Below are 56,349 nucleotides of genomic sequence, written 5' to 3' on the forward strand. Positions count from 1 at the left end.
CGGCGGTCGACGCGATCATGCAGGACCTCGCCTCGCTGGAGGCCGCACGGCCCGATGCTCAGACGCGCGAGCGCGTCGCGGCCCTCAAAGAGGAGATCGAGCGGCTGGAGCGCCGGCGCCGGCGGATTGCCTTCGTCGACCCGGTCGACATCCGGTTCAACCGCTTCGACCCGACCCCGGTGCCGAACGCGAAAGCGGTCATGTTCTGCTTGATGGATGTGTCGGGCTCGATGGGGGAGCGGGAGAAGGACCTGGCCAAGCGCTTCTTCGTGCTACTGCACCTGTTCCTGAAGCGACGTTATGAGCGCACCGAAATCGTCTTCATCCGCCATACGCACGAAGCGCAGGAGGTGGATGAGGAAACCTTCTTCTACTGCACGCAAAGCGGCGGCACCGTCGTTTCTACCGCACTCGAGGAAATGCATCGCGTGATCAAGCAGCGTTATCCCGCTAGCGAGTGGAACATCTACGCCGCGCAGGCTTCGGACGGCGACAATTTCGCCACCGATTCCGAGCGCTGCATCGCCCTGCTGAACGGCAAGCTCATGCGCCTGTGCCAGTATTTCGCCTATGTCGAGATCATCGACGAACGCGAGAGCCACATCTTCGGCGCGACCGAAAACGGGACATCGCTCTGGCGGGCCTACAGCGCCATCGAATCGAACTGGCCGAACTTCCAGATGAGCCGCATAGCCACGGCCGCCGATATCTATCCCGTCTTTCGTCGGCTCTTCGCCAAACAGCCCGCGCTCCGCAAGAGCGCCTGAGGGGAAACCATGGCCAGGACAGCCAGCAAACCGGGTTTGCTCTTTTCCGGATCCGACTGGGATTTCCAGAAATTGTCGCAGGCTTATGAGGCGATCGCGGCAATCGCCGTCGAGGAGCTCAAGCTGGACACCTATCCGGTGCAGATGGAGATCATATCTTCGCAGCAGATGCTCGACGCTTACTCATCGGTCGGCATGCCGCTGATGTATCGTCACTGGTCGTTCGGCAAGCATTTCCTGTATCAGGACTTTCTCTACCGCAAGGGCGGACGGGGGTTGGCCTATGAACTGGTCATCAATTCCAATCCCTGCATCGTCTACCTGATGGAGGAAAACACCATGGCCTTGCAGGCCCTGGTGACGGCACATGCAGCGCTCGGACACAATCATTTCTTCAAGAACAATCATCTTTTCCAGCAGTGGACCGACGCCGGGGGGATTCTAAGCTACCTGGAGTTCGCCAAGGGCTACATTGCCCGATGCGAGGAGCGGCACGGATTGTCAGCCGTTGAAAGCATTCTCGACAGCGCTCACGCGCTGATGGAGCAAGGCGTGTTCCGATATCACAGGCCGCCAAAGCTGTCGTCCGAGCGGCAGCGTGAAGGGTTGCGCGAGCGCCTGGAATATGAAGAGCGCTCCTACAACGACTTGTGGCGCACGCTGCCTCCTTCACAGGACACCAGCAAGACCGAGAAGAAGGATGAAGGCCTGGCGGAGCGGAAGAAATCGCTCAACTTGCCCGAGGAAAACCTGCTCTATTTCCTCGAGAAGAACAGCCTTGTCCTGGAGCCCTGGCAGCGCGAGATCATCCGCATCGTGCGTGTCGTTGCACAGTATTTCTATCCGCAGCGGCAAACGCAGGTGATGAATGAAGGCTGCGCCACCTTCGTGCACTACACTCTCATGAACGCATTGTTCGACCGCGGCCAGATCAGCGAGGGCGCCATGCTCGAGGTCCTGCGCAACCATTCCAATGTGATCTTCCAGCCGGCCTTCGACGACCCCCGGTTCTCCGGTATCAATCCGTACGCGCTCGGCCTCGACATGATGCAGGACATCCAGCGCATTTCGACCGAGCCGACGGCGGAGGACCGCGACTGGTTTCCCGACATTGCGGGTCGCGGTGACTGGCGCGACGTGCTCCTGGACGCATGGGCCAATCACCGCGACGAATCCTTCGTCCGCCAGCACCTCAGCCCGGCCCTGATACGGAAGTGGCGGATGTTTGTCCTGGCCGACCAGGCCGACGACGCGCATTACGAGGTCGCCTCGATCCACAATGAGCGCGGCTACCAAAAAATACGTGCCGCGCTGGCCCACAGCTACGACGTCGGGGCGAGCCGGCCGGATATCCAGGTTGTGGATGTCGACCTGCTCGGTGACCGGCATTTGCGGCTGCAGCACAAGGTGAAGGAGGGCGTACTGCTCGACGGTGGCAGCCGCGACGCGACCCTGCGCCATATCCGAAGCCTCTGGGGTTATGAGGTCAGCCTGGCCGCGGTCGACGCCGAAACCGGTGCGACGCTCAACGAACGCTCCAGCAGTGACTGATGAGTTTCGGCCTTGGCTTTCATCGGACGCTGTCGGGCGGAACGAGTAGAACACGCTCCGCGGACGCGCCGGTGCGCTCAGCCGACCGTCGATTTCAGGAACGCCAGCGCCGCAATGGTCAGCGCGTCGCCATCCTCACCGAAATCGCGGTTGATCGACATGTGCGTATAAGCACTGCCGTCGAACAGCGTCACCTCAGTGCCGCTGGCGCGCAGGAGCTCGGCGAAGGCCGTGGACTGCTCGCCGCGACCCTCGGCGCGAGAATAGGCAATGAAGGTTGGCGGATGCTTGCGGCCGTCCACATAGCTCGCCGGCGAAAGTGCCGCCCATTGCGAAGGATCGGAAAAGGCCCGCGCATAGGCCCGAACCATGCCCCCATTCCTGGAAAGTGCGGCGAGATCATAGGCCCGGGTATCATCGAGAAGCAGGCCGGCGACGCCGGGCAGTCCGCCGCGCATGCCGGTCAGGGCAATCAGGTGGCAGCCGGCCGAATGGCCCATGCCGACGATACGGCTGGGATCGCCGCCATGTTGGGCGATATTGGCCCTGATATAGGCATAGGCCTTCTCGACATCGCCCGCCTGGGTGGCGACATCAGCCTGTGGCAGCATGCGGTAGTCGATGGAGACGAAGCAGAAGCCGTTGGCAAGCAGGAAGGCCGGTTTGGCGTTGACCTGGCTGCGTCTGCCGAACCGCCACGCGCCGCCATGGACGAAGAAGACAACCGGCAGGTTTCTCGCGCCACCGGGCGCATAGATGTCGAGCTTGGCCGGTCCATAGTCGAAGGTTTCGGGCGATGGCTTGTCTCGCGCCGCCAATGCCCCAGCAGGCAACAAGGTGGACATCGAAGCCAGGAGCAAGGTTCGCCGATCGATAATCATCATCGGCAAAGAATGCATCCCGGCGGGCGGGAATTCCAGTGAAGGATCGGCAAGGCGGCGGCTCTAGTCTAACTGTCGCCGGCTGGCCTGATCCTGACCCTGGCAATCCGGTTCTTGTCGCGTTTCATGACGACGAAGCGCTTGCCGTGGAACGTAAAGGCCTGCTTCTCCTCGGGGATCGATTGCGCCTCGTGGATGACGAGGCCGGCGATGGTGGTCGCCTCCTCGTCCGGCAGGTTCCAGTCGAGCGCCCGGTTGAGGTCGCGGATCGGCACCGTGCCTTCGACGACGACGGAACCGTCCGCCTCCTGCTTGACGCCCTGGATGTCGACATCATGCTCGTCGGCGATCTCGCCGACGATCTCCTCGATGATGTCCTCCAGCGTCACCAGCCCCTCGACCTCGCCATATTCGTCGACGACGACGGCGAAATGAGCCTTGCGGCGCAGGAACGCGTTGAGCTGTTCCTGCAAGGTCGTGGTGTCGGGCACGAACCAGGGTTTTGACGCGATCTTCATCACGTCGATTTGCGAAAAATCGTTGCCGACCTCGTTCAGTGCACGCAGCAGATCCTTGGCGTGCAGCACGCCGACGATATTGTCGAGCGAGCCTTTCCAGAGCGGCATGCGGGTGTGCGGGCTCTGCAGGATCTCGCGCACCACCGCCTCGGGCGCATTGTCGGCATTGACCGAGCGCATGTTGGTGCGGTGGACCATGACGTCGGACACTTCGAGCTCTTCGAGGTCGAACAGTCCGCCGATACGGTCGCGATCCTCGCGCACAACCTGTCCGTCGCGGCGAAAATCGTCGACCGCGCCGCGCAATTCGTCCTGGCTCGAGCGCTGCGGCTCGATGCGCGACAGCTCATAGCCGAACATGGCAAGCAGGCGTGTGCGCACGGCAACGACCAGCAGGACGAGGATGGCAAGGACGGCGACGACGATCCAGCCATTGTCCATCTCAGCCGGCTTTCCGGCTGGCTGGATGGTTTTCCCCGAGGAACGACAGCACTTCCGAGGCCGGTACGTCCTTGGCGATGAAGGCTTGGCCGATGCCGCGTGTCAGAATGAAGGTCAGCGCGCCGCGCGACACCTTCTTGTCCTGCGTGATGAATGAAAGCAGGGCCTCGGCATCGGGCAAGTCACCCGGGATATCGGCCATCCGCCACGGCAGGCCGACGGCACGCAGATGTGCCTCGACGCGGGCCGCGTCGTCGGGGCTGGCGAGATTGAGCCGCGACGAGAACCGGTGCGCCAGCGCCATACCGATGGCGACCCCCTCGCCATGGACGAGGCGAGCGCCGTCATACTGCGTGGCGGCTTCCAGCGCATGGCCGAATGTGTGCCCGAGATTGAGCAAGGCGCGGTCACCGGTCTCGAACTCGTCGCGGGCAACCACATCGGCCTTGGCGCGGCAGGCCTCGGCAATGGCCTCGACCCGCTCCGGTCCGCCGGCGAACACCTTTTCCCAGTTCGCTTCCAGCCAGGCGAAGAATTGCGGCCGGTCGATCAGCCCGTATTTGGCAAGCTCGGCATAGCCGGCGCGGAATTCGCGGATCGGCAGCGTGTCGAGCACTTCGGTATCGGCCAGCACCAGCCTGGGCTGGAGGAAGACGCCGACGAGGTTCTTGCCGCGCGGGCTGTTGATGCCGGTCTTACCGCCGACCGAGGAATCGACCTGCGCCAGCAGCGAGGTCGGAACCTGCACGAAATTCATGCCCCGCCGCACGATGCCGGCGGCAAAGCCGGTGAGATCGCCGATGACGCCACCGCCAAGCGCGATGACGACGTCGCCGCGCTCCAGCCTTGCCGCCAGGACACCATCGACCACCGCCTCCAGATGGGCAAAGCTTTTGGTCTTCTCGCCAGGCGGCATCGTGATGACGGCCGGCTGGATGCCACCCTTCTCAAGCCCGGCCTTCAGCGCATCGAGATGCGCGGCGGCGACGTTCTCGTCGGTCACGACGGCGGCGCGTATGCCCGGCAGTCGGCGCGAAATCTCGGCGCCGGCGCGCGACAGCAGGCCGGCGCCGATCAATATGTCGTAGGCCCTGTCGCCGAGACCGACTTCGACGGTGACTGGCTGATCCGTGCTCATGAATCGACCTCGCCGGTCGCGGCTATCGCATCGATGCCGAAATGCCGGCACAGCGCCTCGACCACCTCGGCAGCGATGACCTCCTTGCGATCGTCGCGGGTCGGCACGGTGATGTCAGCGGTGGCATAGACCGGATAGCGTTCCCCCATCAGCCGCTCAAGTACCGCGCGGGGATCGGCGCTTTTCAAAAGCGGCCGGTTCTGCTTCTTGGAAACGCGGTCCATCAGAAGGTCGAGCTCGGCCTTCAGCCACACCGACACGCCGTGCGCGGCGATGGCCTCGCGCGTCTGCGCGTTCATGAAGGCACCGCCTCCGGTCGACAGAACCTGCGGGCCGTTTTCAAGCACGCGCAGGATGACTCGCTGTTCCAGCGCCCGGAACTCGGTCTCGCCATAGCGCTCGAACAGCTCCGGAACGGTCATCCGCGACACGCTCTCGATCTCCTGGTCGCTGTCGATGAAGGGCAGCGAAAGCATCGTCGACACCTTGCGGCCGATCGCGGTCTTGCCGGCGCCCATCAGCCCGACAAAGACAATGGACCGACCGCCCAGCCGGCCAAGCAGCGCGGCATGGGTCTCGCCTGGAGGATTTGCCTGTAGCGCGTTCATCAGCTGTTTCTTGGGCCCTCTTTGCCGGCGTATCGACATGAAAAGCCGGTTTGCGTCAAGCGTGCCGAGTGCCTTGGGCCGATATGGACAGAGGGACGCTCGCATAAGAAGTTGCTAACAGGGGCCTGCTTCTTCCTTGAATTGGCAGGATTGGCGTCCCATAAGGGCACAGGGTTTGGAAACGCAGAACAAAAAGACGGGCGAGAATTAATGCCGACACTGTTTCGCTTTGTCGTGATAGCAGCGATTCTGGCCGGCATTGCCTATGGTACGATGTTTGCTCTGGTGATGTTCGTCGAGCCGAAAAGAGCGGAAATGAGCGTGCGTATTCCGCCGGAAAAGCTCAATCCCAAGAAAAACTGAACCCCAAAAAACTGACTCGGACCGCCTCAAGGACATGAACAGCGCCGCCCGTATCGAGGCCTTCCTGGAAATGATGAGCGCCGAGCGGGGAGCGGCCGAGAACACGCTTTCCTCCTATCGCCGCGATCTGGAGGATGCTTCCGACGGGATCGATGGCGGACTTGCCCGCGCAGGTGCCGCCAATATCAGGGCCTATCTCGACGACATCGCCGCGCGCGGCTTCGCGCCGGCGTCACAAGCGCGCAAACTGTCGGCGATCCGCCAATTCTTCAAGTTCCTCTATGCCGAAGGCCTGCGCGGCGACGACCCCACCGGCACGCTAGACAGCCCGAAAAAGGGCCGCCCTCTGCCCAAGACGATGAGCGAGGCCGAAACCGGCCGGCTGATCGACCGCGCCGCGCACGAAGCCGGCGATGCCGGGCTCGGCCACGCCGACAGGCTGGCGGCGTTGCGCCTGCATGCGCTGGTCGAAGTGCTCTACGCAACGGGTCTGCGCGTTTCCGAACTGGTCGGCCTGCCGGTGACGGTGGCGCAACGCGACGACCGTTTCTTCATGGTGCGCGGCAAGGGCGACAAGGAACGCATGGTGCCGCTGTCGGCCAAGGCGCGCGCGGCGATGCGGAGCTGGCTTGACGCTCGGGCCAAGCTACCTGCCTTCGCCGACAGCCCGTTCCTGTTCCCGGCGACATCCGACAGCGGCTATCTCTCGCGCCAGGTCTTTGCTCGCGATCTGAAAGGCCTGGCGGCGCGCGCCGGCATCGCCTCGGCCAAGATCTCGCCGCACGTGCTGCGCCATGCCTTCGCCAGCCATCTCCTGCAGAACGGCGCCGATCTCAGGGCCGTGCAGCAACTGCTCGGCCATGCCGACATATCGACGACGCAGATTTACACCCATGTGCTGGAGGAGCGGCTGGTGCGGCTGGTCAACGATCATCATCCGCTTGCCGACTAGGCCTCATATCGCTATGTGAGAACGACATTTCACCGCCCGGAGCCTTGGTTTCAACGGTTCCGCAGTCATTGCCTTCCGACGCATCGGTCCGCCCAAGCATGTACAATTACCTCGATTTCGAAAAGCCGGTGCAGGATCTTGAGCTCAAGATCCTCGAGCTCAAGAAGCTTGCCGAGAACGGCGAGGCGGTCGATGTCGCCGATGAGATCACTAGGCTCGAGAAGCGCTCGCGCGATGCGCTGCGCGAACTCTACAAGGCGCTGACGCCGTGGCAGAAGGTGCAGGTGGCACGCCACTCCGACCGGCCGCACTGCGTCGACTACATCAAAGGCCTGTTCAGCGACTTCACGCCGCTCGCCGGCGACCGCAACTTCGGCGAGGACCAGGCGATCGTCGGCGGTTTTGCCCGTTTCCGCGGCGAACCCATCGCGATCCTCGGCCAGGAAAAGGGCTCTGACACGGCGAGCCGCCTCAAGCACAATTTCGGCTCCGTGCGCCCCGAAGGCTATCGCAAGGCGGTGCGGCTGATGGAGCTTGCCGATCGTTTCAAGATCCCGCTGCTGACGCTGGTCGACACGGCCGGCGCCTATCCCGGCGTCGGCGCCGAGGAGCGCGGCCAAGCCGAAGCCATCGCCCGCTCGACCTCGGCCTGCCTTGGGCTGAAAGTGCCGTCGATCTCGGTGGTCATCGGCGAAGGCGGTTCGGGCGGCGCCATCGCGATCGCCACCGCCAACCGCGTCTACATGCTCGAACACGCTATCTATTCGGTGATTTCGCCTGAAGGCGCCGCCTCCATCCTGTGGCGCGACACGACGCGCTCCAAGGACGCCGCGACCAACATGAAGATCACCGCCCAGGATCTGCTGGAACTGAAGATCATCGACGCCATCATCCCCGAGCCGATGGGCGGTGCCCAGCGCGCGCCCGAAACGGTGATTACCGCGACCGGCGACCTCATCGCCAAGACGATGAGGGAGTTTGCCGGCGCCAACACCGATTTCCGTGAACAGCGCCGCGAGAAATATCTGGCGATGGGCCGCAGCCTCTGACGCCCCTTGGGCGGCGGAACAACGTTGCCGGGAGCGCTCTGCCCGCAGCAATGTGGCGGCGATGAGCAATTTCGCCACAAAAATGCCGCCCCATTCGGTTCAATGAAATCACCGTGATGGATCGGCCGCGCCTTGCGGTAAGGAATTTTCAAGGTTAACGGGCCTACGTTCCGTCGGTGTTCAGCATGCGGGTTTGGCCGTTTCGAAGCCATTGGCCCGGGAAAAGACATAGACTTATCCATGTTTGCCAAGCTTGCCCGTACTGGAGTCCTTGCCGCCTCGATAGCCGTCGCGGGCTGCAATGATTCGTCGATGAAGGACTTTGCCCCGGAAGCCAACAAGCCGCTGCCGGACAAGATCCTCGCCGACATGAGGGCCAAGGGCATGGTCCGCACCTCCTCGGTGATGGCGCGCATCTTCAAGGAAGAAGGCAAGCTCGAGATCTGGAAGGCCAAGACCAACGGCCGCTACGACATGGTGGCGAGCTATGACATCTGCAAATGGTCGGGCAAGCTCGGGCCGAAATACACCGAGGGCGACCGCCAGGCGCCGGAAGGTTTTTACACGGTGCGCCCGTCGCAGATGAATCCGCGCTCGAACTACCATTTGTCGTTCAACATCGGCTTTCCCAACGCCTATGATCGTGCCAACGGCCGCACCGGCCAGAATCTGATGGTCCATGGCGCCTGCTCGTCATCGGGCTGCTATTCGATGACCGACGCACAGATCGAGCAGATCTACGCCTTCGGCCGTGACGCCTTCCAGGGCGGCCAGACCGAGTTCCAGATCCAGGCTTTTCCGTTCCGCATGACCGCCGCCAATATGGCGCGCTACCGCAACGACCCGAATTACGAATTCTGGAAGATGCTCAAGGTCGGCTACGACAATTTCGAGGTCACCAAGGTGCCGCCGAAGGTCGATGTCTGCGAGAAGCGCTACGTCTTCAATCAGGTGGCCGCCGATGGGCAGACCTTCAATCCGACCGGCCCCTGCCCGGCGACCACCCAGCCGGATTCGCTGAAGAGCGCCTACAACGCCTATCAAAGCACCTATGACGCGGCCTTCAACAGTGCGCTCAAGGCCAGCGTGCCGCCACCCAAGCCGACGATTGCCGGCATCAAGGAAGCCAGCATCGTCTCCGACTGGTCCAAGCGCCGGGCTCGTGGCGAGCGCGTGCCGATCGATCCGCCGTCGCTCAACACCGACGGTTCGGTGACCGAGACGGCGCGCATGGGCCGCATCGATTCGCCAGCCGGCCGCAAGATGGCCGCGCTCGACGCCGAAAAGGCCGCCAAGCAGAAGGCCGAGGAGCAGAGGCTGGCGGCGATCGAGGCCGCCAAGCAGGCCAAGGCACAGGCACTGGCAGAAAAGCAAGCCGCCAAGGCCCAAGCGCTGGCCGAAAAGGAAGCGGCCAAGACCGCCAAGATTGCGGCCAAGGCCGCCAAGGAAGCTCCTGTCGCCACCGCGACCATCGCCGCCCCCGCCGAGGCGGCACCCGTGGCCGAGACACAGGCCGCGAGTGCCGACGAGAGCCGGGTGACGAAGCTGAAGAACAAGCTGCTCGGCATGTTCGGCGGCTGAGTTGGCCGCCGTCTATGACCTGAAAGGGCTGAACTGCCCCTTGCCCGTGCTGAAGGCGAAAAAGCGCCTAGCCGGGATGCAGCCCGGCAGCAGGCTCTGGCTGGAGACGACCGATCCGCTGGCCGTCATCGACATTCCGGCGTTCTGCGCCGACAGCGGTCACCAATTGATCGAGACGGCGGCGATGTCCGGTGGCCATCGCTTTCTGGTCGAACGCGGCGAACAGCAGTCGTAGAATTTAACGCCCAGCGATCGCCAGCGGATTGTTTTCCAGCGCCGCGCGGTCAGGCGTGTCGACCGACGGCCGGTTGGTGAAGGCGGCGAACAGCCGGCGTACATAGTCTTCCGGCATGTCGAGCGTAATCAGTACCAGACGCGTGCCGCGCTGGCTGTCCGGCCAGGATGGCAATCGCGCCGGCGGATGCAGGATCTTCTGCACGCCATGCACGACCAGCGGCCGCGACGGGTCCTCCTGTAGTTCGATGACGCCCTTCATCCGCAGCAGGTGCTCGCCATGGGTCGAGCGCAGGAGATCGAGGAACATCTCGATGGCTGAAAACGGCACCGGCCCGTCATGCACCAACGAATGGGTTTTTACGCGCTGATCGTGGCGATGGACATGGCCATGCTCGTGCCCCCCGTGGTCATGCCCGTGCCCCTCATGGTCATGATGGTCGTGGTCATTCGCCGCCTCTTCGCCGAGCCAACGCCGCACGTCGGCGGACTTGGTCGCCGGATTGTAGAGGCCGCAGTCGAACAGTGCCGCCACCCCGGTTTTCGTCTCCACGACATCGAGCAGCTGAGCCCCGGGATTGATCTGCCGCAAGCGCGCCCGCAGCGTTTCGAGGTTGCCGCGATCGGTGACCAGGTCGGCCTTGGAGAGCACGATGCGGTCGGCCACCGCGACCTGCTTGACCGCCTCGACATGCGCATCGAGCGTCGCACCACCGTTGACAGCATCGACCAGGGTGATGACGCCGTCGAGCCGAAATGCCTGGACCAGCGCCGGATGGGCCATGATCGACTGCAGCACCGGCGCCGGGTCGGCCAGTCCCGTGGTCTCGACGATGACGCGGGCAAGCCGGGCGATGCGGCCGGTCTGCAGCCGGTCGACAAGGCCGGCCAGCGTGTCGACCAGTTCGCCGCGCACCGTGCAACACAGGCAGCCGTCGGAAAGCTGGATGATGCCGTCGGAAGCCTGCTCGACCAACAGATGGTCGATCGCCACCTCGCCATACTCGTTGATGATGACCGCAGTGTCGGCCAGCGCCGGATCCTTCAGGAGCCGGTTGAGCAATGTCGTCTTGCCGGCCCCGAGGAAGCCGGTCAGCACCGAGACGGGAATCGGGAAACCACCCATCGGGTTAATTCGCAACCTTGGCCGGCTGGTCGCCTTGCGCGGCGGCACCCGCGACTTTCGGGCCGGTGCCGGCCGGTACAGGCTTGTCGGGCCGCCAGGTCGGGATCGGCACGTCGGCGTATTCCTGCGCGCCCTCCTCGAGGATCGCTTTCGGCGCCGGACCGGTGGCCCCGCCGAGGCCGACGGCAACCAGCGTCGGCACATGGTCAAGCTTCTCCCGATAAGGGGATTTCGGCGCGTCCTTGGCGGCGGCGGCCGGCGCCTCGGACTGCTCCGCCTTCGTCTTCTTCTTGCAAACCTCGTCATGCATGTCGTTGGGCGAGACAAGATCGCCGTAGGGGGCGAGCGTGGTGACGGTGGCCGACCCGGAGGCAGGCGCGCCAAAGCCCTCATCGAGCAGTTTCGCCGCGGCTTCGGCACGGCTGACCGCCGACTTCTCGCCGAGCACGACCGCCACCAGCGTGCGCCCGTTGCGTGTCGCCGAACCGATCATGTTGAAGCCGGACGGGCAGACAAAGCCGGTCTTCATGCCGTCGGCGCCGGGATAGCGGCCAATCAAGAGATTGTAGTTCGGAATGGCCTTCTTGCCGACCGCAAGCCCCTCGATCGAGAACCACGGCGCATATTGCGGGAATTCGCGACGGATCGCCATCACCAGGATCGAGAGGTCGCGCGCCGTCGTGTACTGGTCGGGCGAGTAAAGGCCGTTCGGGTTGACGAAATGGGTGCCGTTCATGCCGAGCCGGGCCGCCTCGGCATTCATCCTTTCGGCGAAGGCTGCCTGCGAACCGCCGACATTCTCGCCGACCGCCATGGCGATGTCGTTGGCCGATTTGACCAGCATCATCTTCAGCGCATTGTCGAGCCGCATCACCGAGCCCGGCTTGAAGCCCATCTTGCTCGGCGGTTCGCCGGCGGAGTGTTTGGTCACCTTGATCGGCGAATCGAGCTGGACTTCCCCGGCCGCGATCGCGCGGAAGGTCACATAGGCGGTCATCAGCTTGCTGAGCGAGGCCGGGTACCAGCGCTTGAACGCATCCTGATGCTGCAGGATCTGGCCGCTCTTGAGGTCGAAGACCACCACCGGATTCGCCAGCGCCGGCCCAGCCAGGGCCGACAGCATGATTGCGCCAGCCGGGAATAGTTTGAGGAAATGCCTGTGCCGCATGATCGAATCCGAAATCGCCCCTTGCCCTGATTGCCCCTGGCTCCGTAAGATTTCGTTACGTGACCGCCAGCATAAGGATCCGACCCTCAAAAACCGGACCGCATTGTTGCGGTGCTATTTACCCTATGTGACGCCAACATGGCAAAGCGCCTGACAATCACATTTGCAAGCACTGGGCACAATTGCAAAGCACCGGGCATAATTGCAAAACACCGGGCTGAAGCCGGCTGCACCAACAACGAAATGGAAACATCATGCCAATCCTGAACCGCGCCGCCGAAATGCAGGACGAAGTCGCCGGCTGGCGACAGCATCTGCACCAGACGCCAGAACTGAACTTCGATGTCTTCAAGACGGCGGCCTTCGTCACCGAAAAGCTGAAGGAGTTTGGCTGCGACGACGTGGTGACTGGCCTCGGCAAGACGGGCGTCGTCGGCATCATCCGCGGCCGTCAGGGAGAAGGCCCCACGATCGGGTTGCGCGCCGACATGGATGCACTGCCGCTCAAGGAGATCACGGGCAAGCCCTACGCGTCGACCGTTCCGGGCAAGATGCATGCCTGCGGCCATGATGGCCACACCGCGATGCTGCTCGGTGCGGCGAAATATCTCGCCGAGACGCGCAATTTCGCCGGCTCCGTGGCGGTGATCTTCCAGCCGGCGGAAGAAGGTGGCGGCGGCGGCAACGAGATGGTCAAGGACGGCATGATGGAGCGCTTCGATATCGCGAAAGTGTTCGGCATGCACAACATGCCGGGCCTGCCGGTCGGCCAGTTCGCCATCCGTCCGGGCCCGATCATGGCGGCGACGGCCGAATTCACCATCACCGTGAAAGGCAAGGGCGGCCATGCGGCGATGCCGCACGGCACGATCGACCCGATCGTCATCGCCAGCCAGTTGGTCGGCGCCTTGCAGACGATCGCCTCGCGCAGCACCGACCCGGTCGAGGCCGTGGTGGTGTCGGTGACCAAGTTCCACGCGGGCGACGCCTACAACATCATCCCTGAATCGGCCGAGATCGCCGGCACCGTGCGCACGCTGAAGAAGGAAGTGGCCAGGAAATCGGAAGAGCGGATCCGCGCGATCTGCGCGGGGCTGGCCACCGCCTATGGCGCGACGATCGAAGTCGATTACGACGCGAACTACCCGGTGACGTTCAACCATGCGGATGAAACGGTGTTCGCCAGCGATGTGGCCGCCGACGTGGCGGGCGATGCCCAGGTGCACCGCGCGATCCAGCCGGTGATGGGCGGCGAGGATTTCTCCTACATGCTGGAAGCCCGGCCCGGCGCCTTCATCTTCATCGGCAATGGCGAGACCGCCGGTCTCCACAACCCGGCCTATGACTTCAACGACGAAGCCATCCCGCATGGCATGAGCTATTGGGTGAAACTGGCGGAGATGGCGCTGGCCGCCTGATGCCGGTCATGTAAAGGCCGGGACGAATTGCGTTCGGCCGGCCTCTTGGCGAAACGGTCCGAAGCGGCTATGTGTCGGGCCGCGTGGTCCCGTAGCTCAGTAGGATAGAGCGGCAGATTCCTAATCTGTAGGTCACAGGTTCGATTCCTGTCGGGATCACCAATTCTTTCAATGAGTTAGTGATTTTGCCGTCGTACTATTTTCTGAAGATTAGTACGGCAAATTTCGCAGACCTACAGACTTTCGGGCAGGCCTGCCGCAAGACGAAAAGACCCAAATCCCCGCGAGACAGAGGCGCTACGATGCCGTAGATGAGGCAGGCTACGGTGTTCCTAATCACCTTTGTCTGCTTTTGCTGAAAGCCTGTCCGGGCTTGACGGCGGGGCAAATCACAAGATTCAATTCACGATTTCATTGGGCTGAGCCACGGCCACCTGAACACAAGGAATAAAAATCATGCGCAAGATCATTCTCTCCGCCGCCTTTGCGGCTCTCTCCTCTGTCACGCTCTCAGCTGTCGCTTATGCGCACGCCCATCTCGAAGCTGCGCAACCCCCGGTCAACGGCACGGTCAAAGAGGCCCCCACCGAACTCGACCTCAAGTTCAGTGAGGAGCTCAATCTGAAGTTTACCGGCGTGAAGGTCACTGGGCCGGACAAGAAGGAGATCAAGACCGACGGCGACATGCTTATGGACGGCGAAAAGACGTTCATGGTCAATCTCCCCGCCGGACTCGGTGCGGGCGCCTACAAGGTCGAATGGCACGCGCTCTCGCAAGATGGCCATAAGACCCACGGCGACTACAAGTTCACCGTGAAGCCTTGAGCGCGAATGGCGGAGGTGCTTCGGCATCTCCGCCTGCGCTTTTTCCCATGATCTACGTTCCATCCCTGTGCCGCTGGCCTGACCCATGAGCCCGGAAGTGCTGCTTGCGGCATGCCGCTTCGTGCACGACAGCTCGCTGATGGCACTGTGGGGCGCCTTCGCCTATCTTGCGGTACTCGTGCCGCAATCCGTGGCGGAGCCGGTCGCGGGCAGGTTGATGATCTTTCGCCTTGCCGCGGCCAGCCTAACCCTGGTCACAACATGCCTCGCCCTGCCGTTGCAAGCCGCGATGATCGGCGACGGCTGGCCGGACGCCATCAACACCACGGTGCTGAGCGATATCCTTGCTTCGACTACTGTCGGCAAAGCATGGCTGGGGCAGTTGTTCGGCGCCAGCGTGCTGGCGATCGCGCAATGCGCTTCCCCTGGCCTCGCACCGAAGGTGACGGCCGCGACGTCAGGCCTGGCATTGGCCACGCTGGCGCTCGGTGGCCATGCCGTTATGCAGGATGGCTGGCAAGGCATCCTGCACCCACTTAACGATGTGCTGCACGTCCTCTCCGCAGGGGCGTGGTTTGGAGCGCTCCTGCCGCTGCTTCTCGTGCTTGCCAGATTCGGCCAGGCACCGTTTCAGAGGGATGCGACTGCGGCACTTCGCCGTTTTTCGACGGCCGGCCACTGGGCCGTCGCGCTGGCGATCCTCTCCGGCATGGGCAACAGGCTCTTCATCCTCGGCTGGCAGCCGCTCGGCTGGACTTCGACCTATCAGACACTGTTGACCGCAAAGATCGCTGTTGTGTTCGTCATGACGGCGTTGGCGATCCTCAACCGCTACTGGTTCGTGCCGCGCATCGGCCGCAACCGTACATCCGCCATCGCTGCAATCCGGACAGGCACGCTGATCGAAATCGGCCTCGGGCTCACCGCCATCCTCCTGGTCTCGATCTTTGGCATGCTCGATCCGAGCGGTTCGGACTGATCTGCCCGGGAACGAAGGCGGCTGGCCCGCGTCGCGCCAGCCGCCTTTTATTGCTAAGGGTCAGGCACCCGCCGGCTGTAGGCCTGCCTCCTTGAACCGCTTGGGCACCAAGAAGTTGATGACGGCGAAGGCCACGATTGCCAGCCCCGTCAGCGGGAAGATGATCGAGACTGCAAGCGCGATCACGGTGATCGCGACCGGCGCCCTGTAGTTCTTGGGATAGAGCGGTGCACGGAGCTGGCAATCCTGCGGGCAAAGTCGAGCGCAACTTTCTCGGAATGGCGCAAGCGCAGGCCAAGCGTCTCGAATCCGCGCAGCCACGCGTCACGCAGATTGCGGATTTGAACATCGCCCAAGACATGGTCAGCCCGGCAAGAGCTTCCGTCTCCGGCTATGCCGCAATGTACGCAAAGCTGGCCGTGCTCCCCACCATGGCGGGATTTTTCATGCTTCGAGTGCGACCAGGCCGGCTCAGCCGACCCGGACGACAAAATGCTTGGTCACCGGCTCGATGATCTTCCAGGTGCCCTTGAAATCGGCTTCCACCACGAAGGCGTCCCCGGGGCCGACTTCGACCGGCGTGCCGCCGTCGGGCGTGATGATGATGCGGCCGGCGATCATGTGCACGAACTCATAATCGGTGTAGGTCGCGTGATAGGTGCCGGGCGACGCCCGCCAGGTTCCCGACATCACCTTGCCGTCCGCGGTCGTGTGCTGGACGGCGGTCTGCATGGTCGGTTGGCCCTCGACCACGATCCAGCCGGGCAGATCGCCGGCTTCCGCGTGCTCGACCGCGCCGAATTTGAAGATGGTATTGTTCGTCATGCCGGGGCTCCGTTCGCTTGATATGTTCGAGGTCGGATAGCCGATGCACATGACGGGAGCAATGCCGTGCCATGCGAAACAGGCGCGACCGCGCATCCGGACAGGACCCGTCCACTGCCCGCGCCGACCTGGAGTTGCTACGGCTTGTGCCGTGCCGAGACCAGCTCCGCCTTGCGTTGCGCCGTCTCCAGCCCGAGGCCGATGAATGCGCGCGCGTGCCTGGCGAGCGCCATGTTGTCGGTCCATAGATTACGCCAGATGGCGGTCTTCTTCGACAGGTTCTCGTCGACGATCTCCGAGGAGAAGGATTCGAAGCTGAGATCGTCGGCATAGCCGATGGCGGTCAGCGCATCGAATATCCCCGCGAAGTCGATATTGCCGGTGCCGAGGAAGCCGCGATGGCTCTCGCCGATATGGACATAGCCGATCTTGGCCGCTGCGTGGCGGATTGCGAGCCCGACATCGGCCTCCTCGATGTTCATGTGGAACGTATCGAGATGCAGGAAGATGTTGTCCGACCCGGTGTCCTCGATGAACGCCAGGCCCTGCGCGGCGGTGTTGAGCAGGTTGCTCTCGAAGCGGTTGACGATTTCGAGGTTGAGCGTGACGCCGGCGGCCTCGGCCGTCTCGGCGACCTTGGCCAGCGTTGCCGCGCTGCGGTTCCATTGATCGCGTGTCGGCGCCTCGACCTGCAGGCCATGGCCGGTCGAAAGAATGCCGGCGACCTTGCTGCCGCCAAGGTCGCGCGTCAGCGCGATGGTGTCGTTGAGGATCTCGACGCCGCGCGCGGCGATCGTCTTGTCGGCGCTCGAAATGTCGGCATCACCGGGCAATCCAATGCTGATCGCGACGCCGAGATCAAGATCGGCGATGCGCTTGGCAAGCCCGCCGATATCGACATTGGCGGGGTCGAGATAGGAGAATTCGATCAGGTCGAACCCGGCCTCCTTGGTATTGGCCAGCGTGCGTTCGAGCTCGTCCTGGGCCGAGCTTGCCGACCAGACGAAGGAATGGATTCCGATGCGCGACATGATCGTCTCCGGGTATTGAGGCGGGAGAGAGGTGCAGCCGGGATCACCCCGGCCGCACCAGCCTTGGGAGGCTTAGCGGGCCGCGGTCCAGCCCTTGTAATCCTTCAGGTTCTCGGCGGTGATCAGCTTCGGGTCTAACAGCACCGTGGCCTCCGCCGGCTTCTTGCCGGCCAGCAGGTCGGCCGCCATGGTCAGCGACTGGCCGGCCATCACATAGGGATCCTGCGAGGCGGAGGCTTTGATCATCGATTTGCCGGAAGAAAGCTCCTTCTCGATATCCGGCGCGCCATCTACCGCTGTGAAGACAAACTCGGAACGGTTGAGCTGCTTGGCGGCGAGTTCGGCGCCAATCGCCGTCGGATCGTTGATGGCGAACACCGCGTCGATCTTGTCGAAACGAGTGAGCAGCGACTGGAACACCTTCAGGCCGCCATCGCGGGAGCCTTCGGCGTTCTGGTCGTCGGACAGGATCTTGATGTCGGGATGCTGGGCAAGCACGTTCTTGCAGCCCTTCACCCGCTCCAGGATCGACGAAGACGCCGGTCCGTTGAGGATGACGTAGTCGCCCTTGCCCCCGGTGTGGTCGACCAGATACTGGCAGGCTTCCTCGCCGGCCTTGACGTTGTTGGTCATCACAGTGACGTCGGCGCCCGGCGCCGAAACGTCGAAGGCCGCGACGATGATGCCGGCGGCCTGCGCCTTCTTCACCGCGGGCGCGATCGCCTTTGCATCGACCGCGTTGAGCATGATCACGTCGACGCCGGCGGCGATGAAGGAATCGACCTGCGAGACCTGCTTGTTGAGGTCGTAGTCGGCCGATACCGACGTCACCTCAACCTTCGGATTGATCTTCTTGGCCGCATCCTCGATGCCCTTGATGGTGGCGACGAAGAAGGGGTTGCCGAGCAGGCCGACCGAGATGCCGACCTTGTTGAGGTCCTTGGCCGATGCCGGCGCGATGGCGACGGCCGCGAGGGCGGCGCCGCAGAGCAGTTTGACGAGGGTCTTCATTACGCTTACTTCCTCCTGATGCCCCGCGCCTCTCACGGTGCGTTACACAAGCCGGTCTTTGATGCCGGCGACCAGGTCATTCACGTTCTTGCTCCTGCCTGGAGCCGGTAGCGGTCGAGGGCGACCGCCACGATGATGACCAATCCCTTGATGATGTACTGCCAGATGTCCGAGACGCCGGCCAAGATGAGCCCGTTGGAGAGCACCGCGATGATCAGGCCGCCGATCAGCGTGCCCCAGATCGAGCCGACGCCGCCGACGAAGCTGGTGCCGCCGAGGATGACGGCGGCGATGGCGTCGAGCTCGTAGCTCTGTCCGAGTTGCAAGCCGTTGGCGGCGTATAGCCGGGCCGCCGACATGGCGCCGCCAAGGCCGGCGAGCAAGCCGGAAACGCCATAGACGAAGAGCAGCACCAGCGGCACCTTGATGCCGGTCAGTCTGGCTGCCTCGGCATTGCCGCCGACGGCGTAGATCCAGGTGCCGAGCACGGTGCGTTTCAACACCAGCCAGGACAGCACCACCACCGACAGCGCGATGACGACCAGCCAGGGGATGCCGAGCACCGAACCGTTGCCGATGAAGTCGAACGGCAGGTCGGAGTTGAACACCGTCGTGTCCTGCCCGAGCAGGCGGGCAACGCCGCGCACGGCGGTCAACGAACCCAACGTCACGATGAACGGCGGCAGCCTGATATAGGCGACCAGCAGCCCGTTGATGAGCCCGAAACCGAGACCGACCAGGATGGCCGCCGGCACGCCGAGCAGGCCCCAATCCGGCACCAGGGACACCAGCACCGCCACCATCGCCGAGGCGGCAAGGATGGAGCCGACCGACAGGTCGATGCCGCCGGTCAGGATGACGAAGGTCATGCCGGCGGCAAGCACGATGTTGATCGAGGATTGCTGCGTGACGATGAGCAGGTTGGTGCCGGTGAGAAAGCGCGGATTGATGAACTGGAAGCCGGCGGCCAGCAGCACCAGCACCGGCAGCATGCCAAGCGCCGCAAGCGCGGTGCGCAGCCGCCGGCTCCTGACCGCCGCCTGATCCACGCTCTTCGTCCCGGTCGTCCTGTCTGTCATCGCTGAGACGCTCCCGTCGCGAGTTCCATGATCGCTTCCTGGCGAAGCGGCTCGCCTTCGGACGCCGTAACCTCGCCAGCGACCGCTCCGTCCCGCATCACCAGCACGCGGTCGGCGACGCCGATCACCTCGGGCAATTCGCTGGAGATCATCAGGATGGCGATGCCCTTGTTGGCGAGATTGTCGATCAGCCGGTAGATTTCCGACTTGGCCCCGACATCGACGCCGCGGGTCGGCTCGTCGAGGATGACGACCTTCGGTTCGGTCTCCAGCAGCCGCGCGAGCAGCACCTTCTGCTGGTTGCCGCCCGACAGCGAGCCGGCATTGGCCTGTGCCGAGCCTGTGCGGATGGACAGGTCGGCAATGGCCTTTGCCGCTCTCCTGTCGGCGGCGATGAAATCGCGAAATCCGCCGGCTCGCGCGTCCCTGGCCAGGACGCCCATGCTGATGTTGTCCGAAATCGACATGTCGAGGAACAGGCCGAGTTCCTTGCGGTCCTCGGTCAGATAAGCGATGCCGGCGTCGAGCGCCTCGCGGGGCGAGCCGATGGTCACCGGCTTGCCGTCGAGTTCCATGATGCCGGTGCTGCGCTTGTCGGCGCCGAAGATCAGCCTGGCAAGCTCGGTGCGGCCCGAGCCGACGAGGCCGGCCAACGCCAGCACCTCACCGTGATGGAGGTCGAACGAGCAGTTCTTGAGCAGGCGCCCGTCGGACATGCCGCGCACCGAGAGCGCGACGGCGCGTTTCTCGTCCGGCGGGCGATGATCCTTCTTGTAGAAGGCGGAAAGATCGCGGCCGACCATCATCGAGACCAGGCGAGAAGCGTTGAGGTCGGCCCGCTCCAGCGTGCCGACATAGCCGCTGTCGCGCAGCACGCTGACGCGGTCGGCGAGTTGGTAGACCTCTTCCATGCGGTGGCTGATGTAGATGATGGCGATGCCTTGCGCTTTCAGCGTCGCGATCACCTCGAACAGACGGTCGGTCTCGCGCGAGGTCAGCGATGTCGTCGGCTCGTCCATGACGATGATGCGCGCATTGGTCGATAGCGCCCGGGCGATCTCGACCAGCTGGCGCTCGCCGAGCGACAGGCCGGAGACCAGGGCACGCGCCGAAAAGGAGACGCCAAGCCGGCCGACGATCTCTGCGGCGCGCCGGTTGCACTGGTCGGCGTCGACGACGCCGAACCGCCGCGGCTCGTTGCCGAGAAAGATATTCTGCGCCACCGTCAGGTTCGGCGCCAGGGACAGCTCTTGGTAGATCACCGCGATGCCGGCGGCGCGCGCCTTGATCGGATCGCCGATCGCGGCGGGCGCCCCATCGATCAGGATCTCGCCGCCGGGATCCGGCCGATAGGCGCCGGACAGCACCTTCATCAGCGTCGACTTGCCGGCGCCGTTCTCGCCCATCAGCGCGTGCAGTTCGCCGGCGTGGACACTGAGCGAGACGTCTTGCAAGGCGCGGATCGCACCGAAGGTCTTGGAGATGTGGCGCATCTCCAGCACCGGCTGGCGCGCCGCCTGCGTCTGGACCGCCGCGCTCATCGCGCGCCACCCGCAGTCCTGGCGGCGGCACCATACCCGGCAACGCGATCGCGCCAGGCATCGCGATAGCCGGCAAGGCCGCCGAATTGTGTCGCCTGCACCCGCTCCGGCGGCTCTGCGGCGAAGTCGCGGCCCACACTCTCGAAGGCGAGTGCCGCGGCGCCCGTGGCGCTGCCTTCCAGCGAGGCACCTTGCAGGAAGGCCTGACCGGGACGCAGCTGCGCCAGCAGCCCGGCGAGCAAGCCGCCAGTATTCAGCCCGCCATCGACGATGACGGTATTATCGGAATGGATGAGGTCGAGGCAGAGATCGATCATCAGCGCCACGTAAAGCAACGCCACCGCCGCGCGTTCACCAGCATCGGGGGTGCGCCCGACCAGCCGGCCAGGGCGATCCGGCATCGGCCCGCCCGGCGCGAAGCTCGGCAGCGCCATGATGGCGGCATCGATCACCTGCTGTATCGAGCCATGCGGGATCGCGCCTTGCCAGCCGCCGCTGATGACGGCGAATTCGCGCCCGCCCATGAAGCGGATGGTCGGTACGGGGCCGCCGTCGACATCGACATTGACCAGCATGTCGCGGTCGCGGTCGAGCGCTTCGAGCCGACAGTCGGGATTGAGCACGACGACCCAGGTGCCGGTCGAGACGACGGTCAGCGGTCCAAGCCCTTGCCGGCGATAGGCGTACAGCGCCGCATTGGAGTCGTGGACGCCATTGTGGATGGCGATCGATCGCCCGGAACGGCCGAAGCGCTGCTCGCCGACGACGGCGCCGGCACGCTCGAAAGCCGGCATTCGGCCGCGCCAGCCTTCGGCGTCGACCAGCGAGGAGAAATCACGTTCGCGCGGTGCCCACAAATGCGAATGGCAGCCGAGATAGGAGACCTCCGAGACTGGCCTGCCGCCGAGGCGCCAGCTCCAGTATTGGGGATAGCCGACGATCCATTTCGCCGCCGCGAACGCGTCGGGATCGACCTCCTGCAGCCACAGCATGTGACGGCCATAGTTGAAGCCGAGCGGCAGACGGGGTGAGAACGTCTCGGCGAAATCCGGAATGCGACGGTCGATCCGCGCCGCGATTTCGACCGGTGGCTCCTGCTCGTAGTCGAGGATCGGATGGGTCAGCGCCTTGTCGTCGACAAGGGCGAAAGTGCACCCATGGCCCGACACCATCACCCCTTCCACACCGTGGCTTTCGACCGCTTCGGTGACGGCATCGAACGCCCAGTCATGGAGGGCGGCGGCGTCAAGCACGCTGAACCCGTCTTGTCGCATCCATTTCGGCTGCGTGCGACGCTCATCGAGGATGCGTCCGTCCTGACCGAAGACGAACAGCTTCGAATTGGTCTTGCCGAAGTCGAGCACCGCCACGTTCACGCGAGGGCTCCCGAGGTTGAAGCGATCCGCACCATGACGCCGGCATCCTCCAGCATGCGCGCATCGGCATCGGAGAGCCCGTCATCGGTGACCAGCGTGCCGATGCGCGACAGCGGCAGCGCGACGTTGCGCGCGTGGATCGACAGCTTGCGGCTGTCGGCCAGCACGACGATCTGGTCGGCGCAGAGGCTGAGGTCGACGATGGAGCGCACCAGCAGCGGATGCGATTCCAACAGCCCTTCCTGATTGAGGCCTTGCGTGCCGAGAAAGAATTTCGAGGCATAGAAGGGCGTTGCCTGGGTCAGCGAATGGATAATGCCGGGTTCGCGGTGCAGGTCGCCGCCGGCAACCGTCAGACTGCAATGGCCATGATCGCTGAGATAGGCCGCGAGTGGCATCGAATTGGTGTAGAGCCGGATGTTGCGGTCGGCGAGCTTGACGCCGAGATGAAAGCAGGTCGAACCGCCATGGACGATGACGGCATCGCCATCGCGCACCATGGTCGCGGCGAGAGCCGCGATCTGACGCTTGGCCTCGACGGCGAGGTCACGGTTCTCGTCATAAGGGCGGGCATAGGCGACGCCCGCATGCGAAGCGCCGTCGAGCGCCGAAATGCCGCCATAGACCTTGCGGGCTTCGCCGGCCTCGTCGATCCGGTCGATATCGCGCCGCACCGTCGCCGCCGAAACGCCGAGCCGCTCCTGCAACTCGCGAACGGAGGCGAACGGGCGGTCCCGCAACAATTCGACGATCTGACGCTGGCGGCCGAGGTCGCTCAACCCTTTCCTCCCTGACGCCATTTTCCGAGGCGATTGGTGTAACTTACTCAACATTAGTCGGATTGCAAGCTGGTTTGATGATAGTAGATCACTATTGACGCAGATCGCTCATATCTGCGATATCAACTGCGACAGCGGCCCCGGCGACGGGATTTCGTGCAAACGTTGGAGGAAGGCGCCGTGGCAACCCAAGCTGATGCACAGGAACTTGCCGCCTTGCGCGCACTTTCGGCCAGCATCGGGCTCAACCCGCATATGACGCAGGCGGCGGGCGGCAACACTTCGCTCAAGGCCGGCGACACGCTGTGGATCAAGGCCTCGGGCACCTGGCTAAAGGATGCGCTCAGCGACGACATCATGGTGCCGGTGGCAATGGCACCGCTGCTCGAGGCCGTCGAACAGCGCGATCCGGCCGCCGACAAGCCGCAGGCCTTCGCCATCGAACACCTCAATCCGCGTGGCCTGCGCCCGTCGATCGAGACCACGGTGCATGCCTTGATGCCGCAACGCGTGGTTCTGCATGTCCACTGCGTCGACACGATTTCGCTTGCCGTGCAAGCCGATGGCGAGGCCGAGGTCGCTAGGCGGCTGGGCGGCATCGAATGGGCCTGGGTACCCTACTTCCGGCCGGGTCTGCCGCTCGCCCGCGGCATTGCCGAAAAATTGCGGCCCGGGGTCGACGTGCTGATCCTTGGCAATCACGGGCTGGTGGTCGCCGCCGAAACCGTCGCCGAGGCGGAGGCCTTGCTGCACCGCGTCCGGTCGCTGCTGGCGCGGCCGGCGCGCGCGACCGCCGCACCCGATGTCGCCGCCTTGACGGCGCTGGCCGGCGACTACCGATTGCCGGCGGATGTCAAAGCGCATGCGGTCGCGCTCGATGCGGAAAGCCTGCATATGGCCGAGGCCGGCAGCCTCTATCCGGATCATGTCATCTTCCTCGGCCAGGGTTCGGTCGTGGCGAAGCCGGGCGAGGACGTGGCCGGCGTCATCGCGCGGCTCGGCATGGCACCCGTGGCGATCCTGTTTCCCGGCGCCGGCGTGCTGATGCGCGGCGACGCCAGCGCCGGTGCCGACGCCATGCAGCGCTGCCTTGCCGACGTGACCGCGCGCGTCGATGACAAGGCGCGGCTGAACTATCTCACCCCCGCCGAGAACGACGAACTGGTCAACTGGGACGCCGAGCAGTATCGCCAGAAGCTCAACGCCGCCGGCACGGCCTGACAGGAGACGGGGGACATGACGCCACTTGTCGTCGGCATCGACATCGGCACCTCCGGCGCCCGCGCCGTCGCCATGCGTCCGGATTTTTCCATTGCCGGCCAATCAGCTGTGCCACTCGACAGATTTGGTCAGAATCTCCGCGATCCCCGGACATGGTGGCAAGCGGTCCAGGCGGTGCTTGCGGAACTGCTTTCGGGCATCGACCGCGCCACGGTCCGCGCCGTCGCCGTCGACGGCACGTCGGGCACGCTGCTGCCGGTCGACATCGATGGGCGGCCTCTGGCCGAGCCGCTGATGTACAACGACAAGGTCGATGACAGCGACATTCTGGCCATGGTCGCCCGTGAGGCGCCGGCAGCGAGCGCCGCCCACGGGGCGACTTCAGGTCTGGCCAAGGCCTTGCGGTTCCAGCATCTGCCCGGCATAGCGGCCGTGCTGCATCAGGCCGACTGGATCGCCGGCAACCTGTCCGGGCGCTTCGACGTCAGCGACGAGAACAATGCACTCAAGACCGGCTATGACGTCGAGGCGCGCCGCTGGCCGGACTGGATCGCGGCCACCGGCATGCGCATGGACCTGCTGCCTGATGTCGTCGAACCGGGCGATGTCACCGGCACGCTCACCGCGGCCGCCGCGGAGCTTTTCGGCCTGCCGCGCGATGTGGTCGTAGTTGCCGGCACCACGGATGGCTGTGCCTCGTTCCTGGCGACGGGCGCCGCCGCGGCCGGCGACGGTGTCACGGCGCTGGGTTCCTCGCTGACCATCAAGATCCTGTCCGACCGGCCGATCTCGGCGCCGCGCTTCGGCATCTACAGCCATCGGCTCGGCGATGTGTGGCTGGCGGGCGGCGCCTCGAATTCCGGCGGCAAGGTGCTGGCCCAGTATTTTCCGCTCGCTCGGATCGTCGAACTCAGCGCCATGATCGACCCCACGACCGAGACCGGCCTCGACTATTATCCGCTTGGTGCGGCTGGCGAACGGTTTCCCATCGCCGATCCGGCCTTGCCGCCGCGTCTCACCCCACGGCCCGCTGACGATGCCGATTACCTCAAGGCGATGTTCGAGGGCATGGCGGCGATCGAGGCGCTCGGCTACAGCAGGCTGGCCGAACTCGGCGCACCGGCCCTGACCTCCATTCGCAGTGTCGGTGGCGGCGCCGCCAACCCGGTGTGGAGCACGATCCGGCAGCGCAAACTGGGTGTCGCTTTCCTGCCGGCATCGTCGGACGAGGCCGCCGCAGGTACGGCACGGCTGGCGTTGAAAGGCGCGAGCGGGGCAAGGCTTCTATGAACACGAAAAAGGTCGAACGTCTCGACGGTATCGCACCGCTGGCGGAACGCTACGAAGTTTTCCTGCTCGACCAGTTCGGCGTGCTGCATGACGGCCGGGCTCCCTATCCCGGTGCGGTGGAGGCGTTGTCGGCGCTGAAGTACGCCGGCAAGACCGTGGTGTTGATCTCCAATTCCGGCAAGCGCGCCAGGCCCAACGAGGATCGCCTGCTGAAGCTCGGCTTCGCGGCCGGCAGCTGGGACCATTTCGTGTCTTCCGGCGATGTGGCGTGGCGACGGTTCCACGAGATGGCGGCGACGGGAGCCTTGCGGCCCGGCACGAAATGCCTGCTGATCAGCCGCGACGGCGACCGCAGCGCGATCGAAGGCCTGCCCTTCGTGCTGACGGAGGCAGGCGAAGACGCCGAACTGGTGCTGGTCTCGGCCAGCGAGGGGGATCGCCACGACCTCGACCATTATCGCCAGCTGCTGACCCCGGCGGCAGCGCGGCAAGTGCCGTGCTTCTGCACCAATCCCGACAAGATCATGCTGACCGCCGTCGGACCCCGCTTCGGCGCCGGCGAGATCGCCGATCTCTACGAAGATCTGGGCGGCGGCGTCACCCGCATCGGCAAGCCCTATCCGGCGATCTTCGAGGCAGCGCTCGCACTGGCCGGCGAACCGGAGCTCGGCAGCGTGGTTTGCGTCGGCGACAGCGTCGAACACGATATCGCAGGCGGCAATGGTGCCGGTATCGCAACGGCGCTGGTGCTGGGTGGGATACTGGCCGGCGCGCCTGACCTCGCCGCCGTTTTCGACGAACACAAGGCCTGGCCGGATTACACCACGAGTTCGTTCAGCTTTCGCTGACCGCCGCCAGCATGCGCCTTGCGCTTTCCTCGTCGGTGATCAGGATTGTCGGCGCTATCAGGTTCATCGCTCCCAGCAAGGCCTCGGTCTTCTCCGCGCCGCCGGAGGTCAGAATGCGGATCGGCGCCTTGCGCAGCCGGTCGACATCCACCGACATCACATGTTTGTTGACGGGATGGTCGACCAGATCGCCATTGCGGTCGTAGAAATGGAACAGGAGGTCACCGACGGCGCCGCGCGCCAGTAGCGCCTCCCGGTCCGCTTCCCTGAGGAAGCCACCGCGCGAGAAGGTGGTGGCCGAAGCGATGCCGCCGACGCTCAGCAGAACGGCATCGAGCGCGTCGGCCATTTCAAAAACCTCCTGCAGGCCGCAGCGTTCGACGAGCGCGATCTTGGTCTCGACGCTGTCGACGACGGCCGGCGTCGGCATCAGATAGCCGTCGCCCTGGAAAATCTGGGCGAAGCGCCAGGCGAACTCGGCCGGGTTGACCCGGCGCGCGATGCCGACGCCGCCAAGCAGTGAAATTACCTTGAAATCGGTCAGCGATTTGGCGCTGATGAACGGCAAGGTGTTGAACAGCGTATTGCCCCAGCCGACGCCGACCTGCATGCCGGACTTCATCGCATCGGACAGGAACATGCCGGTCTTGGCGGCGATTGCCGGGATCGGATCGGCATTGGCCGCGGTCAGCGGCGCCACCAGCGCCTGCTGCAGGCCGAAGGTCTTTTCGAGCGCGCGCTCCAGCCGCACGATCTCCAAAAGCTCGCTCTCGATGGTGATCTTGACCTCGTTGCGTGACCGCGCCTCCGCCAGCATGCGCACGATGGTGACGCGGCCGACGCCGAGCACATCGGCGATCTCGTTCTGCGTCATCTGCTCGACGAAATACATCCAGGCGGCGCGGATCCTGAGGCGGTCCGTCCGGCTCTCGCTGACGACCTGCTCGGTCGCTTCGGCTCCTGCCCGCCTTTCGTCGGCTCGCCTTTCGTCGGCCCGCCTTTCGTCGGTTTGTCGTCCCCTGGCCAAATCATCCCTCCCCCGCGGCCGGCCGTGCCGTCGCCGATTCTGCGTGCTGGTCTAGTATCGCCTATTGATCTACCAATCGATAGGAACAATGTAGAGTCGGTGGCCGCCCATTGCAGGCGACCGCACGGCACATTCGAGGCAAACCGCGATGCTCCGACAGATCTCCGAAGATGTCCGCGTCAATCTCAAGGACCGGCTGCGGGAAGTCCGCGACATCATCCGCCAGAGCCGCCATGACGGCGCCAGCGAGGCCAGCCTGCTGCACGAAGCGACCAGCCATTTGCCGCCGTTTCCGGGCAAAGGCATCGAAGGCCTGCTGAGCCATGCCGCGAGTGCCGTCGACGAAGCGCTTTCGATCGCCGAATCCTTCGTCCCGCATGAACGCCCGATAAGGGTGGACGGAACGACCGTAAAAGGCCTCGGCACCTATTTTCCGGCCGGGGACGAAGACCAGCAATTGAGCGCCGAGCGCCTGTTTCGGCGCGACATGTACTATCTGACGAGGGCGGTGCTTGCCGGTCTGAAGATCGACCATGCCCGCATCCATGAAGCCGGGTTCGCGGCCGTCCACGCCGCCATGCGCAAGCGCCATGGCGATCTGTTGGCCGCCCTGGCCGCCCCCGATGCCGGACTGCAGGCGATCGCGGCGACATGTTCGGCGTTGCTGGTCGAGTGTCTCGGCCAGCGCCCGATCCGTTTTGATGACACCACCCCGGAAGCGACGGCAATAGGTGACAGGGCGCTCGACGTAAGCTGCCTGGCGCCGGTGGTCCTGGCCTGCGGGCTGGCGACAACCGGCCGCGACGGCGCGCCGGAGCCGGACATGCTGGAGATCGCGATCCTGGCCGCCGATATCCGCCGCGACCGCATCGTCCAGGCCTGCGCCAGGGCGAGCCCGGTCGATGAACTGACACCTGTCTTCGCCACCTTGCTTGCGCATTTGCCGTAAGCTCCAGCAGCAGCGGCCAAAGGAACTACTCCCCGGCCGCCATCGCCATGATCGTCTTCTTGGCGCGCTGGATCGAGGCCGGGCTCATCGACAGCTCGGTCAAACCCATCTCCAGGAAGGCGGGGATGAGATCCGGCCGACCCGCCGCCTCGCCGCACATGCCCACCATGATGCCGGCGGCGACGCCGGCCCTGGCCGTCAGCTCGATCGCCGACATGACGGCCGGGTTGGTGACGTCGTTGAGCTTCGCAACGGTCGGGTTGAGCCTGTCGGCGGCCATTATGTACTGGGTCAGGTCGTTGGTACCGATCGAGAAGAAGGCCACCTCCTTGGCCAGTGCCGGTGCGATCAGCACCGCGGCCGGGGTCTCGATCATCACGCCGAGATCGAATGTCGCGTGCGGTACGCCCTCGGCCTTGAGTTCGGCGGCGCATTCATCCACCAGAACGCGCGTCTGCCGCACCTCGCCAATATCGGAGACCATCGGCAGCATCACCTTGATGTTGCCGTGTACGGCGGCCCTCAGCAACGCCCTGAGCTGACGCTTGAAGATATCGGGCCGGTCGAGGCACATGCGGATGCCGCGCCAGCCGAGGAACGGATTTTCCTCGTCGGGAAACTCGATGCCGGCAATCGGCTTGTCACCGCCGATGTCGAGCGTGCGCACGATGACCGGATAGGGCGCGAACGCCTTGGCCAGCGCCGCATAGGTCTCGGCCTGCATGTCTTCCGACGGCAAGTGCATGTGGCGCATGAACAGGAGCTCGGTGCGGAACAGGCCAACACCCATGGCGCCGGCTTCCTGCGCTGCCTCGATTTCCTCCAGCGAGCCGATATTGGCCGCGACCTCGATGACTCTGCCGTCCGCCAACTTCGGCGTCACCGTCTTGAAGGCGACCAGGCCGGCGCGCTCCCTCGCCGCCGCTTCGACACGGCCGGCAAAATCGGCGCGTGTCGCCGCATCGGGGTCGATGATCACCTGTCCGCTATTGCCATCGAGCGCCACCTCGCGCGCCGCGCGCAAGGCATTGACCTGGTCGCCAAGGCCCAGCACCGCCGGAATGCCATGCGAGCGGGCGATGATGGCGATGTGCGAGGTGGCGCCGCCATGGCCGCACACCACGCCGCCGATGCGTTTCAGCGGCGCACGCGCCAGGTCCCAGGCGCCGATGTCGTCGGCGATCAGGATCGCACCCTGCGGAATACTTTCGAGGCTGACGTCGTCCTGGCCCAGCAGCACCAGGCAGATCTGCCGTCCGACAGCATGGACATCGTCCGCCCGTGCATTGAGATAATGATCGTCGACGGCGCTGAAATCGGCGGCGATGGTGGAAGCGGCGGTGATCGTGGCCGAGACCGCGTCATTGCCGCCCTTGATCGCCTTCTCGGCCTCGCCGGTCAGGCTGTCGTCGGCGGCGATATCCCTGAGTGCCGCGACGATGCCCCGGTCACCGGCCGACAGACTATCCTGCGCCAGCGCCCGATCCATGCGCGCCTGGACAGCCGCGACGGCGGCGCGGAACCGGTCGATTTCGCCAGAGATTTCTTCTGCCAGCAGCATTCGGCCCTGCCCAGCGATGTCAGGCGGGAAATGCGCGAAGGCCGGCCCGATGGCGACGCCCTCGCTCGCGGCGACACCGCGCAAGCCGTTTGCCTTGCCTGACACGACCGGCGCGGATTGAGGCGCGGGCGCCGCCTCCTTGCCTGCGTCATTCGCCGGGGTGTCTTCGTCGTCGAGACCCGCCTTGGGGTTCTCGAGATAACCGATCAGCGCCTCGATCGCCTCGATGGCGTCGGCGCCGTTCGCCCGCACGGTGACTTCCTGGTTTTCCTTGACCGCCAGCAGCATCAGCTTGACCGAGCTCTTGGCGCTGACCGCCTTGCCGTCCTTGACCAGTTCGACGTCGGATTCGAAAGCCTTTGCGAGCTTGACGAAGCGCGTGGCGGGACGGGCGTGCAAACCTTCATGCACTCTGACGATGGTCGAGCGTTCCATGGCAAATACTCTGCTTTTTTGGGCGCCAAAGCCAGACTGGCCGGGGCGCGAATGCTTTCAGGCGGCGATGGTGATGATCGCGTCTGTCTTCAGGGCGGCCACGAGGGCTTGCGTATCGACCCGCGATGCGCAGATCTCGCCCGGCCTTTCGGCCTCGCTGGCGCCGTTGAACGAGATGACGACGTGCCCCATCTCGAGGACCTTGCTCCAGGCGCTTGAGCCGACGGCGGTTATGACGGCCGAAACCGGGCCAAGGGTGATCGAAGCGCCCTTTTCAGGCGCGCCGTCGCTGGGTCCGATCTCCGTCTGGTGGAGCACGGAGACCTCGGCAAGCTCCGGCGGCGAGCCATCCGCGAACAGGATGACCACGCCCCCTTCGGCGAGGTCCGCCACTTCGGGTCCTATTGCCGTGACCCGTGTCTTGAGAAGAACCGACATATGGCGAACCTCGTTGTTTCTGGTGCTTAGAACACGATCAGGGAGACGATCCAGGCGATTAGCACCGAGACCGGACCCATGATCTGGCGGCTGATGAGCACCGCCGGCACGCCGATTTCGATGGTTTTCGGCTTGGCTTCGCCCAACGCCAGGCCGACCGGGACGAAGTCGCAGCCGACCTGGGTGTTGTAGGCAAACAGCGCCGGCAGTGCCATTGCCGGCGAAATCGTGCCGTTGGCGATCTGCGGGCCGATGATGGCGACGCCGATGACCTGCGCGATGACCGCCCCTGGTCCCAGGATAGGCGACAGGAACGGCAGGCCGCAGATGGCCGAGATGACCAGCAGCCCGACGATGTTGTTGGCCAGCGGTCCCATCGGCTGCGCCAACACGTCGCCGATGCCGGTGTACAGGATCAGGCCGATGAGCATGGTCACGAAGGCCATGAACGGCAGCACGTTGCGCACCACCTGGTCGATCGTGCGGCGGCCGGCATTGAAGAAGATACCGACCACACGGCCCATGACGCGGCCGATCGAGCTGATCAGGCCGATCAGCCCGCCTTCGCTCGGCAGCGGCTTTGGCGCAGCGGCTGGAGTGCTGGTATTTGAACCCATCGATGCTGCTCCCCCCGCAGTTGTGACCGCCTCGGAACCGTCCGCCATTGTGACATTGGCCGGTTTCACGCCCGAAACGTAGATATCCTCGGTGATGAACTGGGCGAGCGGCCCAGCCTGGCCGACCGGCGTCAGGTTGACGGTCGGGATACGCTTGCGCGGATAGACGCCGCATCGTGCGGTGCCGCCGCAATCGACGACGACGACCGCCATCTCGCCCTCCACCGGCGGCGCCTTGAAGCCGTCTACGGCTGTGGCGCCGGTCATGTCGGCGATGAGCTGGGCTACGGGATGGATACCGCCTCCGGTGACGGAGACGACCTTGTCGCGCTGCGTGGTCGGCTCGATGACGAGCGGGCCGCCCCAGCCGGTGGAGCCCCGGGAGATCTTTACGGCTTTGTATGTCTTGGCCATGATGTCCTCCCCGCCCTTACAGCTTGACGCCTTGGCGGCGTGCCATGATGGCGGTGATGCGCTCGGTCAGCATGCCCTTGAGCAGGATGACGACGAGACCAACGATCGCGTACCAGATCGCCACCTTGACGTGGTAGCCGGCGACGACAACGCCCCGCTTCTCGAGATCGAGCAAGGCCACGAGCATGCCTCCCCAGACGAAATATTCGCCAGGGTTGATGTGTGGGAAGAGGCCGAGCGGCGGATGCACGTAGGACACGGCCGCGTCGTAGAAGGCGGGCTTGTGCTTCTCCTCCAGGAACGAGCCGAAGGTGTAGGCCATCGGATTGGTGAGGAAGAACACCGCCAGCACCGGCAGCACTGTATAGCGGGTCAGCGCGATGCGGCCAGCACCACGCGCCAGACCGTGGACACGCTCTTCGCCGACCAGTTCAGTGACGGCGTAGAAGGCTGTCATTAGCACGACAAGTGTCGGGATGATGCCGGTGACGAAGCCGGCGAAAACCTCGCCGCCCTTCTGGAATATGCCGATGAAGTACTTGCCGATGGCAGTGAGCCAGCCAAGCTGCTCTTCCTGCTGCACGTTCTTCAGCTGTTCCTTCAACTGATCGGCGGTCACCGGCGCGCTGTCGGTCTGCGCCTGTGCCAGGATCACGAGATGATCGGAAGCATGCTCGACGGCGAGCTTGCCATGCAATGCGGCATCCGAAACCATGGCACCCGCGACATGCAAATTGTGCGCGGCCATGTCGGCATGCTGAGCCAACAACGAAAATACAGACATTTCTCCTCCTTATGCCGGCCCGCCGGTTTATCCCGGTCGGCGCACGGCCTCCTCTATCCCTTTGATCCAGAGGCGGATTCAGATTTCAGGTCGATTTGACCTGAAATCATCCGACTCTAGGCCCTTGCTACGTTCAAGCCGGCCAGGCCCGGCTTCTTCCCCGGCTCCGACCGCGCTTTGTCGATCTGTTCGATCGCCCGCTTCACGGCCTCGGCCACACCGGGTTCCCCCTCCCCCATGATCGCAGGGTTGGACCGGAGTCGATCGAGGGGAACACCCTCGAATTCTTCATGTCGCTTGAATTTGGTGAACACGGAACGGCCGCTCATCACCATCATGCGGCGCACGATCAGGTCAGGCGTCACCACGACCAGCGCGATAGTTCCCTTGGCAAATCGGCCGCGAAAATTGCCGGCGCCGACGAAGCCATCCTTGTATTGGTCGGTGACGCCCCGGAAGACATCCGAATAGTGCCGCATCTGCAGCCAGACGCCGAGCGACTGCAACGCCCACACAATAACCAGCAGGAGCAGTCCCCACTGCCAAATCGCCATTCGGTTCTCCTCCCGAAGCCTCAATTGAAGCGCACCTTGGACCGGCGCGCGACAACATCAAAGTGAGAACATTTGTTTCCAAGAATGTCAATATGTATGATATTGACCTCAACCACGGTCATCCACAGCCGCCGCGCGATTTCGGCGGAGGCACGACTGTGCTAGCCTTAGGGAAACGGGATACAGGAAATGGAACTGCCCTTCAGGGATGAACTGGCCCTCATGCCCGACCTGCGACACCGGTTGCGGCAGCTGCGCTGGTTCCGCGCCACCTTCCGCGGCAGCGCCAAGGTGGTCTCGGACACATTCGGCGTACGCTTCGAAATCGACGAGGCGAAGTTGACCCGGGCCTTTCTCGACTGGGTCGAGGTCATGGAAGCGCAGAAGCGCTTTGCCGCGATCGACCGCGCCGATTTCATCGTCTTTGCCGCCGGCCTCGTGCTGCGCGAACTGATAAAACAGGCACCGGCCAGGGAGATCTCCGGCCTTACGCAGCTCATCCAAACGGATCAGAACGCCGGCACGCTGGACATCATCCGCTTCTGGCCGGAAGGCTTTCTCTACACCAATTACTGCGTCTCGGTGATTTCGGCCATCTACGAGCAGGAGTTCGGCTCGGCGCCCAGCATCGACAAGTGCGCCGACGACCTGCGCACCTGGTGGTCCTATCGCGAGAACGTCACCGAGATGCCGGCCTATGCCGTGGCTTTCCTCGATCGCTTCCTCGGCGCGGAACCGAACTGGATCACGCCCGACCGCGCACAGTCGCGGCAGGCCATGCAACGAGCGCTGGGATCCTCCCGCGCCAGCGATGCCTTGCGTCAGCTTTGAATTGGACTCTATTAGCCCCTATCACGAGGCCGAGAGTGCCCGCTATTGAACATTTGACTTTTTGTCGATAGCGATGTGCGAATTCTGACAGAGGCCGGGAGAAACGCGTGGCGCCGTCAAGACTGATCATTTTCGATTGCGACGGCGTTCTCGTCGACAGCGAGCCGTTGGCTGCCAAGGCCTATGAACGTGTCTACGATAAGCATGGCATGCCGGGCGTTCACGGCGGCATCATCGCCCAGTGCGTCGGTATGAAACAGGCCGACATCATCGTCAGGATCAAGGAGTTGACCGGCCATCAGTTTCCCGCGGCGGCCGACAGCGATATCTGGGCGGAAACCAAGGTACTTTTTACCGAAGAGTTGAAGCCAACGCCTGGAATAGGCTCGTTTCTGGAAACGCTTGCAGGCGATCGCTGCGTTGCCTCGTCATCCTCCGTCGAGCGCATCCACCACAGCCTGGCGGTGACCGGCCTGGCACGCTTCTTTGGCGAAGCCATCTACAGCTCCTCGATGGTCAAGAACGGCAAGCCGGCGCCTGACATTTTCCTGTTCGCTGCTGCGAAGATGGGCGCCAACCCGGGGGACTGCATCGTCATCGAGGATTCGCCTTTCGGCATCCAGGGCGCGGTTGCCGCCGGCATGACGGCGATCGGCTATACCGGCGGCGGACATACCTATGCCGAACATGCCGCACGGTTGACGGCGGCCGGCGCCGATTTCATCTGCGCCGACTGGCATGAAGTTAGCCGGCAATTGTCGGGGCTCGGCGTACCGGCTTAGCTAGTAAAGCCTAAGGCGGGCCCATTGGTCGCGCGGGATCACCGGGCCCACACGGAAATTAAAGGACAGGACCCTCGTCGCATTGGTGTCGACCTCGCACCGGAAGCCCAAATGATACCAAGTGGTTGTGGTGCGGAAGGCTACATCCGAGCCGTCAACAACATTGCCCGCTCTAAGTGGAACACTTGGGATCAGGTCGGGAAAGTAAGAGGCATCCAGCAATTGCTGCTGCAATACGCTGGCACAAAGTTTGGCTGCCCGCTGACTGCGCGGCAAACCATCCATCGAGGTCGTGGCCAGCGCGTCACCCGTAGCGCCCTGCGAGTAAAGCCTGCGAACGCCCGGAAGGCCTGAATACCTGCGCGATGCGGCGCTGGCTACATCAGTGGAACTTGGGCTTCCGGCGCCCCCACTTCGGGACTTCGCAACCTTTGAAGAGCTGGGCTTCGGTGTATGTGTCGGTTTAGGTTCCGGCTTCGCACCCGACATTGGAAGCTCGACCTCACCGTCCCCGTCGGTGGCCCACGGCGTTGGTGCCGCGCCTATCTGCTTGGCGGCGTCCTGCACTCCCGCCTGCTGTTTGGCGGCCTGCTGCCTATCTGCGTCCTGGGTCAGAGCTGCCTGCTTCTCCTGCGCGGGTTCGGTGTCCTTCGCGTCGGTCACCGGCTTGTCGCCGACCTCCGCTGAATCCGCCGACTTCTCGGTCCTTGGAAGCGCGTCGGTTTTGGTCTCGGCAGGCTTCTTCACGACAGTCGGCTTCGAATCCTCATTCTTGGTCGGCGACGGAGAACTGTCTTGAGCGCTGACCCCATCCAGCGACTTCCGGGGACCCGCATCCTTGTCGCCGAACTGAAAAACGGGCTTCAGCACCTCGACTGCCGGAGGCTTCTGCGGCTGCATTTCCGGCCGAGGCGGCTTTTCAACCTTCTGCTCGGGCGGCTTTTCGGCTTCCTTTGGCGGCGGCGGGGGAACAGGTTTCGGTTTTGGCTGATCGGATGGAGGCACGAGCGCGACATTGACCGGCTCCTCCTCCTGCGGCTGTTGGCGAGGTGTGGGCAGGCCGTAGATCAGGAGCGCAGCGACAAGCGCATGCAGGATCAGCGATGCGGGAATGCCCCACAGCAAATTCCGACGCCGCTCTCCTGTCTCGCCCTTCATCCTGACCGATGTGGAATGAAATAGCGGCGGCTTCAAGCATCGGCATTGGATTGGCGCAATTTAGCCGCTGACAGCTTGTCGACTTGGATCATTATACCCCGCCGGAGAGGACAATCGTACCCGCCTGCCGGCCTAATTCAGTGGCCACCGAGTTAATTTACGGCCCGCCCATTCGCCGGGCGGTATCAATGACCCGACACGAAAGTTGAAGGACAGCACCCTCGTCGCATTGTCGTCGACCTCGCACCGGAAGTTCAGATTATACCATTGGGTTCTGGTGCTGAAGGCGGCCTTCGGAGGATTGAGGACATTGCCTGCGTCCAGGGGGTTATTTGGCACCCATTTGATCGCATAGTCAGCACTCTGCAATTCCTGGCTCAAAACATTGCCGCAAAGGTTGGCGACGCGCTGACCGCGCGGCACGTTCTCCATGGAGCTTGCGGCCAGCGCATCGCCGGTAGCGCCCTGCGAGTAGAGTTTTCGAACACCCGGAAGGCCGGAATAGATCGGCGATCCTGCAGCGGCGTTGTTCGCGGGACTTGACTTCCCTCCTTTGCCGCTTTGGGCCTTGAAGGCTCGCGCGGATTTGAAACTCATCGTCTTTGCAGGTTTGGGCTTTGCCTTTTCGGCTGAGGGCGGCGGTGCTGACTTGTCGCCGGCCTCGGCTGCCAATGGCTTTGGCGCCACGGCGGCCTGCTTCTCGTCGGTTTGCGGCGCCACCTCCTGTTGGTCTGGCTGCTGTTTGTCAGTATCCTCGGTCGGCTGCTTCTCCTCGTTTTGCGGCGGCTTGGCGTCCGGCGAGGCGGTTACCGGCTTCTCCTGAGCCTTGGCGGAATCTGGCTGTTGCTCGGGATTTGCAGCCGGGGCGGACTGGATCGGTGCGGGCTTCGGTGCGACCGGCGGCTTCGCGGCCTCATCTTTGGCCGGCGACGGCGCATTGGGTTGAGCGCTGCCTCCGTCGAGAGATTTCTCCGGCCCGGTATCCTTCTCGCCATACTGGAAAACACGCTTCAGGACCGGAGTGTTCTCCGGTTTGGGCGGCTGCTCGGGCGGCTTTTCGACCTTGGGCTCCGGCGGGTCTTCGGCTTTGGCTACCTTTGGCGGCGGCGGAGGAACAGGTTTCGGCTTCGGCTGATCGGGCGGAGGCACGATCGAGACATTGACCGGCTGCTCCTCTTGCTGCCGTTGCGGAGGCTTGGCCAAGCCGTAGACGAGGGCCGCCACGATGAGCGCATGCAGGATCAGCGATGCGGGGATGCCCCACAACAGATTCCGGCGCTGTTCTCCTGTCTCGCCCTTCATCCCTTTCGATGTGGAATGAAATAGCGGCAGCTTCAAGCAGAAGCACTCCACTGGCGCAAACTCGCCGCTGACAGCTTGGTGATCGCAGGAAGATCAGCCCAGGATCCCATCTAGAAACTGTTCATCGAACCGCGTTTCCCCAAACCAGTTCAGACGGTTGATGGTGACGAAGCCTGCATCGATCGCCTCGTTCTCGTCGCCCGGCTCGCTTGCATGAGCGCGGCCGCGCGGCACGGTGATAACCGTGCGATCGCCGTTGCTTTCCATGGTTTCGGCCTTGCGGCCGATCTTGTCACGGCCGATGCGCGGTTGGCGGATTTCGGCCGGCAGCGTGGTCGGCAGGTTGACGCTCAGCCAATGCCCCTCTCTTGCCCAGTCGGCACACGATTGCCATAGCCAGGCGATCAACTTGCCCAGCCATTCCTCATCGGCATCGCTGAAATCAGGATTTTTCACGCGCGAAAAGCCGATCGCCGGTACGCCCCAGAAAGTCGCTTCGCGGGCGATGCCGAGCGTGCCGGAATAGGCGATATCCTCGGCAACGTTGCGGCCGTCGTTGACGCCCGACAATACGAGGTCGGGTTTCGGTTCATCTGCGAATAGCCACGTCATGGCACTCACCACGCAATCGGCCGGCGTGCCCGAGCACGAATACCAGTTCGGCTTGACGCACCGCATCGTCAGCGGCCTGGCGATGGTCAGTGACGACCCGGCGGCGGTGCGCTTGCCGTCCGGCGCGACCACCCAGACATCGTCGCTCAACCCGCGGGCTGCGTTGACGAGCCGGGCAAGTCCCGGCGCTTCGATGCCATCATCGTTGCAGATCAGGATTCTCATTATCTGCTCCCTTGCCGCACCGTGATGCATTGGCCCGTACGCCATTGCGTGAGCAACGACGGGATATGGTTTTTCAGGTCGCCAAGAAGATCGGGGGTGCAGGAATGGCCCAGCGCCGGGGGGCGTCCGGCCTTCTCCCAGATGCCGATATTGCCCGACAGTGTCGGATGGGTGGGCATGCGTATCCAGTCCGCCCGGCCGGCCCTGTGCATGAGATCGCCTGGGGAGCCTGCCGGCAGATGCCCGGTGAGCAGCACCGGAAACCCGGCATGGTCGGCGCGAGGCAGCAGGCGCGACGACGGACCAGCCTCGCCCATGCCGTCATCGGCCAGCAACGGCAGCGATGGCAGCGGATCGGCATCAGTCCAGTCCGCCGCGCCCTGCAGGCGGGCAAGCAAGAACTCGGAAATGCCGGGCAACAGGGACACAGTCGCGCCGATCTGCGCTTCCAGCGACGAACGCATGCCGGCGTGGATGGCGAACGGCCCGGGCAAGGCCGCGACCAGTTCCAGCGACCGTCCTGACAGCGGCGTCGGCAAGAGACATCCCTGGGGATGTCGCGCCACCCATTGAGAAATTTCACGCGCGCGCGCCGCTCCCGACACGGGATCGGCGCCGTAGGAGGCATCGAAGACCAGGAGATCGCAGTGCGGGATCGTGTCCATGACGAACACATTGCTGTCCGGCACCACATCGGCCGAGTAGGCGACGCGGCTTGTCCCGTCATCGACGGCGAACCAGACGCCGCCGACGACATGGCCGGACCGCCCGGTCCTGACCGTCAGATTGCCGCTTGTCAGGGTGTCGCCTGGTTCGAACAGCTCGATCCGATCTTCGGGCAAGGGAAATTGCCTGAAATCCGCCGGCTCGGCATAGGCGGCAAGCGTGGCCGGCGTCTCGCCGCGGGTCTCCGCGGTCATGAAGATCGGACCGCCATAGCCGCGCGACAGCAGCCAGCTCAGCGCGCCGACATGATCCTCATGAGCGTGCGAGACAAAGACGGCGTCGATATCGTCAGCCGGCCCCTCCAGTGCCGGATAATATTCCGGCCCCGCGGCGCCGACCTTGATGCCGACATCGAGCAGGATGCGATCATCGCCGCTGCTCACGGCGAGGCTGGTGCGGCCCTTTTCACCGAAGCCGCCGAGCAGATCCAGCATCATCACGCGATTGCTCCAGCCGCCGGAATCAGCCAGCCGGATTTTATGCGCAGGCGCGCCTGCGACCCGTTCTCCAGCACGACCGGGTCGGGCTGCTCGAAATGCAAGGTGAGATCGGGACCGGCGGCGGGCGTGAATTCGATGCGCGCCGCGCCGCCCTGGTAGACCGCCCGCTTGACCAGACCGTCGAAGCCCGAGGCATCGGTCGAAAGCTCGATATCGGCGGAGCGGCAGCAGATCCTGGCGCCGGCGCGCGGCCGCTCGCCAGGCCGGCAGCGGACCACCAGCTCGCCTCCGAGTACTCGGACCTTGCAACGGCCGCTTTCCTCGCCGGCCAGCACGTCCGCCGGAAGCAGGATGCCTTGCGAAATGAAGGAGGCGACCATTTCATTTGCCGGCTCATGATAGAGTTCACGCGGTGTCGCAAGTTGCGCCAGGCGTCCACGATCCATCACCGCGATGCGATCGGCCAGCGCCATCGCCTCCGCCTGGTCGTGGGTAATGTAGACGATGGTCGTGCCCGTGCGCTTGTGGAAGGCGGCGAACTCGTCCTCCATCGAGGCCCTGAGATGGACGTCGAGATTGGCGAGCGGCTCGTCGAACAGCACGAGCGAGGGTGCCGCCACCAGGCAACGAGCCAAAGCCACGCGCTGGCGCTGGCCGCCGGAAAGATTGGCCGGCCGGCGCTCACCCAGGCCCTGCAGGTTGACCAGGGCAAGCGCGTCTTCCACTTTTTGACGCGCAACCGCCTTGTCGAGTCTGGCCACCTTCAGCGAATAGCCGATATTCTCGGCGACGCTCATGTGCGGCCATAGCGCGTAATTCTGGAAGACGATGCCGACGCGCCGCTTTTCCGGCGCGACGCTGCCGCCGCTGTTCGAAACGACATCGTTGCCGATGCGGATTTCGCCCGAGGTCACCTTCTCGAATCCCGCCACCAGCCGCAGCAACGTCGTCTTGCCGCAGCCGGAAGGCCCGAGCACCGCCAGAAACTCGCCGTCGCCGACGTCGATCGAGACATCCTTCACGGCGTCGAAATCGGCGAAGCTCTTGGTCACATGGTCCAGGGTCAGTCGCGCCATGGCAGAACTCCGCTCGGAAGATGAGGGGCAAGCAGGTTGGTCACCAGCATCAGCAAGAAGGTGACGGCGACCGTGATGACGGACATCGCCGCCGCGTAGTTGGAATCGCCGCCCTGCTCGAAGGAGAACATCACCACGCCGATGGTCTCAGAGCCCGACGACCACAGCAATGCCGAGACCGTGAGTTCGCTGAGCGCCGTCATGAAGATCAGCAGGCCGCCTGCAATCGCCGCCGGAGCGACCAGCGGAAAAACGATGGTGCGCATGCGCGTGAACAGGCCGGCGCCCGCCACCTGTGCGGCCTCTTCGAGTGCCCGGTCGATCTGGTGATAGCCGCTGATCGTCGGCCGCAGCGCCAGCACCAGGAAGCGGGCGAGATAGGCGTAGAGGATGATCCAGACGGTGTTGTAGAGCTGGATGCCGGTCAGCGGGATCGGCCGCAGGAAGAGCAGCAGCGAAGCGATCGCCAGCACCACGCCGGGCAAGGCGTAGGGCAGTTCGACCGACAGGTTGAGCAGACGCACCCAGCGCTGCTTGCCCCAGGCGATGAGATAGCCGATCGGCACGGCAACGATGACGGCGAAGAACGCTGCCGCGATCGACAGCCAGAAGCTGTTGAAGAAGGCACGGTTGGCGGCACCATGCTCGAACAGCACGAAACGGTAATTGTCGAGCGTCGCCGTCTTGGCGGTGAGCGCGATGCCATAGCCCGGCACCAGCGAGGTCAGCACCAGTCCGAACAACGGCAGGACCAGCACCAATACGATCAGCAGCCACATGCCGGCCTGGACGGCCGGCCGCCAGCGGCCGAGTTCATAAGGTTCGGCCGGCAGCGATGTCGAGGAGATGCGGTAGTCCCGGCGTCGGCTCATCACCTCCTGGGCGAGGATGCCGGCCATGGCGATGATGCCGATCAGCACCGACAGGAACGCGGTCTCGCCGAGCACCGCCGGACCGCCGCCGGCCAGCTTCTGATAGATCAGCGTCGGCAGCACCAGATAGTTGGCGGGGATGCCGACAAAGGCGGGAATGCCGAAATTGCCGACGCAGGAGACGAAGGCAAGCGCGGCCGCCGCCATGATGGACGGCGTCATCAAGGGCAGCACGATGGTGACCAGTACGGTGAACCAATTCGCACCGCCGGACCGCGCCGCCTCGACCAACTCGCGCGGCAGCTTGCGCAGGCCGGCCCGCACCAGCAGGAAAACCAGCGGGCCATATTGTACGCCAAGCAGCAGGATGATGCCCGAGGTCGAGTAGAGCGGATTCTTCGTGCCGAGCGGCGGCGCCGCACCGAACAGTCTTAGCAACGGACTCGCCGGGCCGAACAGTTGCAGCCAGGCCAGCGCCGTCACCTGCGGCGCGATCATCAGCGGCATGACGTAGCACAGCACCAGGGCGCTTCGGCCACGTATGTCGGTCAGCGAGACGAGCACGGCCACCAGCGTTCCCGACAGCACCGCCAGAAGAGTGCCGCCGATGCCGACGACCAGCGTGTGCCAGGTCGCGATCCAGGTTGGCGGGCTTCTCAGCCCGGCCTCCACGGCCACGATCGACAAGACGCCGCCGGGCGCCACGATCTCCTTGACGAGGCGCAGCATGGGCAGCAGTGAAAGCAGGACGATGACGACGGCCACCGCCGCAGTCAGGACCATTTCCTGGCCCCGGCTTTCCCTGATGCGTGTCGGCATGGTTACGTGTCCTGGGGATCGATGCGACCGGATGCGGGTTCATTTTGGCGCAATTCCGGACGGAAAACCGCTTCGCACTTTTCCTGGAATTGCTCTGGCGAAGCGGGCGGAGATGCCGTCTGGACGGCACCCCGCCGCGGTCGACGGCTCAGCCGCCGAAGAGTTCCTGGAACTTCGCCTTGTCGGCCTCGGTCCTGGCGACGATCGCCTTCGTATCGAACGGCATCACCTTGACCTTGACGCCTTCGGGCAGCCAGTCGGGACGGCCGACCGAGGCGCGTGCCGGCAGGTAGCCCATGGACAGCGCCAGCTTCTGGCCTTCATCGGACAGAATGAAGTCGACGAACTTCTTGGCGCCATCGACGTTCTTGGCCGTCTTCATGATGGCGACCGGCTCGGTCACGGCAGGCACGCCTTCGCTGGGGAAAACGAACTCGACCGGCGAGCCCTTCTTCTTGGCGTTCATCGCCATGAAGTCAACGAGGATGCCGTAAGGCTTCTCGCCCGAAGCCACCGACTTCAGCACCGCGCCATTGCCGCGTACGCTGACGGTGTTGTTGGTCTTCAGCTTCTGGAAGAAATCCCAGCCATAGTTGGTATCGCCGGCGAACCCGGAAAGCAGGTAGGCAGCCGCACCCGAATAGAGCGGGCTCGGCATGACCAGGCCATCGGCATAAGCGGGCTTGGCGAGATCGGCCCAATGCTGCGGCTTTTCGGCGGCGGCGGTGTTGTAGACGATGCCGGTGGTGATCAGCTTGCTGCCGAAATAGGTCTTGTCTGCGTCATAGGCATCCGCATCGATGCCGTCGAGCTTGGCCTCGGGATAGGCCATCAGCCGGTCGTCCTTCTTCAGCAGTTCCATCGAGACCGCGTCGGCGATCAGCAGCACGTCGGGCTGCGGGCTGCCGGCGGCGAACTCGGCCGCCATTTTGGTCAGGATGTCGCTGGTTCCGGAGCGATAGATGGTGACGTCGATGCCGGGTTGCGCCTTCTTGAAGGCGTCCACGGTCTTGGCCGCGTCGGCTTCCGGCTGGGATGTGTAGAGTGTCAGTGTTTCGGCATTTGCCACGCCGGCAAACAAAGTAGCCGCGAGCGCCAACTGGCTGGCCAGCAGCTTGATGAATAGCGTCTTCATGGAGACCTCCTGTCTTGTCTGTGCATGACCGGTCTGGCCCTGGCCAGCACCCCGTCTCTTCCTCCCTGCACGGCGCATATGACTGGTGGATGACACAGCGCGTGAAACCCACAAAATATGTTCATATGTACATTGTCAATTACAAATGATCACTTCTGTGCGATAACCGAGCCGCCCGGGCGGCGTTTCCCGGATAAGGACAACGCCTGCCATGACGCATGAGGGACGAGAATCTATGCCCACGCAAAAGCCCACACCGGCTCGCCTGCCGATGGTCTCGTCGGACCTCAGCGTCAAGACGGCATGGCTCTATTACGTCGAGGGCTTCACGCAGGAGCAGATCGCCGAAAAGCTCGACGTCTCCCGGGTGAAGGTCATGCGCACGCTGGCCGCCTGCAGCGCCGAAGGCATTGTCGTCACCATGATCAATGCGGCGACCGCCGAACAGGTGGCGCTCGAGCGGGCGTTGGAAAAGCGCTGGGGTCTCAACGCCGCCGTCGTCATCCCGACACCTTCGGTCCACGACCATCTGGAGAAGGCCATCGGCCATGCCGTGGCGGCCTATCTCGGAGAGCAGATGCAGGACGGTATGACGCTCGCCATCGGCGGCGGCGCGACGTTGCACGCCAGCCTAGGCTTCCTCGCCCGCCGGCAATTGAAGCGCGCCTCGGTGGTAGCGCTTGTCGGCAGCCTGCCGCATTCGCAGTGGATCAACCCGTCGATCGTGGCCGCCAAGGTTGCCGATGTGTTCGAGGTCGACAGCCACCAGATCACCGCGCCGGTGATGGTGGACGACCCCGCGCTTCGCGATCTCCTGTGGGCGCAGCCGACCCTGCAGGACGTGCGTCGGCGCGCCGCTGCCGCCGACATCGCATTGCTCACGGTTGGCGACATGTCCCCCGATGCCACCATCTTCCGGCATGGCATCGTGCCATCATCGCTGATCGCGCCGTTGAAGGCGAAAGGCGCGGTCGCGAACATGCTGTGCTATTTCGTCGATGCCACGGGCAGGCTCGTCGATCACGAAGTCAACGGGCGCGTCATGGCCATCGATCTCGATGTTGTCGGCCATGTGCCGAATGTCGTGCTGGCCGCTGGCGGAAAGCGCAAGGTGGCGGCAATCCTCGCCGCGCTCAAGGCGGTCAGCACCAATGTGCTGGTCACCGACAGCGACACCGCCAGGGCGCTGCTGGCCAAGGCCGGCTGAGACGCCTGCAGGGTTTAAATCAACCCGCGCTCGCGCAAGAAGTCCTCGACGCCGACATGGGTCATGGATTCGAATTCGGCGATCGCTTCGGCCACACGTCTGCGCTGCCCTGCCAGCAGCGCGAACACCTGCTTCATCTCGCCCGAAACGCCGAAACGGCTCCAGCGCTCGGCGATATGCGCCGGCAGGCCGATACCACTGCAGAACGCGTCGAGGCTGTCATAGCCGAGGCTGACGACAAGCTGCCTGATCTCTTCCGCCGACATGCGCGGCTCGAAGGCGTGATCGTGCAGTCGCTGCGCCACCAGCTTGATGTCGGAAGGCGATGCGCCCATGACCTTGCCGAAGAGGGCTTTGACGTCAGACGGGTCGAATGCAGGCATGTTGGCCTCCCTTGATCGCAATCCAGGAGAAAAGATGGGTCAAGGGTGGGTGCCTGGCAAGTCGTTTCTGTCGTGAGCCGGCGCATCATTTGGCGGCGGCTAAGGCGGCTACACCAGCATGCCCATCGGGTTCTCGATCAGCTTCTTGAAGGCGACCAGCAGTTCGGCCCCCAGGGCTCCGTCGACCGCACGATGATCGGTCGACAGCGTCACCGACATCACGGTGGCTATCTTGATCTCGCCATTCCTGACCACCGCCCGCTGCTCGCCGGCGCCGACTGCCAGGATCGTCGCATGCGGCGGATTGATCACCGCGGCAAAGTCCTTGATGCCGAACATGCCGAGATTGGAGACCGCCGTGGTGCCGCCCTGATACTCCTCGGGCTTCAGCTTGCGGCTGCGGGCACGGCTCGCCAGATCCTTCATCTCGTTGGAGATGACGGACAGCGTCTTTTCGTCCGCATGCCGGATGATCGGCGTGATCAGGCCGCCGGGAATGGACACGGCAACGCCGACATCGGCATGCTTGTGCTTGACCATGGCGCTCTCGGTCCAGGAGGCATTGGCATCCGGCACCGCCTTCAGCGCCATCGCCATCGCCTTGATCACCATATCGTTGACCGACAGCTTGTAGGCAGGGGCCTCACCCTTGTCGGTCTTCTTCACCGGCGCGGCGGCATTGAGTTGCGTGCGCAGCGAAAGCAGCGCATCGAGTTCGCAGTCGAGCGTCAGGTAGAAATGCGGGATGGTGGTTTTGGCTTCGACCAGGCGCCGCGCGATGGTCTTGCGCATGGCGTCATGCGGGACGAGGTCATAAGAGCCCTGCTCGAATAGCTTCAGCACCTGGTCGTCCGACATCGGCTTCACCGCCGGCTCGGATGCGGCAGGGACGGGAGCTTCGGACGCGACCGCTGGAACTTCCTTGGCGCCGCCCTTGGCAATCGCCGCGTCGATGTCCGCCTTGACCACACGGCCATGCGGGCCGGTGCCGGATATGGCTGAAAGGGTGAGGCCCGCCTCGCGCGCCAGACGGCGAGCCAGCGGCGTCGCGCGGCCGCCCGGTGATTGGCCGATCTCCCCCCTCGTGGGGGAGATGGCCGGCAGGCCAGAGGGGGGCGCCTCGCTCCCGGCAGTTGGCGGGACAGCGCCCCCCTCTGTCGGCTTGGCCGACATCTCCCCCACGAGGGGGGAGATTGGCGCCTTATTCCCATAAACCTCACCGTCGGCATAGATCCACGCAACCGGGGCGCCGACCGGAATGTCGACGCCTTCCTTGCCGGTCACCTCGCGAAGCACGCCACTGGCCGGCGCATCGATCTCCATCGCTGCCTTGTCGGTCTCGATCTCGAACAGCACGTCGCCCTTCTTGACGTGCGCGCCTTCCTCGGCGAACCAGCGCGAGATCTGTCCGGTCGCCATGTCCATGTCGACCTTGGGAAGAATGACTTCGGTCGGCATGTCTCAGCGAACCCCTTTGACGAGGTCGCGCGCGGCGGTGATGATGTCGGGAACCTGCGGCACCGTGGCCTTTTCCAGCTCCGGATTGTAGGGGATCGGCGTTTCCGCACCGCCCAGTCGCACGATCGGCGCATCGAGATAATCGAACGCCTCGCTCTCGGCGATCATGGCGCTGACCTCGGCGCCGACGCCCAGCGTCTTGACCGCTTCATAGACGCACATCAGCCGCGACGTCTTCTTGACGCTGTCGATGACAGTCTGCTTGTCCATCGGCCGGATGGTCCTGAGGTCGACGACTTCGACGTCGATGCCTTCGGCCTCCAGCGCGGCGGCGGCGTCGAGCGCCTTCTGCACCATGATCGAGGTGGCGACGATGGTGAGGTCACGGCCCTCGCGGCGGATATCGGCCTTGCCGATCGGCACCGTGTAATAGCCTTCCGGCACCGGCCCCTTCATCTTGTAGAGCAGCTTGTGCTCGAAGATCATCACCGGATCGGGATCGGCGACGGCCGCCAGGAGCATGCCCTTGGCATCGTAGGGCGTCGCCGGCTGGATGACCTTCAGGCCCGGCACATGGCCGAGCCAGGCTTCCAGGCTCTGGCTGTGCTGCGCGGCAGCGCCCGTGCCGGAGCCGGCGGGGAAGCGCATCACGACGGGGACCGAAACCTCGCCGCCCAGCATGAACCGCATCTTGGCCGCCTGGTTGACGATCTGTTCCATGGCCAACGTGGCGAAATCGGAAAACTGGAATTCGAAGATTGGCCGCATGCCGGTGACGGCTGCCCCGACGGCGACGCCAGCGCCGCCCAGTTCCGAGATCGGCGTGTCCATCACTCGCTCAGTGCCGTAGCGGTCGACCAGGTCGCCGGTCACCTGGAAGGCGCCGCCATAGACGCCGATATCCTCGCCCATCAGGAAGACGCGCTCGTCCATGTCCATGGCGATCGCCATGGCTTCCTGGATCGCCTGGGCGTAGCTCAGTTCACGCACCATCGCGTCCATCACGCCTGCTCCGTATACACGTAATTTCCGGTCTCGCTGACGTCGGGCGAGGGGCTTGCCTTGGCGAATTCGATGCCGTCGGCGATCTCCCGCGCCACCGCCTCGCGGATGGCCTCTATGTCCTTGTCGTCGATGAAACCGAATTCCCGCATCTCGTTCTCGAACAGCGTGATCGGGTCACGGTTCGACATCCAGTCCTCGATCTCTTCCTTGGTGCGGTAGCGGTTGCGGTCGCTCTTGGAATGGCCGCGATGGCGGTAGGTCTTGGACTCGATCAGCGTCGGCCCCTCGCCCGCACGGGCGCGCTCGACAGCCTTGTGCGAGGCCTCGGCGACTTCGGAGAATATGTTGCCGTTGACGATGACGCCCGGCATCGCATAAGCGGCGGCGCGATCGGCGATGTTCTTGACCGCGGTGGAGCGGGCCGTCGATGTCGACATGCCGTAGCCATTGTTCTCGCACACGAAAATCACCGGCAACTTCCAGACCGCGGCCATGTTGAGCGCCTCGTGGAAGGCCCCTTCATTGTTGGCGCCGTCGCCGAAGAAGGACACCACGACCTTGCCGGTCTTCATCATCTTGGAGGAGAGCGCCGCACCGACCGCGATCGGAATGCCGCCGCCGACAATGCCGTTGGCGCCGAGATTGCCCTTGGCGACATCGGCGATGTGCATCGAGCCGCCGCGGCCCTTGCAGTAGCCGGTGGTCTTGCCGAAGAACTCGGCGAACATGCGCTTGACCTCGGCGCCCTTGGCGATGCAGTGGCCGTGGCCGCGATGGGTCGAGGTGATCTGGTCATCCTCGCCAAGCGGCATGCATATGCCCATGGCGCTGGCCTCCTGGCCGATCGACAGATGCATGGTGCCGTGGATGAGGCCGCGCGTGTAGCTTTCCTCCGCGCCCTCTTCGAAGCGGCGGATGAGGTACATCTTATAGAGCACCTGCTTCAGCTGCTCGGCGCTGTACTGGCGATAGACGAAGGGCAGGTTGGCGCGGCTGTCCGCGACGGCTTTGCTGGCTCCGGCCATGACTACGCCTCCACGGTTCCGTAGACGAACTTGTCCTGGCGGGCGCGCAATTCGGCGATCTTGGAGCCCGGGGCCGGGGCGGCATTGGCGTAGGTGATCAACTCGCCCTTCTTGATCGGCGCCGTCACCGAACCGCCCTGCAGTAGGCCGCAGGGAATGGCCCTCGCGGCATGCGCTTCCGGCGCCGTCATGATCCAGGCGCGGTAGCAATATTCGCCGATCGCATCGAGCTTCTCGCCGGGCTGCATGTCCTTCTTGGCTACCGCGCAGACTTCGGCCACCGGCTTGGCCAGCGGCACCATGTCGGCCTTGCCGTAGAGCACGACGCGGGCGCAGGTCAGCGGCACTTCGAGCGAGGTCAGGTGGTAGGGGCGGTGGAAGGTGAAGTACGGGCCCTTGCCCATCTTCAAATCTTCCATCCGCTCCGAGATGCGCGGGTGCGACATGTCGGCGACGACGAACACGCCAGGTGCGACACCCTTGCCGATTGAATAGTCGACGACGCCGACCCTGGACAGCACGCCGCCGTCCTTCTGCGGCACCAGCACCTTGTTCAATTCGCCGAGCGTCGCGGCCGGGCCATGCATGCCGGCCTTGTCAGGCACCAGACCGGTGGCGTTGGCGATCGCCGCCATCTCGACCATGGTCTTGGAGCCGTCGACGAATTCGACCAGCATGCGCACATTCATGTGCCGGCGCCTGGCTTCTTCCTCATAGGCGGGCGGCGTGGCGTCGATGTTGAGCGGATTGTTCTTGCCCTTGCCGGCCGCGACGATCGGATGGCCCATCGCCGAAACGAATTCGATCAGCTCCATGCAGGAAGACGGCTCATCGCCGGCGCCCAGCGAATAGGTGACGCCGAGCCGGTCGGCTTCGCTCTTGAGATAGGCGCCGATGGTGACGTCGGCCTCGACATTCATCATCACCAGATGCTTGCCATGCTCCATGGCGCGCAAGCCGATCTCGGCGCCGACGGCGGGAACGCCGGTGGCATCGATGACGACATCGATGAGATCGTTGTTGATGACAAGGCTGGCGTCGTTGGTGACCGCCACCTTGCCGGCCTCCATCGCAGCCGTCATCGCCGAAGCGTTCGACACTTCGCGCGCATGGCCGGTTTCCTGGAAAGCGATGTCCACCGCCTTGCTGGCGGCGGGCAGGTTCAGCTCGGAGATGGCGCCGATCTCGATGCCCGACATGTGGGCGACACGGGTGACGATGTCGGTTCCCATCTCGCCCGACCCGATCAGACCGATGCGGATCGGCTTGCCCGATTTGCCGCGTTCATCGAGATCGCGGGCAAGGCCCGTCAACGAAACATTGGAAGCCATACCACTCAATCCTCCCATAATGCAGGCTTGTTCAATTGCCTGACGGGTATTGAACATCTGTATTTCTGTCAAGACTAATGTCCAAATTCAAGAGCTTTTGCAGCACTTTCCCGGCGCGCCTAGCGAGGCGGAAAAGAGGATGTGGAAAGCCGGCAACCGCGCAATCTGTCGGGCTCGGCATGTGCGAGCGCCGACCGGTATCTCCAGGCTGGAACGAATTGCATCGCCTCGCAGGGCCGACGCGGCAACGGGCGGCGCCGGCGGCGCGGGCTTGCGCTAGGCGCTGCCGTCCAGGAAATCGTGGAAATGCACGATAACGCCCTCCGCCTCGATGAAGATCACGGCATAGGCGGGTGGCTCGTGGCCCAGCCGCCAGTTGTTCGAAAAATCGAGCGCGCTCTGATGGTTGGTGCTGCGCAGCGTGCTGACCGGTATGCCGCGCCAGCTGCCGGCGATCAGCCTGTGGACATGGCCGGCAAAGATGTGGCCGATATTGCCGTGGCGCCGGAGAACGTCATGAAAGGCATCGGCGTCGGCGAGCTTGACCTCGTCGAGCACCGGCATGTGGATCCGGAACGGATGGTGGTGCATGAAGAGGAAGACCGGCCGGTCGCGCGCCTCCTGCAGCTTCTCGTCCAGCCAGCCCAGCCGTGCCGGGCACAGCCTGCCCTCGACATGTCCGCTGTCCAGCGTGTCGAGCAGGATCAGGCGGCCGTCGCTGCCGTCGAAAACGCTCTGGACGAACCCGCGCTCGGCTGGCGCTTGCGGGAACATCTCGAGAAAAAGTGCCCTGTCGTCGTGGTTGCCGAGCATCAGCCGGCAAGGCGGCGCGAACCCCGCCAATGCCTCCCGCAACGCCGTATAAGCGGCGCGCTCGCCATCATTGGTCAGGTCGCCTGATATCACCACCAGATCGGCATCGGCATGGTTCCTGCCGATATCCGCCAGGCAGGCCACCAGCCGGGCGAGCGGATCGGAGCCGTAGAGAAGGCCTCCCGGCGTCATCAGATGCGGATCGGAGAGCTGGATGATTTTCATGGGTCCGCGCACTGCCTTCCTGCCGTTACCCCTTGGCGGCGCCCTGAAGGCGACATGTTTCGACCAGCTCTACTGTGCTGTCCAGCCACCGTCCATCGGCAAGGTCGTGCCGGTGATCTGCCTGGCCGCGTCCGAACACAGGAACAATGCCAATGCCGCAAGCTCTTCCACGGTGACGAATTCCTTGGTCGGCTGCGCGGCAAGCATCACGTCGTGCTTGACCTGTTCCTCGGTCATGCCGCGCGCCTTCATCGTGTCGGGGATCTGCTTTTCGACCAGCGGCGTCCAGACATAGCCGGGCGCGATCGCGTTGACGGTGATGCCGTCCTGCGCGACTTCCAGCGCCACCGTCTTGGTCAGGCCCGATATGCCATGCTTGGCCGAGACATAGGCCGACTTGAACGGCGAGGCGACCAGCGCATGGGCCGAGGCCGTGTTGATGATGCGGCCCCATTTGCGGCTCTTCATGCCCGGCACCACGGCCTTGATGGCGTAGAAGGCGGCAAGCAGGTTGATGCGGATGATGGCTTCCCATTTGTCGTCGGGAAACGCCTCGATCGGCGCCACATGCTGGATGCCGGCATTGTTGACCAGGATGTCGAGGCTGCCGAACGCCTCTTCGGCGTCGTGGATCATGGCGGTGACCGCGGCGCCATCCATCATGTTGGCATCGGAGTAGCGGCACTTGACGCCGAAATCCTTCTCGATGCCTGCGCGCTCCTGCTCGATGGCAGCGGCGTCGCCAAGACCGTTGATGGTGACGTTGGCGCCCTCGGCGGCAAAGGCGCGGGCGATTGCCAGGCCGATGCCGCTGGTCGAGCCGGTGACAAGCGCATTCTTCGAAGACAGGGAACCCATGGGAGATCTCGCAAGAGGTGGGAGGGACTGTTGAGAATAGTTTGTGCGGCGCAACACGACAATGCCACGGCCATATGTCGGCTCGATTACAGCCCGCGACGGCTTTGCCGGCTCCGTGAAAGGGCGTCTTCGAGGTGACACGGCGTTGTCATGGTGCCGTGCAACATATTTGCCAGCGCATTCGCGCGGGTCATTTTCGAACCGTTGGGGGGACCTGGATGGAAATCGCCGATGTCGTGAAGCGCGCCTATGCGATGCCGCTCACCAATCCCTCCTTCCCGCCTGGTCCCTATCGCTTCTTCGACCGCGAATACATCATCATCACCTATCGCACGACACGCGAAGCGCTCGAAGCCGTCGTGCCGGCGCCGCTGGAGATCGACGAGCCGCTGGTCAAGTACGAGTTCATCCGCATGCCGGACTCCACGGGCTTCGGCGACTACACCGAGACCGGCCAGGTCATCCCGGTACGCTACAAGGGCCAGCATGGCGGCTACGTCCACTCGATGTATCTCGACGACGACGCGCCGATCGCCGGCGGCCGCGAGCTGTGGGGGTTCCCGAAAAAGCTCGCCAATCCCAAGATCGTCCATGAAGGCGAGGTGATCGTCGGCACTCTGCACTATGGCAGCGTGCTCTGCGCCACCGGCACGATGGGCTACAAGCACCGCGAGGCTGATCATGACCAGGTGCTCGCTTCGCTCGCCACCCCCAATTTCCTGATCAAGATCATCCCGCATGTCGACGGCACGCCGCGCATCTGCGAGTTGGTCCGCTACTACCTCACCGATATCACGCTGAAGGAAGCCTGGACGGCTCCGGCGGCGCTCGATCTGCGGCCCCATGTCATGGCCGATGTGGCGAAGCTGCCCGTGCTCGACATCGTGTCGGCGGTTCATTTCAAGGCCGATCTGACGCTCGGCCTGGGCGAAGTCGTGCATGATTACCTCGCTGACCACGGCCGCTCCGCTGCCAGCGCAACCCAGCTGGAGAGAGTCAGTGCTTGAGCGTAACCGCAACAAGGCAGCCGCCGCCACCATCGAGGAAATCACGGCGCAGTATGACCGCATTGCGCTGGTGTTTCAGGGCGGCGGCGCGCTCGGCGCCTATCAGGCAGGGGTCTATCAGGCGCTTGCCGACGCCGGTTGCGAACCGAGCTGGTTATCCGGCGTCTCGATCGGCGCCATCAATGCCGCGATCATCGCCGGCAATGAACCGAGCCGCCGGCTGCAGCGGCTTGAACAGTTCTGGCAGACGATTTCTGGCCGCAAGATCTGGTCCTACACGCCCGAAGGTGACATCTACCGCGATATCCGCAACCAGACCTCGTCGTTGATGACTATGACGATGGGCCAGCCTGGTTTCTTCAAACCGCGCAATCCCAATCCCTGGTTCCAGCTGTCGGGAGCGGAAGGCGCCACCAGCTTCTACGACACCGCCGAGTTGAAGGACACGCTGGAGAGCCTGATCGACTTCGACGTGCTGAACGACGGCAGGAAGCGGCTGAGCGTTGGCGCGGTCAATGTCAGGACCGGCAACTTCGTCTATTTCGACACCGAGAAGGTGCGTATCGAGCCGGAGCACATCATGGCCAGCGGCGCGCTGCCGCCGGCCTTCCCCTCGATCCGCATCGAGGGCGAATATTACTGGGATGGTGGCATCGTCTCCAACACCCCGCTGCAATATCTGCTCGACCAGGAAGAGGACCGTTCCTCGCTGATCTTCCAGGTCGATCTGTTCAGTGCCCGCGGCGTGCTGCCGCGCGGCATGGCCGACGTGCTGTCGCGCCACAAGGACATCATGTATTCGAGCCGCACGCGGCAGAACACCGACAATTTCGAGCGCATCCATGCGCTGAAGATGAAGTTGCTCGATGCGTTGAAGCGCGTGCCGCCGGAGCAGCTCAAGGACGGCGAGCAAGAGCTGATCGCCGACTATTCCGACGCCGGCGTCGTCAACATCGTCCACCTGATCTACCAGCACAAAGGCTATGAGGGCCACGCCAAGGACTACGAGTTTTCGGGCACCTCGATGCGCGAACATTGGGAGATGGGCCTCGAGGATACCGAGCGCACGCTGCGCCACAAGAAGTGGCTGATGCTGCCGACCAATGCCGACGGCGTCACCATCCACGATCTGCATCGCGAAGATCCGACCTGAACTTTCAGGCCGGAAACGGCTGGCTCGGAATACTGAGCCCGGTTCAGAATCTTAGATTGGCGCCGGTCCGCAGCAAGAGCCAGTAGAACGGCCGGTCGCCCCACGATCAGCAGCACCAGCTCGAAACAAGATCAGATGCGATGCGTCGTTCATTACGGCCATCCGAATTGCAGCGATCATAGCCCAGCCCTGGAAAACAAGACGGCGCCAACTTGGCGCCGTCTGTACTGTCGTCGCTTAAGTCGCCCGCTCAGAACACTTGACGCAAGACGATGAACAGCACGAAGGCGAGCGCGATCGAGCAAGGCAGGGTCAGCACCCAGGCGAGCAGCAGATTGCGAACCGTCGACCATTGCAGGCCCGAGCCGTTCGCCGCCATCGTACCGGCGACGCCGGATGACAGCACATGGGTCGTCGACACCGGCAGACCCAGACGGTCGGCCATGCCGATGGTGACCATCGCGACGAGTTCGGCGGCAGCGCCCTGGCCGTAGGTCAGGTGGCTCTTGCCGATCTTCTCGCCGACCGTGACGACGATGCGTTTCCAGCCGACCATGGTGCCCAGGCCAAGCGCCAGTGCCACCGCGACCTTCACCCATATCGGGATGAACTTCGTCGCGTTGTCGACAGCCTTGTGATAATCGGTGACCGCCTTGAGATCGGCGGCCTCCATCGGCAGCAACTGCTTCTTGTCGATCAGTTTCAGCGCCTCGCCGATCAGATAGATGTCGTTGCGGGCGTTGCTCACCAGATCGGTCGGCACGGTGTCGACCGAAGCGTAAGGCTGCAGCTCGGCCGTTGTACTATGGATGTAGCTCTGCAGCGCGACGGTCGTCTTGTCGCTCCAGGTCCGGGTGCGCACGGCATCCTGCACGGCTGCCTTGGCATCCTTCGCGTCGGCGACGGTGGCACCGGGCTTCACATATTTGCCCAGCGCGGTCTCCACGCTGACCGAAGCCGATTTGTAGGCTTCGAGATAGTTGATGTCGGGGGTACGGTTCAGCGCATAGGCGGTCGGCACCACGCCGATCAGGATCAGCATGATCAGGCCCATGCCCTTTTGTCCGTCATTGGAGCCATGCGCGAAGCTGACGCCGGTGCAGGTGAAGATCAGCAGCGCGCGGATCCACCAGGGCGGCGGCGCATTGCCCTTCGGCGCCTCGTAGAGCGCCGGATTGCGGACGAGAAGCTTCATCGCATAGAGCAGGATCGCGGCGGCGAAGAAGCCGATGATCGGCGACACCAGCAAGGTCACGCCAACATTGGTCGCCTGCGACCAGTCGACGCCGCTGGTGGCGCTGCCGGCAGGTGCCATGAACTGGTTGGCAAGGCCGACGCCGATGATCGAGCCGACCATGGTATGCGAGCTCGACGCCGGCAGGCCGAGGAACCAGGTGCCGAGGTTCCACAGGATCGCGGCCACCAGCAGTGCGAACACCATGGCGAAGCCGGAGGAAGAGCCAACCTGCAGGATCAGTTCGACCGGCAGCAGCGACAGGATGCCGAAGGCGACCGCGCCGCTGGAGGTGAGAACGCCGAGGAAATTGAAGGCGCCGGACCACATGACGGCGAATTCCGCCGGCAGGGAGCGCGTGTAGATGACCGTCGCCACCGCATTGGCGGTGTCGTGGAAACCATTGACGAACTCGAAGCCGAGCGCGATCAGCAAGGCGATGCCGAGCAGGATCCACGGCACGGTCTTGGCCACCGCTAGATCCTGGCTCAGCGCGTAGCCGACATAGACCACGCCGACCAGCACCAGCATACCGAAGGCCGGCAGGAACCACTTCGCGCCGCCCGAACTGTCCAGCGGATGATCCGGCCTCGGAATGCCCGCCTCACTGGAAACTATGTCCACCATGTCCCACTCCTGTTGCATTGCAGCAAAGAACTGGAAAAGACGCTATGTCCGGACGATGAACCCTGTGTGACGCCGGGAGAGGCTCTGCCTTGCGGGGGGTCTCCTTCAAGCGGGACCGGAGCGTGTCTTTAGGATCGCCGCGCCAAGCGCGATCGACCAGGGGTCTTCGGACTGGCGCTATTTGGCGATGTCGAGAAGTGACGATACCAAGAGTTCCCGTTCGTCCTTCGACAGCACGTCCGAATCGAACAGGTTCATGCTGCGCAGTCCTTCGATGGCGAGATAGCAGACCAGCAGCGATTTGAGGTCCGGCGCCTCGCCCTTCAGGCGCTCGAAAAGCTGCCGCTTGAATGTCTTTATCGGCGTCATGAAATCGGGATCCTCGGCGATCGCGGAAAAGATCCAGGATGCCGACGGCTGCTTCTCCTCGCAATCCTCTGCCGACAGCCTGATATAGACGGCGAGGGGATTTTTGCCATTGTCGTTGCTGTTCGCGGTTTCCAGCGCTTGCTCGAAATCGCGCAGATAGTCTTCGACGAGGCCCTGCATCAATTTGGCCTTGGTCGGGAAATTGTAGAGCAGCCCACCCTTCGACACGCCGGCGCGGCTGGCGACGGCATCGAGCGACAGGCTACCGGGCCCGGATTCCCGGGCAACATCAGCCGC

Annotated in this window: 55 protein-coding genes and 1 tRNA gene (2 of these 56 running past the window's edge); 20 read left to right on the forward strand and 36 right to left on the reverse strand. The window is 63.9% G+C overall.

Annotated features, from left to right (window positions below):
* Together FJW08_RS05645 and FJW08_RS05650 are read left to right on the forward strand one after the other, a co-directional pair.
* Window positions 1-767, forward strand: partial view of a YeaH/YhbH family protein gene (locus FJW08_RS05645; protein ID WP_140809513.1) — the 3' portion only. Its footprint begins 547 nt before the window's first position; only the last 767 of its 1,314 coding nucleotides appear in the window; its start codon lies off the left edge, out of view; its stop codon occupies window positions 765-767.
* A gap of 9 nt (window positions 768-776) precedes the next feature.
* Complete coding sequence (locus FJW08_RS05650; RefSeq protein ID WP_140809515.1) at window positions 777-2,318, forward strand: SpoVR family protein; 1,542 nt, start codon at window positions 777-779, stop codon at window positions 2,316-2,318.
* A 77-nt stretch (window positions 2,319-2,395) separates the two neighbouring features.
* Here FJW08_RS05650 and FJW08_RS05655 read toward each other — a convergent pair whose 3' ends face one another.
* The 4 genes from FJW08_RS05655 to FJW08_RS05670 form a co-directional block, all read right to left on the reverse strand.
* The gene (locus FJW08_RS05655; RefSeq protein ID WP_140809743.1) at window positions 2,396-3,196 is read right to left on the reverse strand and encodes an alpha/beta hydrolase; all 801 of its coding nucleotides are present in this window, start codon (window positions 3,194-3,196) and stop codon (window positions 2,396-2,398) included.
* A 71-nt stretch (window positions 3,197-3,267) separates the two neighbouring features.
* Entirely contained in the window at window positions 3,268-4,158 is an 891-nt protein-coding gene (locus FJW08_RS05660) for an HlyC/CorC family transporter (protein ID WP_140754379.1), read from the reverse strand.
* Window position 4,159: 1 nt separating this feature from the next.
* A complete protein-coding gene (aroB, locus tag FJW08_RS05665; protein WP_140809517.1) occupies window positions 4,160-5,296 on the reverse strand; it encodes a 3-dehydroquinate synthase in 1,137 nt (378 codons plus the stop codon).
* Entirely contained in the window at window positions 5,293-5,904 is a 612-nt protein-coding gene (locus FJW08_RS05670; protein ID WP_140754383.1) for a shikimate kinase, read from the reverse strand. The genes aroB and FJW08_RS05670 overlap by 4 nt, the downstream gene beginning before the upstream one ends.
* Before the next feature lie 210 nt (window positions 5,905-6,114).
* On the opposite strand from FJW08_RS05670, the gene FJW08_RS05675 reads away from it, so the two are divergent.
* The 5 genes from FJW08_RS05675 to FJW08_RS05695 all read left to right on the forward strand — a co-directional run bounded on the left by FJW08_RS05675 (window position 6,115) and on the right by FJW08_RS05695 (window position 10,084).
* The gene (locus FJW08_RS05675) at window positions 6,115-6,267 is read left to right on the forward strand and encodes a histidine kinase (RefSeq protein WP_140754385.1); all 153 of its coding nucleotides are present in this window, start codon (window positions 6,115-6,117) and stop codon (window positions 6,265-6,267) included.
* 34 nt (window positions 6,268-6,301) lie between these two features.
* Window positions 6,302-7,219: a site-specific tyrosine recombinase XerD gene (locus tag FJW08_RS05680; protein WP_140754387.1), complete on the forward strand. Its 918-nt coding sequence runs from the start codon at window positions 6,302-6,304 to the stop codon at window positions 7,217-7,219.
* Between the two features lie 98 nt (window positions 7,220-7,317).
* Window positions 7,318-8,268 (forward strand): acetyl-CoA carboxylase carboxyltransferase subunit alpha, encoded by a 951-nt coding sequence (locus FJW08_RS05685; RefSeq protein ID WP_140809519.1) that lies wholly within the window; start codon window positions 7,318-7,320, stop codon window positions 8,266-8,268.
* A 240-nt stretch (window positions 8,269-8,508) separates the two neighbouring features.
* Window positions 8,509-9,849 (forward strand): murein L,D-transpeptidase family protein, encoded by a 1,341-nt coding sequence (locus tag FJW08_RS05690; protein WP_140754391.1) that lies wholly within the window; start codon window positions 8,509-8,511, stop codon window positions 9,847-9,849.
* Between the two features lies 1 nt (window position 9,850).
* Window positions 9,851-10,084, forward strand: coding sequence for a sulfurtransferase TusA family protein (locus FJW08_RS05695; protein ID WP_140754393.1), 234 nt, complete (start codon window positions 9,851-9,853; stop codon window positions 10,082-10,084).
* 3 nt (window positions 10,085-10,087) lie between these two features.
* On the opposite strand, the gene FJW08_RS05700 is transcribed toward FJW08_RS05695, so the two are convergent.
* Entirely contained in the window at window positions 10,088-11,209 is a 1,122-nt protein-coding gene (locus tag FJW08_RS05700) for a GTP-binding protein (protein WP_140809522.1), read from the reverse strand.
* A 4-nt stretch (window positions 11,210-11,213) separates the two neighbouring features.
* Entirely contained in the window at window positions 11,214-12,377 is a 1,164-nt protein-coding gene (locus FJW08_RS05705; protein ID WP_140809524.1) for a D-alanyl-D-alanine carboxypeptidase family protein, read from the reverse strand.
* A gap of 254 nt (window positions 12,378-12,631) precedes the next feature.
* Here FJW08_RS05705 and FJW08_RS05710 point away from each other — a divergent pair, with 254 nt between their 5' ends.
* The 4 genes from FJW08_RS05710 (at window position 12,632) to copD (ending at window position 15,599) form a co-directional block, all read left to right on the forward strand.
* On the forward strand, window positions 12,632-13,795 hold the full coding sequence (locus FJW08_RS05710; RefSeq protein ID WP_140809526.1) for a M20 aminoacylase family protein: 1,164 nt from the start codon (window positions 12,632-12,634) through the stop codon (window positions 13,793-13,795).
* 85 nt (window positions 13,796-13,880) lie between these two features.
* A tRNA-Arg gene (locus tag FJW08_RS05715) sits at window positions 13,881-13,957 on the forward strand.
* A gap of 294 nt (window positions 13,958-14,251) precedes the next feature.
* Complete coding sequence (gene copC / locus FJW08_RS05720; RefSeq protein ID WP_210241176.1) at window positions 14,252-14,620, forward strand: copper homeostasis periplasmic binding protein CopC; 369 nt, start codon at window positions 14,252-14,254, stop codon at window positions 14,618-14,620.
* 85 nt (window positions 14,621-14,705) lie between these two features.
* Entirely contained in the window at window positions 14,706-15,599 is an 894-nt protein-coding gene (gene copD / locus FJW08_RS05725; protein WP_140809530.1) for a copper homeostasis membrane protein CopD, read from the forward strand.
* Window positions 15,600-15,659: 60 nt separating this feature from the next.
* Here copD and FJW08_RS33225 read toward each other — a convergent pair whose 3' ends face one another.
* The 8 genes from FJW08_RS33225 to FJW08_RS05760 form a co-directional block, all read right to left on the reverse strand.
* Window positions 15,660-15,785: a hypothetical protein gene (locus FJW08_RS33225; RefSeq protein ID WP_263489155.1), complete on the reverse strand. Its 126-nt coding sequence runs from the start codon at window positions 15,783-15,785 to the stop codon at window positions 15,660-15,662.
* 285 nt (window positions 15,786-16,070) lie between these two features.
* On the reverse strand, window positions 16,071-16,424 hold the full coding sequence (locus FJW08_RS05730; protein WP_140809532.1) for a cupin domain-containing protein: 354 nt from the start codon (window positions 16,422-16,424) through the stop codon (window positions 16,071-16,073).
* Between the two features lie 137 nt (window positions 16,425-16,561).
* On the reverse strand, window positions 16,562-17,455 hold the full coding sequence (locus tag FJW08_RS05735) for a sugar phosphate isomerase/epimerase (protein ID WP_140809534.1): 894 nt from the start codon (window positions 17,453-17,455) through the stop codon (window positions 16,562-16,564).
* A gap of 72 nt (window positions 17,456-17,527) precedes the next feature.
* A complete protein-coding gene (locus FJW08_RS05740) occupies window positions 17,528-18,466 on the reverse strand; it encodes an ABC transporter substrate-binding protein (protein WP_140809536.1) in 939 nt (312 codons plus the stop codon).
* Window positions 18,467-18,546: 80 nt separating this feature from the next.
* A complete protein-coding gene (locus tag FJW08_RS05745; RefSeq protein ID WP_140754407.1) occupies window positions 18,547-19,545 on the reverse strand; it encodes a ribose ABC transporter permease in 999 nt (332 codons plus the stop codon).
* Window positions 19,542-21,086: a sugar ABC transporter ATP-binding protein gene (locus FJW08_RS05750; protein WP_140809538.1), complete on the reverse strand. Its 1,545-nt coding sequence runs from the start codon at window positions 21,084-21,086 to the stop codon at window positions 19,542-19,544. Before FJW08_RS05750 ends, FJW08_RS05745 begins: the two co-directional genes overlap by 4 nt.
* Window positions 21,083-22,462 carry an FGGY-family carbohydrate kinase gene (locus tag FJW08_RS05755; protein WP_140809540.1) on the reverse strand — a complete coding sequence of 460 codons (1,380 nt, stop codon included), beginning with the start codon at window positions 22,460-22,462 and terminating at the stop codon, window positions 21,083-21,085. The genes FJW08_RS05750 and FJW08_RS05755 overlap by 4 nt, the downstream gene beginning before the upstream one ends.
* Complete coding sequence (locus tag FJW08_RS05760) at window positions 22,459-23,241, reverse strand: DeoR/GlpR family DNA-binding transcription regulator (protein WP_140754413.1); 783 nt, start codon at window positions 23,239-23,241, stop codon at window positions 22,459-22,461. Before FJW08_RS05760 ends, FJW08_RS05755 begins: the two co-directional genes overlap by 4 nt.
* A 180-nt stretch (window positions 23,242-23,421) precedes the next feature.
* Between FJW08_RS05760 and FJW08_RS05765 the strand changes: the two genes are divergently transcribed.
* The 3 genes from FJW08_RS05765 to FJW08_RS05775 are packed head-to-tail and all read left to right on the forward strand — an operon-like array spanning window position 23,422 to window position 26,600.
* Window positions 23,422-24,462 carry a class II aldolase/adducin family protein gene (locus FJW08_RS05765; protein ID WP_140809542.1) on the forward strand — a complete coding sequence of 347 codons (1,041 nt, stop codon included), beginning with the start codon at window positions 23,422-23,424 and terminating at the stop codon, window positions 24,460-24,462.
* 15 nt (window positions 24,463-24,477) lie between these two features.
* Window positions 24,478-25,752 carry an FGGY-family carbohydrate kinase gene (locus tag FJW08_RS05770; RefSeq protein WP_140809544.1) on the forward strand — a complete coding sequence of 425 codons (1,275 nt, stop codon included), beginning with the start codon at window positions 24,478-24,480 and terminating at the stop codon, window positions 25,750-25,752.
* Window positions 25,749-26,600 carry a TIGR01459 family HAD-type hydrolase gene (locus FJW08_RS05775; RefSeq protein WP_140809546.1) on the forward strand — a complete coding sequence of 284 codons (852 nt, stop codon included), beginning with the start codon at window positions 25,749-25,751 and terminating at the stop codon, window positions 26,598-26,600. Before FJW08_RS05770 ends, FJW08_RS05775 begins: the two co-directional genes overlap by 4 nt.
* Here FJW08_RS05775 and FJW08_RS05780 read toward each other — a convergent pair.
* Window positions 26,587-27,627, reverse strand: a complete 1,041-nt coding sequence (locus tag FJW08_RS05780) for a sugar-binding transcriptional regulator (protein WP_224614645.1) — start codon at window positions 27,625-27,627, stop codon at window positions 26,587-26,589. The genes FJW08_RS05775 and FJW08_RS05780 overlap by 14 nt on opposite strands.
* Before the next feature lie 148 nt (window positions 27,628-27,775).
* Between FJW08_RS05780 and FJW08_RS05785 the strand changes: the two genes are divergently transcribed.
* Window positions 27,776-28,576, forward strand: coding sequence for a hypothetical protein (locus tag FJW08_RS05785; protein ID WP_140809548.1), 801 nt, complete (start codon window positions 27,776-27,778; stop codon window positions 28,574-28,576).
* Window positions 28,577-28,601: 25 nt separating this feature from the next.
* Here FJW08_RS05785 and ptsP read toward each other — a convergent pair whose 3' ends face one another.
* From ptsP to FJW08_RS05810, 5 genes are all read right to left on the reverse strand, one after another.
* The gene (ptsP, locus tag FJW08_RS05790) at window positions 28,602-30,572 is read right to left on the reverse strand and encodes a phosphoenolpyruvate--protein phosphotransferase (protein ID WP_140809550.1); all 1,971 of its coding nucleotides are present in this window, start codon (window positions 30,570-30,572) and stop codon (window positions 28,602-28,604) included.
* A gap of 57 nt (window positions 30,573-30,629) precedes the next feature.
* Window positions 30,630-31,010, reverse strand: coding sequence for a PTS glucitol/sorbitol transporter subunit IIA (locus FJW08_RS05795; protein ID WP_140809552.1), 381 nt, complete (start codon window positions 31,008-31,010; stop codon window positions 30,630-30,632).
* Window positions 31,011-31,036: 26 nt separating this feature from the next.
* Window positions 31,037-32,041 carry a PTS glucitol/sorbitol transporter subunit IIB gene (locus FJW08_RS05800; RefSeq protein WP_140809553.1) on the reverse strand — a complete coding sequence of 335 codons (1,005 nt, stop codon included), beginning with the start codon at window positions 32,039-32,041 and terminating at the stop codon, window positions 31,037-31,039.
* A gap of 16 nt (window positions 32,042-32,057) precedes the next feature.
* The gene (locus FJW08_RS05805) at window positions 32,058-32,825 is read right to left on the reverse strand and encodes a PTS glucitol/sorbitol transporter subunit IIC (RefSeq protein ID WP_140754429.1); all 768 of its coding nucleotides are present in this window, start codon (window positions 32,823-32,825) and stop codon (window positions 32,058-32,060) included.
* Window positions 32,826-32,941: 116 nt separating this feature from the next.
* Entirely contained in the window at window positions 32,942-33,379 is a 438-nt protein-coding gene (locus FJW08_RS05810) for a transcriptional regulator GutM (protein ID WP_015315467.1), read from the reverse strand.
* 189 nt (window positions 33,380-33,568) lie between these two features.
* Between FJW08_RS05810 and FJW08_RS05815 the strand changes: the two genes are divergently transcribed.
* A complete protein-coding gene (locus FJW08_RS05815; RefSeq protein WP_140809556.1) occupies window positions 33,569-34,210 on the forward strand; it encodes a hypothetical protein in 642 nt (213 codons plus the stop codon).
* Between the two features lie 107 nt (window positions 34,211-34,317).
* Window positions 34,318-34,992 (forward strand): HAD family phosphatase, encoded by a 675-nt coding sequence (locus FJW08_RS05820; RefSeq protein WP_140754433.1) that lies wholly within the window; start codon window positions 34,318-34,320, stop codon window positions 34,990-34,992.
* On the opposite strand, the gene FJW08_RS05825 is transcribed toward FJW08_RS05820, so the two are convergent.
* The 7 genes from FJW08_RS05825 to FJW08_RS05855 form a co-directional block, all read right to left on the reverse strand.
* Complete coding sequence (locus FJW08_RS05825) at window positions 34,993-36,150, reverse strand: DUF930 domain-containing protein (protein ID WP_140809558.1); 1,158 nt, start codon at window positions 36,148-36,150, stop codon at window positions 34,993-34,995. It abuts the gene before it with no gap.
* Window positions 36,151-36,282: 132 nt separating this feature from the next.
* Window positions 36,283-37,452: a DUF930 domain-containing protein gene (locus FJW08_RS05830; protein WP_140809745.1), complete on the reverse strand. Its 1,170-nt coding sequence runs from the start codon at window positions 37,450-37,452 to the stop codon at window positions 36,283-36,285.
* Between the two features lie 93 nt (window positions 37,453-37,545).
* Window positions 37,546-38,289: a 5'/3'-nucleotidase SurE gene (gene surE, locus FJW08_RS05835; protein ID WP_140809559.1), complete on the reverse strand. Its 744-nt coding sequence runs from the start codon at window positions 38,287-38,289 to the stop codon at window positions 37,546-37,548.
* Window positions 38,289-39,452, reverse strand: coding sequence for an MBL fold metallo-hydrolase (locus FJW08_RS05840; RefSeq protein ID WP_140809747.1), 1,164 nt, complete (start codon window positions 39,450-39,452; stop codon window positions 38,289-38,291). The genes surE and FJW08_RS05840 overlap by 1 nt, the downstream gene beginning before the upstream one ends.
* Window positions 39,452-40,531 (reverse strand): ABC transporter ATP-binding protein, encoded by a 1,080-nt coding sequence (locus tag FJW08_RS05845; RefSeq protein ID WP_140809560.1) that lies wholly within the window; start codon window positions 40,529-40,531, stop codon window positions 39,452-39,454. Before FJW08_RS05845 ends, FJW08_RS05840 begins: the two co-directional genes overlap by 1 nt.
* A complete protein-coding gene (locus FJW08_RS05850; RefSeq protein ID WP_140809562.1) occupies window positions 40,519-42,222 on the reverse strand; it encodes an iron ABC transporter permease in 1,704 nt (567 codons plus the stop codon). Before FJW08_RS05850 ends, FJW08_RS05845 begins: the two co-directional genes overlap by 13 nt.
* A gap of 148 nt (window positions 42,223-42,370) precedes the next feature.
* A complete protein-coding gene (locus FJW08_RS05855; protein WP_140809564.1) occupies window positions 42,371-43,357 on the reverse strand; it encodes an ABC transporter substrate-binding protein in 987 nt (328 codons plus the stop codon).
* A gap of 235 nt (window positions 43,358-43,592) precedes the next feature.
* On the opposite strand from FJW08_RS05855, the gene FJW08_RS05860 reads away from it, so the two are divergent.
* Complete coding sequence (locus FJW08_RS05860; RefSeq protein ID WP_140809566.1) at window positions 43,593-44,564, forward strand: sugar-binding domain-containing protein; 972 nt, start codon at window positions 43,593-43,595, stop codon at window positions 44,562-44,564.
* 14 nt (window positions 44,565-44,578) lie between these two features.
* On the opposite strand, the gene FJW08_RS05865 is transcribed toward FJW08_RS05860, so the two are convergent.
* The 7 genes from FJW08_RS05865 to FJW08_RS05895 form a co-directional block, all read right to left on the reverse strand.
* Window positions 44,579-44,947, reverse strand: coding sequence for a hypothetical protein (locus tag FJW08_RS05865; protein ID WP_140809567.1), 369 nt, complete (start codon window positions 44,945-44,947; stop codon window positions 44,579-44,581).
* 108 nt (window positions 44,948-45,055) lie between these two features.
* A complete protein-coding gene (locus tag FJW08_RS05870) occupies window positions 45,056-46,405 on the reverse strand; it encodes a pyruvate dehydrogenase complex dihydrolipoamide acetyltransferase (RefSeq protein ID WP_140809569.1) in 1,350 nt (449 codons plus the stop codon).
* 3 nt (window positions 46,406-46,408) lie between these two features.
* A complete protein-coding gene (locus FJW08_RS05875; protein ID WP_140809749.1) occupies window positions 46,409-47,407 on the reverse strand; it encodes an alpha-ketoacid dehydrogenase subunit beta in 999 nt (332 codons plus the stop codon).
* The gene (locus FJW08_RS05880) at window positions 47,407-48,435 is read right to left on the reverse strand and encodes a thiamine pyrophosphate-dependent dehydrogenase E1 component subunit alpha (protein WP_140809571.1); all 1,029 of its coding nucleotides are present in this window, start codon (window positions 48,433-48,435) and stop codon (window positions 47,407-47,409) included. Before FJW08_RS05880 ends, FJW08_RS05875 begins: the two co-directional genes overlap by 1 nt.
* A 2-nt stretch (window positions 48,436-48,437) precedes the next feature.
* A complete protein-coding gene (locus tag FJW08_RS05885; RefSeq protein WP_140809573.1) occupies window positions 48,438-49,766 on the reverse strand; it encodes an NAD(P)H-dependent oxidoreductase in 1,329 nt (442 codons plus the stop codon).
* A 276-nt stretch (window positions 49,767-50,042) separates the two neighbouring features.
* Window positions 50,043-50,804: a phosphodiesterase gene (locus tag FJW08_RS05890; protein ID WP_140809575.1), complete on the reverse strand. Its 762-nt coding sequence runs from the start codon at window positions 50,802-50,804 to the stop codon at window positions 50,043-50,045.
* A 69-nt stretch (window positions 50,805-50,873) separates the two neighbouring features.
* Window positions 50,874-51,662, reverse strand: coding sequence for a 3-hydroxybutyrate dehydrogenase (locus FJW08_RS05895; protein ID WP_140809576.1), 789 nt, complete (start codon window positions 51,660-51,662; stop codon window positions 50,874-50,876).
* A 218-nt stretch (window positions 51,663-51,880) separates the two neighbouring features.
* Here FJW08_RS05895 and FJW08_RS05900 point away from each other — a divergent pair, with 218 nt between their 5' ends.
* Both FJW08_RS05900 and FJW08_RS05905 read left to right on the forward strand, forming a co-directional pair.
* Complete coding sequence (locus FJW08_RS05900) at window positions 51,881-52,669, forward strand: acetoacetate decarboxylase (RefSeq protein ID WP_140809578.1); 789 nt, start codon at window positions 51,881-51,883, stop codon at window positions 52,667-52,669.
* Window positions 52,662-53,822, forward strand: a complete 1,161-nt coding sequence (locus FJW08_RS05905) for a patatin-like phospholipase family protein (protein ID WP_140809580.1) — start codon at window positions 52,662-52,664, stop codon at window positions 53,820-53,822. The genes FJW08_RS05900 and FJW08_RS05905 overlap by 8 nt, the downstream gene beginning before the upstream one ends.
* Window positions 53,823-54,072: 250 nt before the next feature.
* Here the strand turns inward: FJW08_RS05905 and FJW08_RS05910 are convergent, their stop codons facing one another.
* Both FJW08_RS05910 and FJW08_RS05915 read right to left on the reverse strand, forming a co-directional pair.
* The gene (locus tag FJW08_RS05910; RefSeq protein WP_140809582.1) at window positions 54,073-55,683 is read right to left on the reverse strand and encodes an inorganic phosphate transporter; all 1,611 of its coding nucleotides are present in this window, start codon (window positions 55,681-55,683) and stop codon (window positions 54,073-54,075) included.
* Window positions 55,684-55,860: 177 nt separating this feature from the next.
* On the reverse strand, window positions 55,861-56,349 hold the 3' portion of the coding sequence (locus FJW08_RS05915) for a TetR/AcrR family transcriptional regulator (protein WP_140809583.1). 45 nt of this gene lie beyond the right edge of the window; 489 of the gene's 534 nt are visible here — the last part of the coding sequence; its start codon lies off the right edge, out of view — the gene reads right to left on this strand; the stop codon is at window positions 55,861-55,863.

It is taken from the genome of Mesorhizobium sp. B3-2-1 (genome assembly GCF_006439515.1).
In the GTDB taxonomy this organism is placed as follows: Bacteria; Pseudomonadota; Alphaproteobacteria; order Rhizobiales; family Rhizobiaceae; genus Mesorhizobium.

Excerpts from the sequence above, each read along its gene's own strand:
- FJW08_RS05650 (WP_140809515.1), top strand. The coding sequence starts at position 777 with ATGGCCAGGACAGCCAGCAAACCGGGTTTGCTCTTTTCCGGATCCGAC.
- FJW08_RS05660 (WP_140754379.1), bottom strand. The coding sequence starts at position 4,158 with ATGGACAATGGCTGGATCGTCGTCGCCGTCCTTGCCATCCTCGTCCTG.
- aroB (WP_140809517.1), bottom strand. The coding sequence starts at position 5,296 with ATGAGCACGGATCAGCCAGTCACCGTCGAAGTCGGTCTCGGCGACAGG.
- FJW08_RS05670 (WP_140754383.1), bottom strand. The coding sequence starts at position 5,904 with ATGAACGCGCTACAGGCAAATCCTCCAGGCGAGACCCATGCCGCGCTG.
- FJW08_RS05675 (WP_140754385.1), top strand. The coding sequence starts at position 6,115 with ATGCCGACACTGTTTCGCTTTGTCGTGATAGCAGCGATTCTGGCCGGC.
- FJW08_RS05680 (WP_140754387.1), top strand. The coding sequence starts at position 6,302 with ATGAACAGCGCCGCCCGTATCGAGGCCTTCCTGGAAATGATGAGCGCC.
- FJW08_RS05685 (WP_140809519.1), top strand. The coding sequence starts at position 7,318 with ATGTACAATTACCTCGATTTCGAAAAGCCGGTGCAGGATCTTGAGCTC.
- FJW08_RS05690 (WP_140754391.1), top strand. The coding sequence starts at position 8,509 with ATGTTTGCCAAGCTTGCCCGTACTGGAGTCCTTGCCGCCTCGATAGCC.
- FJW08_RS05700 (WP_140809522.1), bottom strand. The coding sequence starts at position 11,209 with ATGGGTGGTTTCCCGATTCCCGTCTCGGTGCTGACCGGCTTCCTCGGG.
- FJW08_RS05705 (WP_140809524.1), bottom strand. The coding sequence starts at position 12,377 with ATGCGGCACAGGCATTTCCTCAAACTATTCCCGGCTGGCGCAATCATG.
- FJW08_RS05710 (WP_140809526.1), top strand. The coding sequence starts at position 12,632 with ATGCCAATCCTGAACCGCGCCGCCGAAATGCAGGACGAAGTCGCCGGC.
- copC (WP_210241176.1), top strand. The coding sequence starts at position 14,252 with ATGCGCAAGATCATTCTCTCCGCCGCCTTTGCGGCTCTCTCCTCTGTC.
- copD (WP_140809530.1), top strand. The coding sequence starts at position 14,706 with ATGAGCCCGGAAGTGCTGCTTGCGGCATGCCGCTTCGTGCACGACAGC.
- FJW08_RS05730 (WP_140809532.1), bottom strand. The coding sequence starts at position 16,424 with ATGACGAACAATACCATCTTCAAATTCGGCGCGGTCGAGCACGCGGAA.
- FJW08_RS05735 (WP_140809534.1), bottom strand. The coding sequence starts at position 17,455 with ATGTCGCGCATCGGAATCCATTCCTTCGTCTGGTCGGCAAGCTCGGCC.
- FJW08_RS05740 (WP_140809536.1), bottom strand. The coding sequence starts at position 18,466 with ATGAAGACCCTCGTCAAACTGCTCTGCGGCGCCGCCCTCGCGGCCGTC.
- FJW08_RS05745 (WP_140754407.1), bottom strand. The coding sequence starts at position 19,545 with ATGACAGACAGGACGACCGGGACGAAGAGCGTGGATCAGGCGGCGGTC.
- FJW08_RS05750 (WP_140809538.1), bottom strand. The coding sequence starts at position 21,086 with ATGAGCGCGGCGGTCCAGACGCAGGCGGCGCGCCAGCCGGTGCTGGAG.
- FJW08_RS05770 (WP_140809544.1), top strand. The coding sequence starts at position 24,478 with ATGACGCCACTTGTCGTCGGCATCGACATCGGCACCTCCGGCGCCCGC.
- FJW08_RS05775 (WP_140809546.1), top strand. The coding sequence starts at position 25,749 with ATGAACACGAAAAAGGTCGAACGTCTCGACGGTATCGCACCGCTGGCG.
- FJW08_RS05785 (WP_140809548.1), top strand. The coding sequence starts at position 27,776 with ATGCTCCGACAGATCTCCGAAGATGTCCGCGTCAATCTCAAGGACCGG.
- ptsP (WP_140809550.1), bottom strand. The coding sequence starts at position 30,572 with ATGGAACGCTCGACCATCGTCAGAGTGCATGAAGGTTTGCACGCCCGT.
- FJW08_RS05795 (WP_140809552.1), bottom strand. The coding sequence starts at position 31,010 with ATGTCGGTTCTTCTCAAGACACGGGTCACGGCAATAGGACCCGAAGTG.
- FJW08_RS05800 (WP_140809553.1), bottom strand. The coding sequence starts at position 32,041 with ATGGCCAAGACATACAAAGCCGTAAAGATCTCCCGGGGCTCCACCGGC.
- FJW08_RS05805 (WP_140754429.1), bottom strand. The coding sequence starts at position 32,825 with ATGTCTGTATTTTCGTTGTTGGCTCAGCATGCCGACATGGCCGCGCAC.
- FJW08_RS05810 (WP_015315467.1), bottom strand. The coding sequence starts at position 33,379 with ATGGCGATTTGGCAGTGGGGACTGCTCCTGCTGGTTATTGTGTGGGCG.
- FJW08_RS05815 (WP_140809556.1), top strand. The coding sequence starts at position 33,569 with ATGGAACTGCCCTTCAGGGATGAACTGGCCCTCATGCCCGACCTGCGA.
- FJW08_RS05825 (WP_140809558.1), bottom strand. The coding sequence starts at position 36,150 with ATGAAGGGCGAGACAGGAGAGCGGCGTCGGAATTTGCTGTGGGGCATT.
- FJW08_RS05830 (WP_140809745.1), bottom strand. The coding sequence starts at position 37,452 with ATGAAGGGCGAGACAGGAGAACAGCGCCGGAATCTGTTGTGGGGCATC.
- surE (WP_140809559.1), bottom strand. The coding sequence starts at position 38,289 with ATGAGAATCCTGATCTGCAACGATGATGGCATCGAAGCGCCGGGACTT.
- FJW08_RS05840 (WP_140809747.1), bottom strand. The coding sequence starts at position 39,452 with ATGATGCTGGATCTGCTCGGCGGCTTCGGTGAAAAGGGCCGCACCAGC.
- FJW08_RS05845 (WP_140809560.1), bottom strand. The coding sequence starts at position 40,531 with ATGGCGCGACTGACCCTGGACCATGTGACCAAGAGCTTCGCCGATTTC.
- FJW08_RS05850 (WP_140809562.1), bottom strand. The coding sequence starts at position 42,222 with ATGCCGACACGCATCAGGGAAAGCCGGGGCCAGGAAATGGTCCTGACT.
- FJW08_RS05855 (WP_140809564.1), bottom strand. The coding sequence starts at position 43,357 with ATGAAGACGCTATTCATCAAGCTGCTGGCCAGCCAGTTGGCGCTCGCG.
- FJW08_RS05860 (WP_140809566.1), top strand. The coding sequence starts at position 43,593 with ATGCCCACGCAAAAGCCCACACCGGCTCGCCTGCCGATGGTCTCGTCG.
- FJW08_RS05865 (WP_140809567.1), bottom strand. The coding sequence starts at position 44,947 with ATGCCTGCATTCGACCCGTCTGACGTCAAAGCCCTCTTCGGCAAGGTC.
- FJW08_RS05870 (WP_140809569.1), bottom strand. The coding sequence starts at position 46,405 with ATGCCGACCGAAGTCATTCTTCCCAAGGTCGACATGGACATGGCGACC.
- FJW08_RS05875 (WP_140809749.1), bottom strand. The coding sequence starts at position 47,407 with ATGGACGCGATGGTGCGTGAACTGAGCTACGCCCAGGCGATCCAGGAA.
- FJW08_RS05880 (WP_140809571.1), bottom strand. The coding sequence starts at position 48,435 with ATGGCCGGAGCCAGCAAAGCCGTCGCGGACAGCCGCGCCAACCTGCCC.
- FJW08_RS05885 (WP_140809573.1), bottom strand. The coding sequence starts at position 49,766 with ATGGCTTCCAATGTTTCGTTGACGGGCCTTGCCCGCGATCTCGATGAA.
- FJW08_RS05890 (WP_140809575.1), bottom strand. The coding sequence starts at position 50,804 with ATGAAAATCATCCAGCTCTCCGATCCGCATCTGATGACGCCGGGAGGC.
- FJW08_RS05895 (WP_140809576.1), bottom strand. The coding sequence starts at position 51,662 with ATGGGTTCCCTGTCTTCGAAGAATGCGCTTGTCACCGGCTCGACCAGC.
- FJW08_RS05900 (WP_140809578.1), top strand. The coding sequence starts at position 51,881 with ATGGAAATCGCCGATGTCGTGAAGCGCGCCTATGCGATGCCGCTCACC.
- FJW08_RS05910 (WP_140809582.1), bottom strand. The coding sequence starts at position 55,683 with ATGGTGGACATAGTTTCCAGTGAGGCGGGCATTCCGAGGCCGGATCAT.